At 62.0% G+C, this 57,671-nt stretch carries 47 protein-coding genes, 4 tRNA genes, 5 rRNA genes and 1 pseudogene (1 of these 57 cut by a window edge); 18 read left to right on the forward strand and 39 right to left on the reverse strand.

Annotation, left to right across the window (positions count from 1 at the left end):
• The first annotated feature begins 16 nt into the window (after nt 1–16).
• The 3 genes from OKW26_RS02420 to OKW26_RS02430 all read left to right on the forward strand — a co-directional run bounded on the left by OKW26_RS02420 (nt 17) and on the right by OKW26_RS02430 (nt 2,103).
• Complete coding sequence (locus OKW26_RS02420; protein WP_429352575.1) at nt 17–307, forward strand: hypothetical protein; 291 nt, start codon at nt 17–19, stop codon at nt 305–307.
• A 28-nt stretch (nt 308–335) separates the two neighbouring features.
• Nucleotides 336–1,193: a DUF2303 family protein gene (locus OKW26_RS02425; protein ID WP_429352576.1), complete on the forward strand. Its 858-nt coding sequence runs from the start codon at nt 336–338 to the stop codon at nt 1,191–1,193.
• Between the two features lie 241 nt (nt 1,194–1,434).
• The gene (locus OKW26_RS02430) at nt 1,435–2,103 is read left to right on the forward strand and encodes a hypothetical protein (protein ID WP_429352577.1); all 669 of its coding nucleotides are present in this window, start codon (nt 1,435–1,437) and stop codon (nt 2,101–2,103) included.
• Between the two features lie 51 nt (nt 2,104–2,154).
• On the opposite strand, the gene OKW26_RS02435 is transcribed toward OKW26_RS02430, so the two are convergent.
• Nucleotides 2,155–2,409, reverse strand: a complete 255-nt coding sequence (locus OKW26_RS02435) for a hypothetical protein (protein ID WP_429352578.1) — start codon at nt 2,407–2,409, stop codon at nt 2,155–2,157.
• 118 nt (nt 2,410–2,527) lie between these two features.
• On the reverse strand, nt 2,528–2,728 hold the full coding sequence (locus tag OKW26_RS02440) for a hypothetical protein (protein ID WP_429352579.1): 201 nt from the start codon (nt 2,726–2,728) through the stop codon (nt 2,528–2,530).
• Between the two features lie 66 nt (nt 2,729–2,794).
• Between OKW26_RS02440 and OKW26_RS02445 the strand changes: the two genes are divergently transcribed.
• Both OKW26_RS02445 and OKW26_RS02450 read left to right on the forward strand, forming a co-directional pair.
• Nucleotides 2,795–3,133, forward strand: a complete 339-nt coding sequence (locus OKW26_RS02445) for a hypothetical protein (protein WP_429354249.1) — start codon at nt 2,795–2,797, stop codon at nt 3,131–3,133.
• Entirely contained in the window at nt 3,130–3,654 is a 525-nt protein-coding gene (locus tag OKW26_RS02450; protein ID WP_429352580.1) for a DUF1643 domain-containing protein, read from the forward strand. The genes OKW26_RS02445 and OKW26_RS02450 overlap by 4 nt, the downstream gene beginning before the upstream one ends.
• A gap of 28 nt (nt 3,655–3,682) precedes the next feature.
• On the opposite strand, the gene OKW26_RS02455 is transcribed toward OKW26_RS02450, so the two are convergent.
• A complete protein-coding gene (locus tag OKW26_RS02455) occupies nt 3,683–3,904 on the reverse strand; it encodes a hypothetical protein (RefSeq protein ID WP_429352581.1) in 222 nt (73 codons plus the stop codon).
• A gap of 35 nt (nt 3,905–3,939) precedes the next feature.
• On the opposite strand from OKW26_RS02455, the gene OKW26_RS02460 reads away from it, so the two are divergent.
• Entirely contained in the window at nt 3,940–4,413 is a 474-nt protein-coding gene (locus OKW26_RS02460) for an ASCH domain-containing protein (protein ID WP_429352582.1), read from the forward strand.
• A 14-nt stretch (nt 4,414–4,427) separates the two neighbouring features.
• Here the strand turns inward: OKW26_RS02460 and OKW26_RS02465 are convergent, their stop codons facing one another.
• A complete protein-coding gene (locus OKW26_RS02465; protein ID WP_429352583.1) occupies nt 4,428–4,652 on the reverse strand; it encodes a hypothetical protein in 225 nt (74 codons plus the stop codon).
• A 20-nt stretch (nt 4,653–4,672) separates the two neighbouring features.
• On the opposite strand from OKW26_RS02465, the gene OKW26_RS02470 reads away from it, so the two are divergent.
• The 4 genes from OKW26_RS02470 to OKW26_RS02485 are packed head-to-tail and all read left to right on the forward strand — an operon-like array spanning nt 4,673 to nt 6,266.
• Nucleotides 4,673–4,960 (forward strand): hypothetical protein, encoded by a 288-nt coding sequence (locus OKW26_RS02470; RefSeq protein ID WP_429352584.1) that lies wholly within the window; start codon nt 4,673–4,675, stop codon nt 4,958–4,960.
• Nucleotides 4,953–5,189, forward strand: a complete 237-nt coding sequence (locus tag OKW26_RS02475) for a DUF4224 domain-containing protein (protein ID WP_090808561.1) — start codon at nt 4,953–4,955, stop codon at nt 5,187–5,189. Before OKW26_RS02470 ends, OKW26_RS02475 begins: the two co-directional genes overlap by 8 nt.
• A 4-nt stretch (nt 5,190–5,193) precedes the next feature.
• The gene (locus OKW26_RS02480) at nt 5,194–6,096 is read left to right on the forward strand and encodes an integrase (RefSeq protein WP_429352585.1); all 903 of its coding nucleotides are present in this window, start codon (nt 5,194–5,196) and stop codon (nt 6,094–6,096) included.
• Nucleotides 6,039–6,266, forward strand: coding sequence for a tyrosine-type recombinase/integrase (locus OKW26_RS02485; protein ID WP_429352586.1), 228 nt, complete (start codon nt 6,039–6,041; stop codon nt 6,264–6,266). Before OKW26_RS02480 ends, OKW26_RS02485 begins: the two co-directional genes overlap by 58 nt.
• A 26-nt stretch (nt 6,267–6,292) precedes the next feature.
• Here OKW26_RS02485 and OKW26_RS02490 read toward each other — a convergent pair whose 3' ends face one another.
• The 9 genes from OKW26_RS02490 to fdnG all read right to left on the reverse strand — a co-directional run bounded on the left by OKW26_RS02490 (nt 6,293) and on the right by fdnG (nt 17,322).
• Nucleotides 6,293–6,778 (reverse strand): hypothetical protein, encoded by a 486-nt coding sequence (locus OKW26_RS02490; protein ID WP_429352587.1) that lies wholly within the window; start codon nt 6,776–6,778, stop codon nt 6,293–6,295.
• A 25-nt stretch (nt 6,779–6,803) separates the two neighbouring features.
• A complete protein-coding gene (locus OKW26_RS02495) occupies nt 6,804–7,814 on the reverse strand; it encodes a hypothetical protein (RefSeq protein ID WP_429352588.1) in 1,011 nt (336 codons plus the stop codon).
• A 161-nt stretch (nt 7,815–7,975) separates the two neighbouring features.
• Nucleotides 7,976–8,071: transfer RNA gene (locus OKW26_RS02500), tRNA-Sec, on the reverse strand.
• Between the two features lie 49 nt (nt 8,072–8,120).
• A complete protein-coding gene (gene selB, locus OKW26_RS02505; RefSeq protein ID WP_429352589.1) occupies nt 8,121–10,034 on the reverse strand; it encodes a selenocysteine-specific translation elongation factor in 1,914 nt (637 codons plus the stop codon).
• A gap of 13 nt (nt 10,035–10,047) precedes the next feature.
• Nucleotides 10,048–11,496, reverse strand: coding sequence for an L-seryl-tRNA(Sec) selenium transferase (gene selA / locus OKW26_RS02510; protein ID WP_429352590.1), 1,449 nt, complete (start codon nt 11,494–11,496; stop codon nt 10,048–10,050).
• Between the two features lie 46 nt (nt 11,497–11,542).
• On the reverse strand, nt 11,543–12,544 hold the full coding sequence (gene fdhE / locus OKW26_RS02515) for a formate dehydrogenase accessory protein FdhE (RefSeq protein WP_429352591.1): 1,002 nt from the start codon (nt 12,542–12,544) through the stop codon (nt 11,543–11,545).
• A 123-nt stretch (nt 12,545–12,667) separates the two neighbouring features.
• Entirely contained in the window at nt 12,668–13,324 is a 657-nt protein-coding gene (locus tag OKW26_RS02520) for a formate dehydrogenase subunit gamma (RefSeq protein WP_429352592.1), read from the reverse strand.
• Nucleotides 13,321–14,244 (reverse strand): formate dehydrogenase subunit beta, encoded by a 924-nt coding sequence (fdxH, locus tag OKW26_RS02525; RefSeq protein ID WP_429352593.1) that lies wholly within the window; start codon nt 14,242–14,244, stop codon nt 13,321–13,323. The genes OKW26_RS02520 and fdxH overlap by 4 nt, the downstream gene beginning before the upstream one ends.
• 9 nt (nt 14,245–14,253) lie before the next feature.
• Nucleotides 14,254–17,322 (reverse strand): formate dehydrogenase-N subunit alpha, encoded by a 3,069-nt coding sequence (fdnG, locus tag OKW26_RS02530; RefSeq protein WP_429352594.1) that lies wholly within the window; start codon nt 17,320–17,322, stop codon nt 14,254–14,256.
• A gap of 413 nt (nt 17,323–17,735) precedes the next feature.
• On the opposite strand from fdnG, the gene selD reads away from it, so the two are divergent.
• The 4 genes from selD (at nt 17,736) to OKW26_RS02550 (ending at nt 21,231) form a co-directional block, all read left to right on the forward strand.
• On the forward strand, nt 17,736–18,794 hold the full coding sequence (gene selD / locus OKW26_RS02535; protein ID WP_090808542.1) for a selenide, water dikinase SelD: 1,059 nt from the start codon (nt 17,736–17,738) through the stop codon (nt 18,792–18,794).
• 117 nt (nt 18,795–18,911) lie between these two features.
• Nucleotides 18,912–19,979, forward strand: coding sequence for a tRNA 2-selenouridine(34) synthase MnmH (mnmH, locus tag OKW26_RS02540; RefSeq protein ID WP_429352595.1), 1,068 nt, complete (start codon nt 18,912–18,914; stop codon nt 19,977–19,979).
• Nucleotides 19,980–20,004: 25 nt separating this feature from the next.
• The gene (locus OKW26_RS02545; RefSeq protein ID WP_429352596.1) at nt 20,005–21,060 is read left to right on the forward strand and encodes a permease; all 1,056 of its coding nucleotides are present in this window, start codon (nt 20,005–20,007) and stop codon (nt 21,058–21,060) included.
• 36 nt (nt 21,061–21,096) lie between these two features.
• Nucleotides 21,097–21,231, forward strand: a complete 135-nt coding sequence (locus OKW26_RS02550; RefSeq protein ID WP_143037237.1) for a hypothetical protein — start codon at nt 21,097–21,099, stop codon at nt 21,229–21,231.
• A gap of 76 nt (nt 21,232–21,307) precedes the next feature.
• Here OKW26_RS02550 and dhaK read toward each other — a convergent pair whose 3' ends face one another.
• The 4 genes from dhaK to OKW26_RS02570 form a co-directional block, all read right to left on the reverse strand.
• Complete coding sequence (gene dhaK / locus OKW26_RS02555; protein WP_429352597.1) at nt 21,308–23,011, reverse strand: dihydroxyacetone kinase subunit DhaK; 1,704 nt, start codon at nt 23,009–23,011, stop codon at nt 21,308–21,310.
• A gap of 285 nt (nt 23,012–23,296) precedes the next feature.
• Nucleotides 23,297–23,373 (reverse strand) — tRNA-Val (locus OKW26_RS02560).
• A gap of 78 nt (nt 23,374–23,451) precedes the next feature.
• Complete coding sequence (locus OKW26_RS02565) at nt 23,452–24,942, reverse strand: M81 family metallopeptidase (RefSeq protein WP_429352598.1); 1,491 nt, start codon at nt 24,940–24,942, stop codon at nt 23,452–23,454.
• A complete protein-coding gene (locus OKW26_RS02570; RefSeq protein ID WP_429352599.1) occupies nt 24,939–26,267 on the reverse strand; it encodes a Zn-dependent hydrolase in 1,329 nt (442 codons plus the stop codon). Before OKW26_RS02570 ends, OKW26_RS02565 begins: the two co-directional genes overlap by 4 nt.
• 395 nt (nt 26,268–26,662) lie before the next feature.
• Here OKW26_RS02570 and OKW26_RS02575 point away from each other — a divergent pair, with 395 nt between their 5' ends.
• Nucleotides 26,663–27,124, forward strand: coding sequence for a hypothetical protein (locus tag OKW26_RS02575; RefSeq protein WP_429354164.1), 462 nt, complete (start codon nt 26,663–26,665; stop codon nt 27,122–27,124).
• A 333-nt stretch (nt 27,125–27,457) separates the two neighbouring features.
• On the opposite strand, the gene rrf (OKW26_RS02580) is transcribed toward OKW26_RS02575, so the two are convergent.
• The 5 genes from rrf (OKW26_RS02580) to OKW26_RS02600 all read right to left on the reverse strand — a co-directional run bounded on the left by rrf (OKW26_RS02580) (nt 27,458) and on the right by OKW26_RS02600 (nt 32,841).
• Nucleotides 27,458–27,571 (reverse strand): 5S ribosomal RNA (rrf, locus tag OKW26_RS02580).
• Nucleotides 27,572–27,799: 228 nt separating this feature from the next.
• A 23S ribosomal RNA gene (locus OKW26_RS02585) occupies nt 27,800–30,681 on the reverse strand.
• 346 nt (nt 30,682–31,027) lie between these two features.
• Nucleotides 31,028–31,103, reverse strand: a tRNA-Ala gene (locus OKW26_RS02590).
• Nucleotides 31,104–31,156: 53 nt separating this feature from the next.
• Nucleotides 31,157–31,233 (reverse strand) — tRNA-Ile (locus tag OKW26_RS02595).
• 75 nt (nt 31,234–31,308) lie between these two features.
• Nucleotides 31,309–32,841 (reverse strand): 16S ribosomal RNA (locus tag OKW26_RS02600).
• Together the 16S, 23S and 5S rRNA genes with 2 tRNA genes alongside form the textbook arrangement of a ribosomal RNA operon.
• Nucleotides 32,842–33,562: 721 nt before the next feature.
• Between OKW26_RS02600 and rpoD the strand changes: the two genes are divergently transcribed.
• Nucleotides 33,563–35,557 carry an RNA polymerase sigma factor RpoD gene (gene rpoD, locus OKW26_RS02605; RefSeq protein ID WP_184068954.1) on the forward strand — a complete coding sequence of 665 codons (1,995 nt, stop codon included), beginning with the start codon at nt 33,563–33,565 and terminating at the stop codon, nt 35,555–35,557.
• Between the two features lie 330 nt (nt 35,558–35,887).
• Here rpoD and OKW26_RS02610 read toward each other — a convergent pair whose 3' ends face one another.
• From OKW26_RS02610 to OKW26_RS02635, 6 genes and pseudogenes are all read right to left on the reverse strand, one after another.
• On the reverse strand, nt 35,888–36,991 hold the full coding sequence (locus tag OKW26_RS02610; RefSeq protein ID WP_429352600.1) for a YjgN family protein: 1,104 nt from the start codon (nt 36,989–36,991) through the stop codon (nt 35,888–35,890).
• Between the two features lie 633 nt (nt 36,992–37,624).
• Nucleotides 37,625–38,050 (reverse strand): annotated as a pseudogene (locus OKW26_RS02615) (aminotransferase class I/II-fold pyridoxal phosphate-dependent enzyme); the annotation flags it as partial.
• A gap of 14 nt (nt 38,051–38,064) precedes the next feature.
• Nucleotides 38,065–39,237: an NAD(P)/FAD-dependent oxidoreductase gene (locus OKW26_RS02620; protein WP_184068948.1), complete on the reverse strand. Its 1,173-nt coding sequence runs from the start codon at nt 39,235–39,237 to the stop codon at nt 38,065–38,067.
• A 157-nt stretch (nt 39,238–39,394) separates the two neighbouring features.
• Nucleotides 39,395–40,894: an L-piperidine-6-carboxylate dehydrogenase gene (gene amaB / locus OKW26_RS02625; RefSeq protein WP_429352601.1), complete on the reverse strand. Its 1,500-nt coding sequence runs from the start codon at nt 40,892–40,894 to the stop codon at nt 39,395–39,397.
• A gap of 181 nt (nt 40,895–41,075) precedes the next feature.
• Nucleotides 41,076–41,987, reverse strand: a complete 912-nt coding sequence (locus OKW26_RS02630) for a LysR family transcriptional regulator (protein WP_184056529.1) — start codon at nt 41,985–41,987, stop codon at nt 41,076–41,078.
• Nucleotides 41,988–42,101: 114 nt separating this feature from the next.
• Nucleotides 42,102–43,484, reverse strand: coding sequence for an MFS transporter (locus OKW26_RS02635; RefSeq protein WP_429352602.1), 1,383 nt, complete (start codon nt 43,482–43,484; stop codon nt 42,102–42,104).
• A gap of 222 nt (nt 43,485–43,706) precedes the next feature.
• On the opposite strand from OKW26_RS02635, the gene OKW26_RS02640 reads away from it, so the two are divergent.
• The gene (locus OKW26_RS02640) at nt 43,707–43,877 is read left to right on the forward strand and encodes a hypothetical protein (protein ID WP_429352603.1); all 171 of its coding nucleotides are present in this window, start codon (nt 43,707–43,709) and stop codon (nt 43,875–43,877) included.
• A gap of 37 nt (nt 43,878–43,914) precedes the next feature.
• Here OKW26_RS02640 and OKW26_RS02645 read toward each other — a convergent pair whose 3' ends face one another.
• The 8 genes from OKW26_RS02645 to norR all read right to left on the reverse strand — a co-directional run bounded on the left by OKW26_RS02645 (nt 43,915) and on the right by norR (nt 54,270).
• Nucleotides 43,915–45,213 carry an MFS transporter gene (locus OKW26_RS02645; protein ID WP_429352604.1) on the reverse strand — a complete coding sequence of 433 codons (1,299 nt, stop codon included), beginning with the start codon at nt 45,211–45,213 and terminating at the stop codon, nt 43,915–43,917.
• Nucleotides 45,214–45,261: 48 nt separating this feature from the next.
• Complete coding sequence (locus tag OKW26_RS02650) at nt 45,262–46,881, reverse strand: glycoside hydrolase family 43 protein (protein ID WP_429352605.1); 1,620 nt, start codon at nt 46,879–46,881, stop codon at nt 45,262–45,264.
• A gap of 136 nt (nt 46,882–47,017) precedes the next feature.
• Nucleotides 47,018–47,836, reverse strand: coding sequence for an HpcH/HpaI aldolase/citrate lyase family protein (locus tag OKW26_RS02655; protein ID WP_429352606.1), 819 nt, complete (start codon nt 47,834–47,836; stop codon nt 47,018–47,020).
• Nucleotides 47,833–49,221, reverse strand: a complete 1,389-nt coding sequence (locus OKW26_RS02660) for an MmgE/PrpD family protein (RefSeq protein WP_429352607.1) — start codon at nt 49,219–49,221, stop codon at nt 47,833–47,835. The genes OKW26_RS02655 and OKW26_RS02660 overlap by 4 nt, the downstream gene beginning before the upstream one ends.
• Nucleotides 49,222–49,236: 15 nt before the next feature.
• Nucleotides 49,237–50,415 carry a CaiB/BaiF CoA transferase family protein gene (locus OKW26_RS02665; RefSeq protein WP_429352608.1) on the reverse strand — a complete coding sequence of 393 codons (1,179 nt, stop codon included), beginning with the start codon at nt 50,413–50,415 and terminating at the stop codon, nt 49,237–49,239.
• A 16-nt stretch (nt 50,416–50,431) separates the two neighbouring features.
• Nucleotides 50,432–51,595, reverse strand: a complete 1,164-nt coding sequence (locus tag OKW26_RS02670; RefSeq protein WP_429352609.1) for an acyl-CoA dehydrogenase family protein — start codon at nt 51,593–51,595, stop codon at nt 50,432–50,434.
• Between the two features lie 18 nt (nt 51,596–51,613).
• The gene (locus tag OKW26_RS02675) at nt 51,614–52,456 is read right to left on the reverse strand and encodes an FAS1-like dehydratase domain-containing protein (protein ID WP_429352610.1); all 843 of its coding nucleotides are present in this window, start codon (nt 52,454–52,456) and stop codon (nt 51,614–51,616) included.
• A 218-nt stretch (nt 52,457–52,674) separates the two neighbouring features.
• Nucleotides 52,675–54,270 carry a nitric oxide reductase transcriptional regulator NorR gene (gene norR, locus OKW26_RS02680; protein ID WP_429352611.1) on the reverse strand — a complete coding sequence of 532 codons (1,596 nt, stop codon included), beginning with the start codon at nt 54,268–54,270 and terminating at the stop codon, nt 52,675–52,677.
• A gap of 138 nt (nt 54,271–54,408) precedes the next feature.
• On the opposite strand from norR, the gene hmpA reads away from it, so the two are divergent.
• Nucleotides 54,409–55,590: an NO-inducible flavohemoprotein gene (gene hmpA / locus OKW26_RS02685; protein WP_429352612.1), complete on the forward strand. Its 1,182-nt coding sequence runs from the start codon at nt 54,409–54,411 to the stop codon at nt 55,588–55,590.
• 132 nt (nt 55,591–55,722) lie between these two features.
• On the opposite strand, the gene OKW26_RS02690 is transcribed toward hmpA, so the two are convergent.
• From OKW26_RS02690 to OKW26_RS02700, 3 genes are all read right to left on the reverse strand, one after another.
• Nucleotides 55,723–56,766: a transporter gene (locus OKW26_RS02690; RefSeq protein WP_429352613.1), complete on the reverse strand. Its 1,044-nt coding sequence runs from the start codon at nt 56,764–56,766 to the stop codon at nt 55,723–55,725.
• Nucleotides 56,767–56,967: 201 nt separating this feature from the next.
• Nucleotides 56,968–57,081 (reverse strand): 5S ribosomal RNA (gene rrf, locus OKW26_RS02695).
• A gap of 228 nt (nt 57,082–57,309) precedes the next feature.
• A 23S ribosomal RNA gene (locus OKW26_RS02700) occupies nt 57,310–57,671 on the reverse strand; it runs 2,520 nt beyond the window's last position.

Below are 57,671 nucleotides of genomic sequence, written 5' to 3' on the forward strand. Positions count from 1 at the left end.
GATTTCCGGTGGCGCCATGCTCGATCACGCAAGCGACCAGTTCGCCGACCTTGTCCGGACGATCGACGCCAACGGTGGCACCGGGAAGATCACGATCGAACTGAACGTGAAGAAGGCAAGCCGGGGCGGCGCCATGCTCGTCACCGGCAAATCGACTCTCAAGAAGCCTGCCGACGAGCCGATGGAGGCCATGCTGTTCGCCACCCCCGAAGGCAACCTCGTCGCCGACGATCCCCGTCAGCAGAAGCTCGACCTGAAGCGCGTCGACACCGCTGACACCCCGCCGTCCGAATTGAAGACGGCCTGACCCTCCCCCCACTGGAGTATTTCCCGCTATGGAAGATCTGCAAAACAATATCGCCGAAACCCTCGCGCGCGAAATGAAAGCGCCCGTTGAAATCGGCTCGAACACGGACGCCGCGGTGCGTCGTATCGCGCTCCCGCCCGACTGGACGTTGAAGGAGTACGACGACTCGAAGTATCGCGCTGCTCCCCTTCGGAAAAGCGCGACCGTCCGGCTGCGCGCGCCCGAGGACTTTATCGAGTACACCAAGCGGCACGGCTCGCTGACAGATTCGACCATCTGGTGCGAAGCCGATTATCCGCGCGGCCAGGTAGCCTTCACGGCCATCCTGAACGATAACGGCGAAGACGAAGCGAAAGCGGCATGGCGCGACCATCTCGCGCGCTTCCAGCCGGAATTCAGTGAGGAATGGAAACGCTGGATCGGCAACAACAAGCAAGCGCTGTCTCAGGGCGACTTCGCGGCGTTCATCGAAGAAAACCTGAAGGACATCACCGGCCCGACAGCAGGCGAAAACCTGCCGACCGGCGCGGAGATGCTCGAAATGGCCTTGGCGTTCGAAGCCACGCAGGACTTTCGTTTCAAGAGCGCCGTCCGCCTCCAGAATGGCGGCCAGAACCTGTCGTTCGTCCAGGACGACGACGACCAGACCCTGCAGAAGATGAAACTGTTCGAACGGTTCGCACTGGGCATTCCCGTCTTCCGCAATGGTGACGCGTACCGCATCGACGCACGGCTGCGCTATCGCGTTCGCGACGCAAAACTGACCTTCTTCTATGAGCTGATTCGCTTCGACAAGGTGCTCGAAGCCGCCGCGACCGGGATGATCGCAACCATCCGTGAGCAGACCGGCAATCCGTTCTTCTTTGGCGATCCGTTCGCCAAGTAACGAACCGGCGGCTCGCCGGCTGCCGCAGAGACATTCCACGCCTCGAAAGCCGGCATCTCTTTCCATATTGCGGGGGCATCAATCATGACAGCCCGAGAGTGGCACCTGTACTCGGCCAAGGTTTTTCTAACCGAACTTTCCACGCATAGGCATGCCATCGACTGGCCTCACTCATGGTGGAACGTTTTCGCGATGGCACAGGAAGCGCGCCGCCGTGCTGCCTCAATAAAGGTTTGAAGCGATGGATACAAAACAACCGATGGCGTGCCCGCTTTGTGGCGCAGATCTCTCGCCGGCCAGCAACGCCGACTTTCACTGTCACCCGCCAGCCGATTGCATTCTCAGCGGGTTCGAAGTTTCGCGCACTGAGGTGCCGAAGTGGAATCGCCGCGCCGTTCTCGCTGCTGCCACTGCATCCACTCGCGAAGCCGCAACTGTGAGCGACGAGCGGGAGGCGAGTTGGGATCGCCAGTTTCATGAGGCGGCCATGACCTATCGCATGGCAACGATGGCCCATGCTCCTGACGCTTACGAGAAGTTGCTAACTCTCGCCCGCGCCGCATCCACGCAAGCCACGGCCGCCGATGAACTTGTGGGCGAAGTCGTGTTGTTCGGCGGCGATCTGAAAGCGGTTTTGTGGCGCAACGGCAAGATGCCAGCGCCGGGCACGAAGCTCTACGCCACCCCACCCCAGGATGGAGCGCAGATCAGGGATGCGCTGAAGGGCGCGGCAGTCATCGCTGATGCGGCCGGTGCCGAGATTCGTTCATTGCGAACGCAAAACGAAATGTTGCGACAAGAACTCAGGAACATCGCCAACGCGGACACCGTCGAGTGGGACGATCCGACCGAGTTCGAAGCGTGGGCAAAGAGCCGCGCGAGGCATGCCCTGTCTCAACAGGAGGGGTGATTGCGACTTCAAACCCTCCCCTACCGGAGAAGAAAAGACGGAATGAGCCGCTTACTCAGCCACCCCGGCAAGGTGCTCGATGTTGTCCTCAATCCGTCCTCGCGCCTCCGCCTCGGCATCAGCGGCCGTCCCGGCGACCAGCGGGAAAACGAGTCCGTTACCTTTGAGCTCGTGATTGAAATGCACCCACGATTCGTAAGAATATACGCCGGCTTCCGAATGAGCGACGTTAAGCACCACGTCGTAGGTACGGCGCAGACCCTGTTGACGCGTGTATTGGAATTTGTACACCTCGGCATGAAGCATGGCAACCTCCGCGGTCACTTTCGAGGAATCCTGGCATGACGGCCTACCACAACGGGATCGACCCGTACCGCGCGCAAGGCCCCGGGCACGTCCTAAGAAGAGGTCCAAGATGAAACCGCTACATCGCGTCGATTCGACGCTCCGCGTCGAAACGAGCCTCTTCGATCGCAAGATCCTGACTTCTTGCAGGCGTCTCTTGGTTTCTCCAGTAGACGGGGGGCTTAGTCATCGTATATGCCCAGTTCCACCTCCCGTCCCTCTGCTCGGTCACATACACGCTGTAGTTGACTTCCTTATACGTGAAGTTGTGGTTCGACATGAAGGTCTCATTCTGGGCTTTCGAAAAATCGTAGGACGCTGGCTAAGCGCAGTTCGCATCGCACCATTGGATCGACCATCGCTCAGCAGCTTCAATTGCATCCGCGTCGGAAGGATAGTCTCCAAGGTCGCCCGAATACTTCACCTCGAACTTATCACCGTCGAACTGCATGATCGCCTCAGAATAGGTGCCTTACTCGTAGTCACGCTGGACAAGCTGCGGCTGCCCGGCCACATCTGGACCGATGTTCACCAACTTGTTCCGGTAGTCGCAGCCGGGGCAAATGAAAAAAAATCCTTCCTCATCGATTTGGGGCTCGATCTCACCGAGGGCAAACCGAACATTGCAGTTTCGACAGGTCCACATGTCGGCACTCCGTCTGTATACGGAGAAATCCTAGCATGAGCGCGATCATTAGCGAATGCGGCAAGTACCGCTACCTCCTGACCCGCGCGGCCGACTCGATGTGTCCAATGAAGTCGACCGCGTTGTTCTTGATGCTCAACCCGAGCACCGCAGATGCCAGTCTCGACGATCCTACTATTCGGCGCTGCCGCGGCTTCGCCAAGCTGTGGGATTGCAACGGCTTGGCCGTCGCGAACCTCTATGCGTTGCGCTCGACAAACCCGGCCGCCTTGTGGGCGCATCCCGACCCGGTCGGCCCCGACAACGACGACTATCTATGGAACTTCGCCCGCGAGTGCGGCGACGTCGTATGTGCATGGGGCTCGAATGCGAAGCCAGATCGTGCCGCACGCGTTGCCAGCATTTTGACCGACGCGGGCGCACGCCTGTGGTGCCTAGGCACGACGAAGGACGGCTCGCCGCGTCATCCACTCTATGTGCGTGCCGACCAGCCGCTTATCGAATGGCACCCAGCAGCTATCGCGGCATCCGCAGAGAAGGGAGATAAGGCAAATGGCTGATACGACTCGCCAGATCGACGCTCCCGGGCTATGGGTTGAGGCTGTTGCCCAGGCCAACAAACGGCACCGCCGCGTCTACAAACCGCTTATGTGCGCGAACCACCTCGGCCGCCTGCTCCAAGAGCTGCTGTCGATCGAGCGTTTTTTCCTCTCGAAAAATCGCCAGCAGGTCGGCTTCGTGCCGTTCCCGCAATTCGGTCCAAGCTTTATATGCCGCCTGAAACTCCGCGCGTTGCTCTGGTGTTTGCATTTTGACCTCCACGATTGTGTGCGAGGAAGCCTAGCATGAAGGCGCTTTCTATCCGCCAACCCTGGGCGTGGCTAATCGTGCGCCCAGACCTTTCGGGCCCCGCCCGTGCCACTGCGATCGCCGCCGGCATCCTGAAGGACATCGAAAACCGCAACTGGCCGACGAAGGTACGCGGGCGCGTGTTGATTCACGCTTCAAAGGGGATGACGCGCGCGGAGTACGAAGCCGCGCAGGATCCGCTTTGGCCTGTCGGTGGACCGTCGATCGAGCTGCCGCCGTTTGACCAGCTCCAACGCGGTGGGATAGTCGGCGTCGTGACGATCGATGAGTGCATCCATTCCGCCGATCGCACGTCGCGCTGGCACATCGACGGTGCTTTCGGTTTCCATCTGGCCGACGCGAAGCCGCTTCCGTTCATCGCCTGCAAGGGAGCACTCAACTTTTTCGAAGTTACGTCAGAGGTCGCCGCGCAGTTGCGGCAAATGCACGACTTAGGGGCGATCGCGTGAACGCCGAACGCCTGTCAGTGCTGCCCGGCGTTCAGCAGCATCCATGTCTGCCGGCTGGCCGGGCCAGCGAGAATTCGTGCAAATACGCCGCCACATTGCAGGCAGGTGTAGTGCGCCTCTGCTCGCGCGTCCTTCACAGCGCCCGCACCGTTGAGCGTCAGCGCTTCATGTGGCTCGGCGGTGGCCGGCTGCCCGTAGAGGTGCGCGCACGGTCCGCAAGGTTGAATCCAGAGGTGCATGAGCTGCGTTCCAAAGGTGAATGATGAAAATTGTATTCGATCAAATCGTACAGTTCGAAGCTTGCCGCGCCGCTGAAGCGTGGTGCGGCGATCGCGGCATCGCGGTCGGCCGCATGGAGCGTGGCCAGCCGCGCGGGCTGCTGCACGGCCCATATGACATTGCGAAGTGGCACAACCTGTCCGGTCCCGAACGGCGCGAGCTCGACGGCACAATGACCGGCGATATGCGGCATGGCCCGGTCGTGATCGAGTTGAAGGGCGAGGAAGCGGATTACCCGCTCATTTCCGAGGAGGCGCACGATGACTGATACGTTTCTGTCACCGGAGGAAGTCGCTGAGCTGACTGGCGTGCGGGTCGGTCGACGCGGGAAAACCCGCGAGGAACTGCAGGTCGCATGGCTGCGTACGTCTGGCATCCCGTTCTGGGAGAATGCGCGCGGGCGGCCGATCATTGCTCGCGCTGCGATCGAAGGCCGCATCGCACGCGACGATCTGCCAAAGAAGAAATGGCAGCCCAAGATGATGATGGCTGGTTAAAGACATGGGACGAAAGCCCACCCGAAACAAAAACCTACCGCCACGAATGCGAGCCCGCCACCGCGGGAAGGTCACGTACTACTACTACGACCTGGGCGGCAAGCCACGGCGCGAAGAGTCGCTGGGCACCGATTTCGTGCTGGCGGTGAAGCGCTGGTCAGAAATCGAGCAGGAACAGATACCGAAGGCGTTCATTCCCACGCTCAAAGCCGCCTTTGACGCGTATATCCGCGACATCATCCCCGGAAAAGCCGCCAGCAGTCAGGGCGCCAATCTCGTGCAGATTGGGCTGCTGAAAGAGTTTTTTGGCGACGACGCGCCGCTCGATGAAATCGAGCCCGTACATATCAAGCAGTACATGTATTGGCGTCACAAGAAAACAGTCGAATGGTACAAATCGAAGAACCGCGTTGTGCCAGCAAATGCCGGTCACGTTCGCGCGAACCGCGATATTGAGGTGCTCAGCCACGCGTTCAATTTCGCGCGCGAGATCGGGCTGACGAAGGCTGCAAACCCTTGTCTCGGCGTTAAAAAGAACGTTGAGACGGGGCGTGACGTCTATGTCGAGGATGAGATATTCACAAGGGTGTACGAAAAGGCCGACGTCCCCACTCGCGATGCAATGGATCTGGCATACCTCACCGGGCAGCGACCGCAGGACACACTGCTGTACGACGAGCGGGATATTCGCGACAACTTCCTGAACATCGATCAGGGGAAGACTGGGAAGAAACTCCGCATGGAGATGTCCGGCGAACTGAAAGCCGTGATTGATCGCATTCACCGGCGCAAGGCAGGATGCAAGGTAGTGAGTACCGCCACTTGGTCGTCAATGAGAAGGGCCAGCGGATGCTACTGGACACGCTGCAGCGACGCTTTCGTGAAGCACGCCGTGCTGCCGGCGTAGCCGATAAGGATTTCCAGTTTAGGGATTTGCGGGCGAAGGCCGGCACAGACAAAACTGACAGCTCCGGCGATATCCGACAGGCCCAAAAGCAACTCGGTCACACGTCAGTTGCGATGACGGAACACTACGTGCGAAACCGCCGTGGTGACAAGGTCAAGCCGACGAGGTAACGACAAGCGGTTAAATTCGTTCGTCGTTAATTTACGCTCTTCGCCGCGTCAGTCAAACGTTTGATGACGGCCTCATGCTCTTTTCGCTGCTGTTCGATAAGGCGCATCCGATCCGCGAATGCCGAAAGATCGTTGATCCACCGAGCCACGACCAACAGATACGTCACACCGACGAAGAGGAGAAAGCCGATAACGGCGCCATTGATGCGAGGGTTATCACTGATGGGAGCTTCACTCAGAATCCACATCAGCACGCTGCAGGAAAAACAAAGCCCGATCACGAGCCAGAAACGCTTGCGAATGTCGACACGAGCTACGGTGTAACGCTCCATCTCGCGGGACGAGAGAACCCCGACTCCTGTCGTGCTATTCAACTGGGAAAAAAACACAGAAAGAATGGTGGCGAGGAGTCCAAAAATCGCGGCGAAATACTTCACCGTCTTCCCCGACAACAGCTCTGGGAAATAGGGCGCCAGCGCCGCGAACGCAGCAGCGCCCATCACGATCAGCAAGGCTCTGGAGTAGGTCCTCATGGCCCTACGATGATACCACTCCGTTCTTTATCAGGCTCGACAACCAGGCAACCATGTCCGCGTAAAAGTCGTCCTCCTGCGGCACCCCGCCCACGCTCGCCATTGTCAGAGGATGCGAAATCTTGAGCTCTGAGCCCTTGACCTTGAAGCCGTCTGCCAGTTCGAGAGCAACCGAATCTTCGTCCTGATCTCGGAATGCGATTGCAAGGTCATCAATGAGCTTCATGGTATCCGCCGGCTGTGAACGGGAGCGGGTCGGGTACCTGATTTCAAGCCAGACCTCGAGGTTCCCGTCAAACACGGCGTCCTCTAGGTTCAGCTTTGCGAAGCGGTCGCCCGGGAGAATGCTCTTGATGAAATTCACGACCGCATGATCGGGCTCAAGCTTTGAAACATCCTTCTTCTTCGCCGCGACGTTGGTCGTTACAGCCAGGTCGCCCTCGTCGGCGCCCGGCACCATGAACGGCCGACCGAACGACAAAGCCTTCACATGAGACTTACGGATCCGGTCTTTCGTCGCTTTCTTGATTTCGTCGGCGAGGGCCAATCCCTGTTGGCTCCCCAACAGACCAACTTTGTCTCGCAACAGCCACGCCAGATGCCGCTCGAGCGCTGATGTCTTCAACGACTGCGAGTGCACGACGACCAGATGATTCTCGAATATGGCGAAAAAAAGTACGCCCGGCACATACTGCTGGTTTTTCTCATCTTTCTGCGGCGGCTCCAGAGCCCCGATAGGCAGACTGGTCGCCTCAGGATCGTCCACGATCACCAGCTGGAATGCACCGCGCTCGAAGGCAACCAGGGTGCCGCATAAAACACCGCCCACGACCTTGGTCGAACTGATGACTCGATGATGAGAAGCGGAAGCGTCGACGGCCTCCAGACGGTCTTTAACTTTCTTCTGTTGGGCTAGTGCAAACTGGACTAACTGCTGGAGCGTTTGCGCGGATGCCGGCACGATGGCTGCACGGCGATAGTATGCGGTCTTTGCGCTCTTGGTTTCTACAGCCATCTATTGCCTCATCGCTTGCTTCTATTGGGCGAGGGTCGCCAGAGCGGGAAAGCCTACGACATTCGGCAATCGACTAGCAAGCAATAATTGCGGAAAAGATTGACTTTTGCGGAAAAAAATACATCTCAAAAAACCGGAGACAGAAATCCCGCAAAGCCTTGTGGCGGAAGGCCGCCGGAGTCGAACCGACCTAGGAGCGTCTGACGCCCCCAACTGGGTTTGAAGCCCAGCCGCACCACCGGATACGAATGCCTTCCTACGATGATTGGATGACGCGAGCCCGATAGAAACAGACCGCCAGCCAGATCAAGGCAGATCGAGCCAGCGGCTATCCGTGCGCACGAGGTGCAGGCCACGGTGGAAGCGAGTATACCCAACCCGGTCGAAGAACTCCAAAAGCTGGATCGCGCGTTTTCGGCCGAGCCCGGTCGCGTCGCGAAACGGCGCGGCCGCCACGGTGCCGCCGTTCTTGTGCGCCTCCGCCGCCGCGATCGACGCAAGTTCGCGAATCACCTGCTGGTGGTAGAACAGGTCATGCACGACCTGGAACAGCTCGCCCTGACGCGCGAGCTTGCGCAGCAACTGACGCACGCGCTCCTCCGGCACACCGTGCGCGTTCGCGAGCTCGCGCACCCACGGCGGATCGAAACGCCCCGCCTCGATCTCGGGCAGCAGCGTCGCGGCAAGCGCCTGATCGGCGGCGTCGAGCGTCACGGCGTGGCCGGGCAAATGCAGCCACGGTCCGCGTCTGACGAGCTGGCCACGCGCCGCCGCATCGTCGACCAGCGCGCGCCACAGGGCGTCGTCGACCAGTGGCGCCGCGATGCGCCGCAAGCGCGACACGTCCGGGCCGAGTTCGTCGGGCGAGCGCTCGTGATATTGCGCGAGCGCACTCGTCAGGCGCCCCTCGAGCGTGTGCCATGTCGCGTCCGCGACCAGCAGCGCGTCATGGCCCGGCAGTTCGATCGTGCGTGTCGCGGCGGGCAACGCGAGCGCCGCCGCCGGCATCCCCGTGAGGCGCTCCAGCAACGCCCGCGACAAACCGTGCGGCGCGCGAGCGAACAGCGCGTCGAGTGAGCCGGTGTCGAGCAGCGTCTGCATCGCGTCGAGCCAGCCGAAGCGCTCCGGCGAGCGCCGCTTGCGCGCCGGAGCAAACGCATCGAGCACGTGGCCGCCGCCCACCGTGCGATTGGCCTGAGCGTTACGCACGACGAAGCGATCGCCCGGCACCGTGCACAGCGGCAGCTCGAACACGAGTTGCACGCGCGCGCGCTGACCGGGCGCGAGCGTGTCGCCTTCGAGCAGCGCGACATGCGCAACCTGATGCTGCGTGCCGAGATGCACGTGCAGCGGCTCCCAATGTTCGAGCGCGTGCGGCGCGTCGGCGAGCAGCGTCAACGCGACGTCGATGCGCTCGCTCGCTTGCGACAGTCGCGGATCGACGATCCAGTCGCCGCGCTCGATCGCACTCTTCTCGATGCCCGCCAGATTCAGCGCGCAACGCTGGCCGGCGCGACCGGTTTCGGCGGGGCGATTCTGCGCGTGGATGCTGCGCACGCGCACCGATTCGTTTTTCGGCGCGAGCAGCATCGTGTCGCCGACGCTCACGCTGCCCGCCACCACGGTCCCGGTGACGATCGTGCCCTGCCCCGCGAGCGTGAACACGCGATCGACGGCGAGGCGGAACAGGCCGTCGTCGCGCTTCATGCGCCATGCGGCGGCCTGCTCGCGCAGATGCGCGTTCAGCGCGGCGACGCCCGCATCGCCCGCGCGCGTTGCGCAGGTATCGAATACCGGTGCGTCGCGCAGCACGCTGCCAGCGACGAACACACTCACTTCATCGCGCACTTCGCGCAGGCGCTCGTCGTCGACGCGATCCACTTTCGTCAACGCGATTGCGCCGCGCCGGATGCCGAGCAGTTCGACGATCGCCAGATGTTCGCGTGTTTGCGGCATCACGCCGTCATCGGCGGCGATTACGAGCAGCGCGAAGTCGATGCCGCTCGCGCCCGCGGTCATCGTATGCACGAGCTTTTCGTGGCCCGGCACGTCGATCAGACCGAGCACGTCGCCATTGTCGAGCGGTACGTACGCGTAGCCGAGCTCGATCGAAATGCCGCGCGCTTTTTCTTCCTTGAGCCGGTCCGTGTCGACGCCGGTGAGTGCCTTCACGAGGCTCGTTTTGCCGTGGTCGATATGCCCAGCAGTACCGACGATCATGCGTGCCCGTCCTTCAGTTGCTTTTCGGTTGCGCGATCAGCTGTGCGATCAATTGCGCTTCGTCGGCGGCTTCGAGGCAGCGCAGATCGAGCCGCAACGCGTCGTCCGCGATCCGGCCGAGCACCGGCCGCGCCATCTCGCGCAACTGCTTTTCGAGCGCGAGCAGATGACGGCCGCCGCGCTTGCCGTCGCTCATCCTGATGACGAGGCCATAGCTCGGCAGCACGTCGACGGGCAATGCGCCGCTGCCGATCTGGCTGAACATCGGCTCCGCGGCCACGCTGTAGCGCGCGTCGATCGCCTGCTGTAGCGCCGGTAACACGCGCTGCGCGGCGCCGTAAATATCTTCGGCGGGCCGCGTGAGGAGCCGTAGCGTGGTCAGCCGCTCCGTCAACTTCTCCGGCGCGCGATACAGCTGGAGAACAGGCTCCAACGCCGCGAGTGTCAGCTTGCCGACCCGCAGTGCGCGCTTCAGCGGATGCTTCTTGATCTTCGCGATCAGATCGCGCCGCCCGACGATCAACCCGGCCTGCGGGCCGCCGAGCAGCTTGTCGCCGCTGAACGTGACCAGATCGGCGCCGGCCGCGACGGTCTCGCGCACCGTCGGCTCGCGCGGCAAGCCCCATTCGGCGAGATCGACGAGCGTACCGCTGCCGAGATCGACGGCGACCGCAAGCCCGCGCGCGTGCGCGAGCGGCGCGATCTCTTCGATGCCGACTTCCTTCGTGAAGCCACTGATCGCATAGTTGCTCGCGTGGACTTTCATCAGCAGCGCGGTACGCGCGTTGATCGCCTGTTCATAGTCCTTCAGATGGGTGCGGTTCGTCGTGCCGACTTCGCGCAGCTTCGCGCCCGCGCGGCTCATGATGTCGGGAATGCGAAACGCGCCGCCGATTTCGACGAGTTCGCCGCGCGACACCACCACTTCCTTCTTCGCCGCGAGCGCGGACAGCGTGAGCAGCACCGCGGCGGCGTTGTTATTGACGATGGTCGCCGCTTCGGCGCCGGTCAGCTCGCAGATCAGATCGTCAATCAGATCGTCGCGGTCGCCGCGCGTGCCGGTGGCGAGATCGAACTCGAGGTTGGCCGGTTGCGTAAGCGCGCTCATCACCGCGCGCACCGACTCATCGGGCAGCAGCGCGCGGCCGAGGTTCGTGTGCAACACGGTGCCGGTCAGATTGAACACGCTGCGCAGCCGCGACGCGTTACGCGCGAGCAGCGCCGCGGCGACCGTCGCATGCAGCTGCGCGGTATCGAGCGCGCTCACCGCCGGGTTGGCCGCCGCATCGCCCGATTGCGCGCTGATGCGCCACGCATCGAGCGCGTCGCGCAGCGCGTTGAGTACCTGGGTGCGGCCGTATGCGCCGATGAGCGGCACGAATTGTTCCGACGCCAACACCTTGTCCACCGACGGCACGCGCGCCATCAGCGCGCGCAATGCCGAGCTGCTCACATCGCTCACGAGCAATCCTTATGTCGTTTTGAACTTGGCTCCGGTCAGGTCGCCGTCAGGCCGACTCGTCGCCCTCCGTTTCGGTCGCGCCGGCCGTCTGCTCCGGCCACAGCCATGGATGCGGCGACGCGCGGCGGTAACCTTCCGCGCCCATCAGCAGATCGAGCGTGAGGCTCGCGAGGTCGTCCGCGAATGGATCGAACTCGTAGTCCTTCGCCTGAATGCCGATCTTGCGGTAAGTATGGCATTCGTCGCACGACTCCGCCTTCAGCGCGGCGTTTTTCGATTCGGCTTCGCGCGCGGCTGCGTCGGCGTCGGGCGAGCCGGCTACCTGGTACGCGATGCCCTTCGTCGAATCGCAGTTCGAGCATTTGCTACGGACCATATGCCATTCGGTCGCGCACAATCCGCATTGCAGATAGCGATAGTTGTCGTACGCGCCGCCGATGCGCAGCGTGCTCGCCACCGGATGCGAGCCGCACACCGGGCACAGGCCCGGTGTGTCGAGGTACGGTACGGCGCGCTTGTCGATGTCGGCGGCGAGGTCGGTCCATACGACCTGCAGCGCGGCGATGATGAACGGCGCGCTCGCCGGATCGACGTCGGCGAAGCGCTGCGCGAAGATCGCGTCGGCCTGCGCTTCGAGCGCGGCGACGTCGAGCGAGCGCAGGCGCGCGAACAACGCCACGAGCGGCGGCGTCAACGGGGGACCCGCCGCTTCGATCCTGTCGAGCAGTTGTAGCAGCACGTCGCGCCACGCCGGATCGCGCGCGCCGGACAGCGCTGGAATCAGCGGCATCGAATACTGCTGCGCGCTCGCGATCAGCTCGGGGCTCGGTGGCTGGGCCTTGAAGTGCGCGAGCACCGCCTGCTGCGCATCGGCAAGCGCCGCCATCAGCCGCAGGTAGCCGGCGATCGGATTGCCGCGCGAGGCGAGCTGACGCAGGCGCGCGGCGCGCGGCGCGAACACCGCGAGCCGCTCGGGCATGCGGATGCGGGGTATTGCCGAGGGATCGAGCGACTCGATGTCGGCGGCTTCGAGAATGCGTTGAGTCAAGATATCGACCTCTGAAAACTGAAGGGCCGCCGCCCGTCATCGACGAGGCGCGGCGGCCCGGTGCGAGGGGCGCTGCGTCCAGTGCATTAGAGTCCGCATCGGAGCAGCGTCTATAGAGCGTATTTACTTGCCGATGATTTCCCTGAACCAGTTTGGATGATGCTTGCGCGCCCAGCCATAGGTAACGGTGCCGCGCGTCATCGCACCTATGGAGCCCTTGACCCACAGCGCCGCATAGATATGCACGATGATGCCGACGATCAGCAGGAATGCCGTCACGGCATGCACGAGCGCCGAGAGCCGGATCACACCAATCGGGAAATAGAACGAAAAGTAGCGCCGCCAGATCACGATGCCGCTCAGCAACAGCAGCAGCATACAGATCACCATCACGAAGAACAGCAGCTTCTGCCCGGCGTTGTACCTGCCGATTGCGGGCAGGCGTTCCTCGCGATTGTTCAGCACGTCGCCGATCTGCTTCATCCACTGGATATCCGCCTGGTCCAGATAGTTGTGATGCCAGAAGCGCAACGCAAGAATCAGGAACGAGACGAACATCACGCAGCCGATGAACGGGTGCAGAATCCGCGTCCACTGCCCGCCGCCGAGTACCACGTACAGAAACGCCATCGACGGATGGAACAGCGCGAGACCGGACAGCGCAAGCAGGATGAAACAGATCGCGGTGATCCAATGATTCGTGCGCTCGTTCGGCGTATAGCGCACGATCAGTCGGTTGCCCTTCAGGTCCGTGAAGTCGGTGTGCTCAGAGTGGTTCATTGCGTACCCTCCCGCGAACGGCGTGCTTCTTCGGCTTCCTTGACGGCTGCGGCTTCGTCGGCCTCGGACACCTCGTTCGGGCCGACGCGCGTGTAGTGGAAGAAGCCCGCGAGCGCGGCGATCCCCATAATGGCGAGCCCGATCGGCTTGGCGATGCCCTTCCACAACGAGACCAGCGGACTGATGCGCGGATCGTCCGGCAGGCCGTGATACAGCGACGGCCGGTCGGCGTGGTGCAACACGTACATCACATGCGTGCCGCCGACCTTGTCCGGGTTATACAGGCCAGCGTTCTGAAAACCGCGCTCCTTCAGATCGACGATGCGGTCCTCGGCCTGCTGCTTCATGTCCTCCTTGGTGCCGAACATGATCGCGCCGGTCGGGCAGGTCTTCACGCACGCCGGCTCCTGGCCGACCGCCACACGATCCGAACACAGCGTGCACTTGTATACGCGGTGATCCTTCTTCGACATACGCGGGATGTCGAACGGGCAGCCGGCGATGCAGAAGCCGCAGCCGATGCAGTTCTCCTGGTGGAAATCCACGATGCCGTTCGTGTACTGCACGATCGCGCCCGGCGCCGGACAGGCCTTCAGACAGCCCGGGTCGTCGCAGTGCATGCAGCCGTCCTTGCGGATCAGCCATTCGATATCGCCGGCGGAATTCTCGTACTCGGCAAACCGCATGACGGTCCACGAATGCTCGGTGAGATCGGGCGGGTTGTCGTAGACGCCCACGTTCACGCCGATCTCGTCGCGCAGATCGTTCCACTCCATGCAAGCCGTCTGACACGCCTTGCAGCCGATGCACTTCGACACGTCGATGAGCTTCGCGACCGTGCCCGTGGCCGGCTCGCGAATCACCGGCGGCTGCGTGGTGGTGGCCGAAACGCGTCTGATGTCCAGTGATTGCAGTGCCATCTCTTTTCCTTATGCCTTTTCGACCTTGACGAGGAACGACTTGAATTCCGGTGTCTGCGAATTCCCGTCGCCCACCGGGGGCGTCAGCGTATTGATGAGATAGCCCGGCCTCGCGAGCCCTTTGAAGCCCCAATGGAGCGGCAGCCCGACGGTCTGCACCTTCTTGCCTTCGATCATCAGCGGTTTGATCCGCTTCGTCACGACCGCGACGGCAACCAGGTGCCCGCGGTTCGAGCTCACCTTGACCCGGTCGCCGGCTACCACGCCGATCTCCTTCGCGAGGTCTTCGCCAATCTCGACGAACTGCTCGGGCTGGATGATCGCGTTCAGACGCGCGTGTTTGGTCCAGTAGTGGAAATGCTCGGTCAGACGATAGGTGGTCGCCGTATGCGGGAAGTTCTCGTGCGTGCCGAACGTGGCCATGTCGTCCGGGAACACGCGCGCCGCAGGATTGCTGACGACCAACTTGTTGTCCGGATGCAGCGGGTTGTAGCCGAGCGGCGTTTCGAACGGCTCGTAGTGCTCGGGGAATGGCCCTTCCACCATAGCTTCGCGCGCGAAGAAGCAAGCCACGCCTTCCGGATTCATGATGAACGGATTCATGCCGTCTTCGGGCGGCTCGTCGACCTTGAAGTCCGGAATGTCGGCGCCCGACCACGTGCTGCCGTTCCACGCGATCAGCTTGCGCGTCGGATCGAACGGCTTGCCGCTGAGATCGCACGACGCGCGGTTGTACAGAACCCGCCGGTTCACCGGCCATGCCCAGGCCCAGTTCAGCGTGTTGCCGATGCCGGTCGGGTCCGAGTTGTCGCGGCGGCCCATCTGGTTGCCCGCCTGGGTCCACGCGCCGCAGAAGATCCAGCAGCCGCTCGAGGTCGAGCCGTCGTCGCGCAGCAGCGCGAAACTCGCGAGCTGCTCGCCCTTCTTCGCGAGCACCTTGGTCGTGTCCTTCGGATCGGTGACGTCCGCGAGCGCCTTGCCGTTGTACTCCATCGCGAGTTCTTCGGGCGTCGGGCTTTCCGGGTTCGCATACGGCCAGCTCATGTTCAGGATCGGATCGGGATACTTGCCGCCGTCCTTGCGATAAGCGTCGCGAATACGCAGCCACAGCCCCGCCATGATATCGAGGTCGCTCTTCGCTTCGCCGGGACCGTCCGCGCCCTGCCAATGCCACTGCAGCACCCGGCTCGAACTAACGAGCGAGCCGCGTTCCTCGGCGAAGCAGGTGGTCGGTAGACGAAACACCTCTGTCTGGATCGAGCCGCTGTCGACGTCGTTGAACGGGCCGTGGTTCTTCCAGAACTCCGACGTTTCGGTCGCGAGCGGATCCATGATCACGAGCCACTTCAGCTTGGCCAGCGCCGCGCCGTTCTTCGCCTTGAACGGCGCGGCGGCAAGCGGGTTGAAGCCCTGCGCGAGGTAGCCGGTCATTTTGCCCTGATTCATCAGCTCGAAGACCTGCAGCAGGTCGTAGGACTTGTCGAGCTTCGGCAGATAGTCGAAAGCGAAGTTGTTGTCGGCGGTCGCCTTGTCGCCCCACCACGATTTCATGAAGCTCACGTGGAACGCGCGATAGTTGCGCCAGTAGCTCAGCTGGTTCGGCCGCAGCGGCTGTTTGGCGCGCGTCGCGATGTAGGCGTCGAAGTCCTGCTCCGCTTCCATGGGCAGCGTCATGTAGCCCGGCAGCAGGTTCGACATCAGGCCGAGATCCGTCAGGCCCTGGATGTTCGAATGGCCGCGCAGCGCGTTCATGCCGCCGCCCGCGATGCCGATGTTGCCGAGCAGCAGCTGCACCATCGCGCCGGTGCGGATGATCTGCGAGCCGACCGAGTGATGCGTCCAGCCGAGCGCGTACATGATCGTGGCCGCGCGCCCAGGCACCGACGTCGACGCGAGCATCTCGCACACGTGCTGGAACTTCTCCTTCGGCACGCCGCAGATTTTCTCGACCTGCTCGGGCGTGTAGCGCGAGTAGTGCTGCTTCATCAGCTGATAGACGCAGCGCGGGTCCTGCAGCGTCGGGTCGACCTTGGCGAAGCCGTCGTCGCCGCGCTCGTAGTCCCACGAGGTCTTGTCGTAGCTGCGCGTGTCGGCGTGGTAGCCGGAAAACAGGCCGTCCTTGAACGCGAAATCCTCGCGCACGATGAACGGCACGTCCGTGTAGTTCTTCACGTACTCGTGCTGGATCTTGTCGTTCGTCAGCAGGTAGTTGATCACCCCGCCGAGGAACGCAATGTCCGTACCGGTGCGGATCTGCACGAAGTAGTCCGCGACCGACGCCGTACGCGTAAAGCGCGGGTCGACCACGATCAGACGCGCCTTGCGGTGCGCCTTGGCTTCGGTGACCCATTTGAAACCGCATGGGTGTGCCTCGGCCGCATTGCCGCCCATCACGAGAATCACGTCCGCGTTTCTGATGTCGACCCAATGGTTCGTCATCGCTCCACGGCCAAACGTCGGGGCAAGACCTGCCACCGTCGGGCCATGTCAGACACGCGCCTGATTGTCGAATCCGAGCATGCCGAGACTGCGAACAGTCTTGTGCGTCAGATAACCCACCTCGTTGCTGCCGGCCGATGCCGCGAGCATGCCGGTAGTCAGCCAGCGGTTGACCTTCTTGCCGTCCGCGTTCGTCTCGACGAAGTTCGCGTCGCGGTCTTCCTTCATCAGCTTCGCGATGCGGTCTAGCGCGTCTTCCCACGAGATGCGCTTCCACTCGTTCGCCCCGGCCGCGCGGTACTCGGGATAGCGCAGACGGCTCGAGCTATGGATGAAGTCGATCAGGCTCGCGCCCTTCGGGCACAGCGTGCCGCGATTGACCGGATGGTCGGGGTCGCCCTCGATGTGGAAGATGCTCGTCTTCACATTCTTGGCCTCGTCGCCAAGACCGTACATCAGGATGCCGCAGCCCACCGAACAGTACGGGCAGGTGTTGCGGGTTTCAGTCGCACGCGACAATTTGTACTGACGGACTTCGGCCAGCGCGGGTGTCGGCGAGAAGCCCATCAGGGCCAGGCTCGATCCGGCAAGTGTCGTGGCAGAGACCTTCAGGAATTGTCGCCGAGTCATTTGCGTCATTGCATGGCCTCGGCTCTTTTGGGGACAAAATTGATTATAGATGCCGTTTCGCGACATGCAGCGTAGTGCATTCGCCACCCCGGTAGATGGGACATGCGAAAGTCATTGGAAAGGACGGCACCCTGCTGGCACGATTTATTCCCGCTGCTGGGCACCATTCATGCTGCATCCGCGAATAGTGACTCCCACTGACCTCATCGGCGGACTGTTGCGCTCCTATGAACTACCCGGGCGCCGCGGAATTGCGTTGTAGCGTAAAGAATTCGTTTCATCGCGCGTACGTGCCGCTTGCTCGGCAAAACGGGGTTCGAAACGGGTTCGGCATAGAGCCGGTTTGCGCCCGTGCCGACGCTGCACAGTGTGAAAACAACCCTCATAATGCGGTCATTCGACGAACCCCAACTCTCGCCCCCATGACCCAAGTCCAAGCAAGCCAGTCGCCCCGCCTGACGAGCCTGTCGCACGGCGGCGGCTGCGGCTGCAAGATCGCGCCCGGCCTGCTCGCCGATCTGCTCAAGCGCAGCGCGCCGCTGCCATTCTTCCCCGACCTGCTGGTCGGCAACGACACCGCCGACGACGCCGCCGTCTACAAGCTCAACGAAGACCAGGCGATCGTCGCGACCACCGATTTCTTCATGCCGATCGTCGACGATCCATTCGACTTCGGCCGCATCGCCGCGACCAACGCGATCTCCGACGTCTACGCGATGGGCGGCAAGCCGATCATGGCGCTCGCGATCGTCGGCATGCCGATCAACGTGCTGCCGCACGACGTGATCGCGGCCGTGCTGAAAGGCGGCGAATCGGTCTGCGCGGAAGCAGGCATCCCGCTCGCGGGCGGCCATTCGATCGATTCCGTCGAGCCGATTTACGGCCTCGTCGCGCTGGGCATCGTCGATCCGAAGCGCGTCAAGCGCAACGCGGGCGGCCAGGCCGGCGACGTGCTGATCCTCGGCAAGCCGCTCGGCGTCGGGATTCTGTCCGCGGCACTGAAGAAAGACCGGCTCGACGAGGCCGGCTACGCGGCAATGATCGGCGCGACCACCAAGCTGAACCGGCCGGGCGCCGAGCTGGCGCGGCTCGACGGCGTGCATGCGCTGACCGACATCACCGGCTTCGGCCTGCTCGGCCACACGCTGGAACTCGCACGCGGCTCGAAGCTGACCGCGCGCGTGCGCTACGCGGACCTGCCGTGGCTGCCGAACGTCGCGAGCCTCGCGCAAGCAGGCATTTTCACCGGCGCATCGGGCCGCAACTGGGATGCCTACGGCCACGACGTGGTGCTGCCCGCCACCTTGCCGTCCGCCGGCCGCGCGTTGTTGACCGATCCGCAGACGTCGGGCGGGCTGCTGGTGTCGTGCTCGCCCGAAGCGGTAGACGAAGTGCTCGCGCTGTTCCGCGCCGATGGCTTTGCCGACGCACGGGTGATCGGCGAGCTGGTGAGCGGGCAAGCGCGGGTCGAAGTCATCTGAGGTAGGCGGCCGAAGGACGTCACTGGAGAACCCCGGGAAGGACGCATATAACCGGCCCGAACGAGCCGCCCATGCGATAATTTCGGTCTTCCCGCGGTCCGTTTTATCCCTACTCCCTTGAAAAGTCTTCTAGTCAGCCTCGACAAAGCCGGCGATTTCGATGAAATCGTCGACGTTCGCACTCCGCTCGAGTTCGAGGAAGACCATATTCCGGGCGCGACCAACGCGCCAGTGCTGAGCAACGAGGAACGCGTGCTGGTCGGCACGACCTACACGCAGGTGTCGCCGTTCGAGGGCACGCGGCTCGGCGCGGCGTTGGTCGCGCGCAACATCGCGCATCATCTGGAAACCACGTTCGCCGACCGGCCGCGCAACTGGCGCCCGCTGATCTACTGCTGGCGCGGCGGCAAGCGTTCGGGCTCGGTCACGACGCTGTTCAACATGATCGGCTGGTCGGCGCGGCAACTCGACGGCGGCTACAAGAGCTACCGGCGCGCCACGCTGGAGAGGCTCGAAACCCTGCCGCGCCGTTTCAGCTATATCGCGCTCGTCGGCCCGACCGGCAGCGGCAAGACGCGGCTGCTGTCGGCGCTGCATGAGGCCGGCGCGCAGACGCTCGACCTCGAGGCGCTCGCCGCGCATCGCGGCTCGCTGCTCGGCGCGTATACGGGCGTGGCGCAGCCGTCGCAAAAGCGTTTCGACACGCTGCTCGTCACCGCGCTGCGCGACTTCGACGTGAACCGGCCTGTGTTCGTCGAGGCGGAAAGCCGGCGCATCGGCTCCGTCACGCTGCCGCTCGCGCTGCTCGAAACGTTTCATCGCGGCGCGTGCGTCGAGGTGCGCTCGAGCAGCGAGGACCGCGCGGCGTTTCTGTTGCAGGATTACGCGCATCTGTTCGAGCATCCCGATTACTTCAAGGGACAGCTGGAACGGTTGATCGGTCTGCACAGCCGCGAGCGGGTCACGGGCTGGCTGCGGCTCGTCGACGAGAACCGGCGCGCCGAGCTCGCGCGCGAACTGATCGAACGGCACTACGATCCCGCATACGCGCGCAGCAGCGGCCAGCATTTCGAGCAGTTGCCGGGCGCGCTGCAACTCGATTTCCGCCCGAACGACGCCGACATCGTCGAGCAGGCGAAAACGCTGCTCGCGCAGCTCGATACCCGCACGCTAGTCGTCGGTTGATCCACAACGACATTCAACAACCATCATGCAATCAACCCTTCGGCAACCCCGCGTCACGCTTGGCTGGATCGTGTTCCTGCTGATCGCCGTCGTCGGCCTCTTCTATGTGAAGTGGTTTCCGTACTACAACCGCGCGTTCGTCGCCGCGAGCCAGCATTCGATCGGCAAGTCGATCCTGATGGGCACGTCCGCGAGCGCGCCGGCGGCCTCATGGCAGGCCGCGATCGACTTCGCGCTCGCTTACGGCAAGGCAATCTGGCAGGCGATGGTGCTCGGCCTGCTGCTCGGCTCCGCGGTACAGGCGCTGATTCCACCGCAATGGGTCGCGCGCGCGCTCGGCCGTGCCGACTTCAACAGCGTCGTCAAAGGCGGCCTGATGTCGTTGCCGGGCATGATGTGCACCTGCTGCGCGGCGCCGGTCGTCGCGGGCCTGCGCGCGCGTGCAGCGGCGCCGGGCGCGGCGATTGCTTTTTGGCTCGGTAATACCGCGCTGAATCCCGCTACGCTGATCTTCATGGGCTTCGTGCTCGGCTGGCAGTGGATGGGCCTGCGCCTCGCGCTCGGCATCGTGATGGTGCTCGGCCTTGGCTACGTCGTGAACCGCATGGTCACGCCGCAGGAAGCGCAAGCGTCGCGAGAGGCCGTCGCGCAACTGGTCAGCGCCGACGATCCAGGCACCGCGTTCTCGCGCTGGATCACGATTCTGGGGCGCATGACGCTGCGGCTCGTGCCGGAATACATCGCGCTCGTGCTGATTCTCGGCGCGGCGCGCGCGTGGCTGTTTCCGCACATCGGCCCGGACGTCGACAACAGCCTGCTGTGGATCATCGCGCTGTCGATCGCCGGCACGCTGTTCGTGATTCCGACCGCAGGTGAAGTGCCGATCATTCAGGCTATGCTGTCGTTCGGCATGGCCGCCGGCCCCGCCGGCGCGCTGCTGATGACGCTGCCGCTCGTCAGCGTGCCGTCGCTCGCGATGCTCGCGCGGTCGTTTCCGCGGCGCGTGCTGACGGTGGTGACCTGTGCAGTGGTGGTGGGCGGTGTCGTCAGTGGACTGCTGGCCGTTACGCTGGGCTTCTGAGTCGGTTTTTGAGTTCGAGTCGTAGAAGAAGGAAGCATGAAACGTATTGCCGCATTCGCTGTCACGTGTTGGTCCGCTGCCGGGCTGCTGTACCTCGGACAGCACTCGGTGGCGCTGATCGCACTGAGCGGCGTCGTGGCGTTCGCGGGATTCGATCTGCTGCGGCCGTGACGGCGGCGTAGTTTTTCCCTGCTGCGAAAGTGCGCTCGTCCCTTGCGTTCGCCGTATCGTTCGCGTGCGCCTGCGCCTAACCGGGAAGCGCGTTGCGAATCGCCGCGAGCCACAACGCGACCGCATGCGCGCCCGGGTCCATATGACCGAGCGCGCGCTCGCCGACATAGCTCGAACGCCCGCGCCGCGGATGCATCGATGCGGTACGAGACGTGCCGTCGCATGCCGCAGCGACGGTGGCCTGCAATGCGGCATCCGTCGACGCTCCCTGAGCGAGTGCGTCGTGCAGCGCGTCGGCAGCGGGCCTCAGCGCATCGACCATCGTCCGATCGCCCGGCCGCGCGCCCCCCAGTTCCATCAACCCATCGACACCGGCGCTGAACGCCGTCGCCCATTGCCGTGCGGTGGTCCCGCCCGACTGTTCGAGCGCGGCCGCCGCGCGCAGCAGCATCACCGCGTACAGCGGACCCGACGTGCCGCCCACCACGCGCCGCAGCGTCGCCGACATGCCGCGCAATACCGCGCCCGGGGTGGTTGCGCACGCGTAGGAATCGAGCTCGAGCTGCACCGCGCGTGCGCCGCGCGCGAGGCTGATGCCGAGGTCGCCGTCGCCGACGCGCTGGTCCATTTCGGTCAATGTCGGCTCGGCTGCCAGCAGGCACTCGCAGACCGCTTCGAGCGCGCGCCGCAGCGTCGCGTCACGCGCGAGCGTCGCGCCGCTCGCGCTTTGCGGCGCGGGTGGCGCCGCACGCACCGCGACCTGCGCGACGCGGCCGCTCAGCGCAGGCCATGCGCTCGTCTGTGAGGCGGCGTCGAGCAGGCTCAGCCGTTCGTCATCGATACGCAGCAGCGTCAGCGAGACGCCGGCCATTTCGAGCGCGCTCAGGAACGTGCCGGCCCACGCGCGCGCGACTTCGATGCCGCGCCCGGCAAGCTCGCGCAGCGCGGCACCAGCCACTACGTTGAGTTCGCTCGGCGGCGTGCCACCCAGATTGTTGACGAGCAGCGCGACGCGCTCGCCCGCCTGCAACGCGAGATCGTCGACGATCTTTGCAAGCAGCTTGCCGACGATCGCGTCGGCCGGCTCCAGCGCGCCGCGCGCCACACCGGGTTCGCCATGAATGCCGAGGCCCCATTCGATTTCGCCATCGCCCAGCGCGAAGCCCGGCTTGCCCGCGGCCGGCACCGTGCACGGCGTCAGCGCGACGCCCATCGTGCCGAGCGACGCGGCCGCTTCCCGAGCGAGCCGCGCGACCTCGGCCAACGGCAAACCGCGCGCGGCCGCCGCGCCCGCGATCTTGTGAACCAACACTGTGCCCGCGAGTCCGCGACGGCCCGCGTGATCGCCGCTCGCGCTCAGCGCGACGTCGTCGGCGACGATCATCATCTCAACGAGGATGCCCTCGGCGCGCGCGATTTCGGCCGCGAGGCCGAAGTTGAAGCGGTCGCCCGTGTAGTTCTTGACGATCAGCAACGCGCCAGCGGGGCCGGCCACCGCGCGTATCGCGTCGAGCACGGCGTCGGTGGAGGGCGAGGTGAAGACCTCGCCGGCCACCGCCGCGCTCAGCATGCCGTGGCCCACATAGCCGCCGTGCGCGGGCTCGTGGCCCGAGCCGCCGCCCGAGATCAGCGCGACCTCGCCGCGCGCGGCCATGGCCTGGGCATCGGCGCGCAAGACGATCGTGCCGCCTTGCAACAGCGAGAGTTGGGGATTGAGCGCGATGAGCCCGTCGAGCATCTCGGGGACCACGGTGGACACATCGTTGATGAGCTTCTTCATTGCGTCAGCTCCGTTGGATGCTGCCGGCATCGCATGATCGAAGATGCAATGGGAACGGCAGTCGGGTCGGCGGCGAAAGCGGAAGGTCTAACTGTACCGCGCATTGTCGAACGACGACGCAACGGCGAGAGCGCGCGCGTGAACGTGCACGAGCTTCGGGCCACGAGCGGACAACAACAACGAAGGGGACGTGATGCCGAACGGCGAAACTGAGGAAACGACTGGATCGATTTGACAGGACCGTAGACGAAAGCGGAACCGCTTTCGTCTACGTCACAGATGCGTTGGTAGGCTCGATTGGATTCGAACCAACGACCCCCACCATGTCAAGGTGGTGCTCTAACCAACTGAGCTACGAGCCTTTAGAGGCGCGAATTATAGAGACTCAATGCGGACTGCACAAGCCCTTGCCGCGACTTATCGAAACGCATGCATGTCGATCAGTTCGTCGCGGTCCATTCGGTGTGAGGGTCCAATGGATAAACCGGCCGCTTCACGTGCTCGAAGCTGAACAGACCATAGTCCGAACTCGTGACGCCGCGGCTATCGCATTCGACGAGTGCCTCCGCGATCGGCACGAAAACCGGCCGGCAATACATGCGTGATTTGAGCAGCAGAAAACGCGCGCGGCGCGGATCGATGCCGACGCTCTCGAACACGCCGAGATCCCACGGTTCATGCGTTCGTTCGGTCACGACGAGTTTCACCGTGCCGGTGTCGAGCACTGCCGCGCGCCCCATGTACGCGCGCTGGCCGGTGTAGGTCGGGCCGCTGATCAAGTATTCGCCGTCGGTCAGCGCGCGCACGACGCCGGTCAGGGCAAGCGGCGAACGCGAGGGCAATGCATCGTTTGTGAGCTTGTTGCCGATCGCGAGCGTGACCGTGCTACCGACACCCGAGGCCGCCAGGGCCGCGACCGCCTGCGGATCGCACAACGGCCCGCTGACGATGCCTTCGAGGCCCTGCCTCAACGCTTCCTCGAGCAAATCCATCGTGTCGCACGTGCCGCCCGACATGCAGTTGTCGCCGTGATCGAGCATTAGCACCGGTTTATCGGCAGCGCGTGCCAGCGACGCCGCCCGCGCGACCGATTCGGCAAGCGGCGCGCTGCGATAGACGAAATCGTCGCGCTCGTCCCAGATCTGCCGCGCGATGCGCTCGGCGACCGCCTCCGCATCCGCGCGCTCGCCATTGCCCACGACGACGACGCTAATGCATGGCGCTTCGATATCGGCGAGCGAGAAGCCGGCCAGCACCGACACCGCGAGCATGCCGTCGGCCTCGGCGGCGCGCGCGGCATCGAGCGCGCGTTTCATCGCGCCGTCAACGCTCGCGCTGCGCAGCGTGTGCGTGAGCAGCGGCGGCTGACGCCACGCGATCACCGGCTTCGCGTGGCCCTCGATCATGTCGAACAGCAAGCGCGCTGCATGTGCGCCAGTCTCGTACATGTCGACGTGCGGATAGGTCTTGAAGCTGACGATGACGTCGGCGTTGTCGATCATTTTTTGCGTGACGTTGCCATGCAGATCGAGCGCGACCGCGATCGGCGCGTGCGGCAGCGACGCACGCACGCGCCCGAGCAGATCGCCTTCACCGTCGGTCGAGTTCTCGGCGACCATCGCGCCGTGCAGATCGAGCATCACCGCGTCGCAGCCCGTCGCGGCTGCCACGATCGCGTCGCAGATCGTATCGTAGGCGGCGGCGTCGACCGGCCCGCTCGGATTCGCCATGGCGGAGATCGGCGTCACGATTTCGGCATGCACGCGCTCGGCGGCGTCGATGAACGCGGCCATCGCGGTTTGCATGCCCTTGTTTTCGTCGAACGCGGCGCGGCCGTAGCTCGGACCGTTGCGGCCGAATGCGGCCAGCGGGGTCTCTACTGGCGAGAACGTGTTGGTCTCGTGGTTCATTCGTGCGATCAGGATCTTCATGCGCGCATGCTCCCCGTTCTCGACGCCGCGCTCGGCATCACCTGCAGCAGCATATTGCAGCCGGCTTCCAGATGATCGGCGCGCGCGTCCTCGATTTCGCTGTGGCTGATGCCGTCCTTGCAGGGAACGAAGATCATCGCGCTAGGTGCGCCGCGCGCGAGATAGGCGGCGTCGTGGCCCGCGCCGCTGATCACGTCCATCGACGACACACCGAGCCGCTCCGCGCTCTGTCTGACCTCGGCGATCCATTGCGCGGCGAATCGCTGCGGCGGGAAGTAGACGACCTGCTCGATGTCGATAGTGATGGGGGCGTCCAAGCTGCTGCTCGCGCGGGTGGCGGCGGCGTTGATGGCGGCGTTGCCCCCATTGCTGCCCGCCTGCGCGCACGCTGCGCGCCATGCGAGGTCCATCGCAGTGAGCGATGCGTCATCGGCTGCGCGCAGGTCGACGCTGAATTTCACGCGGCCCGCAATGACGTTGTGCGAGTTTGAATGCACGTCGAGCCAGCCGACCGTGCTATGCCCATGCGGCGCGTGATCGAGTGCGATACGGTTCACCGCATGGATCGGATCCGCGGCGACGAGCAGCGCGTCGCGGCGCAGCGCCATCGGCCCCGCGTGCGCTTCCATGCCGTGCACGGTCAGGTCGTACCAGCGCTGCCCGAGCGCGCCCTGCACGACGCCGATGACCTTGTCGTGCGCTTCGAGCACGGACCCCTGTTCGATATGCACCTCGAAATATGCGCCGACAGCGTGCGACTTGCGATGCTCGCCGGCATAGCCGATCGCCGCTAGCGCGTGGCGCACCGCTACGCCGTCGCGATCGCGTTGCGCTAGCGCGTGCTCGAGCGTGAATGCGCCGGCGAACACGCCGGAGCCCATCATCACCGACAAGAATCGCGAGCCCTCCTCGTTGGTCCACATGGCAACCTCGAGCGGCGCGATGGTCTGCACGTTGGCCTCGGCCAGCGGGCGCAGCACCTCCAGCCCTGCCAGCACACCATAATTGCCGTCGAATTTGCCGCCGGTCGGCTGCGTGTCGAGATGGCTGCCCGTCATTATGGGCGGCAGATCGTCACGCAGCCCCGTCCGCCGCGCGAAAATATTGCCGATCGCGTCGACCGGCACCGTGCGGCCGATCTCCTTCGTCCACGCGATGAACTGATCGCGTGCCTCACGGTCGAGTTCGGTCAGTGCTGGACGGCAGACACCGCGTTTGTCGGTCGCGCCGATCCGCGCGAGCTGCATGAGACAGTCCCACAGCCGCGCGCCGTCGATCCGCAAATCGGCGGGCGTCGAGACAACGTTGGATGAATGAGTCTGCATCGATGCATCTCGGGTCGAAGACAGCTGGATGGCGCTTGCCGGCGGGACTTGCTCCGTTCCGGCTTGCTGGCCGAGGTTGTTCCAATCGTCATGATAGAGAGGTTTCGCCGAGGTAGATGGCCGGACGCGCGCGAGGTGGCAATGCGGCGCGACGCCTTTCCGTGGGCAAGCATAGGAAGCAAAGCCGCTGGATTCGTGGGGAGTGAACGGCGCATCGCGGGCGATATAGGTGTCAATTCGCTCGACGACGGACGCCGCGACGTGCCGGCAATCTGCGCGCAAGTGGCCGCCAGCAAACGTTTTCGTCGAAGGAAGCGGCTAAAACGCAATGAAGGCTCAACCTTTTGCGAAGCGCGCCGTTATTGCATGTGCTCAGGCAAACCCCTCGGATCTCCATGGCACAACCAATTCCTTTCCGCAACACTGGCGCCGCCCGCGCGCGGCATGCCAAAGCCATGCTGTTGCCCATCGCGCGCGAGATCGCCGACGATCTCGCGTTGCGAGTTCATCTGTCGCTCGACGCACTGCGCCGCGGCCTCGGTACGAAGAGCGATGCGCAGACGGTCACGCAGATCATGCTGTTGACCAGCTACCTCGCTGATGCCGGCTTTGGCTCGATGAGCCACGAAGAGCTCCACGCCGCGGACCGCGCCTCGGCGATGATGTTCGACGCAGGTCGGGAACGCAACGAATGGAAACTTGACGAAGCGGGATTCGCGCTCTTTGCATCCATCGCAACGAGCTACGATCGGCAGCTGCATCGCGCTCCGCTTTGGGCGATTACGGAGGCCAGCGAAAGACTCGACCGCTTTATCGCAGGGGGATCCGATCGAGCGCCGGCGCGTAAGCGGGCTTAGCGTGTTTGGAGGAGGTGCTGACCGGCCGAGCCAGAAGGACACGGATTTTGGACGACCGCGTCGGAAGTCGCCGGGTTACGCGGATGCGTCGCGGATCGGAAAGTAGTGAAGCGCGCAGTATCCGTCAGCATAACCCGTCAGAAGTTGGAATTTAGTACGAGACCAACAACGCTGCGAGAGATAAGGACGAGGTGGGCGAGATCCGCTGCGGCAGTGCGACGGCTCGCTGGATGTCAGAACGCGTAACCTTGCGCTGACGGATACAGCGCGCAAAGTCGGCCGCGTAAACGCAAAAACCCCACCGCGGCGGGTGGGGTTTCTGACTGGGGGGGAGCCTGACGATTACCTACTTTCACACGGGCAATCCGCACTATCATCGGCGTGGAGTCGTTTCACGGTCCTGTTCGGGATGGGAAGGGGTGGGACCGACTCGCTATGGTCATCAGGCATGACGGGTTGCTGCGTCGCAGGGCTGGAGTCAACCGGTTGCGCCACAGCCAATCGGGAAGAAGCGTAAAGGATTCGGGTGTGGGGGGGTTGTGTTGTTTCTGGCACAACACTGAATCCCAACCGTGCGTTTCTGTGAGCTCCCGCGGGAGTTCACACCAATCCCCTTCGGGGATCGGACCCGCGTAAGTGCTGAAGCACTACCGCGGGTCGAGACACACCTGTTATAGGATCAAGCCTTACGGGCAATTAGTATCAGTTAGCTCAGTACATTACTGTACGTGCACACCTGACCTATCAACGTCCTGGTCTTGAACGACCCTTCAAGGGGCTCGAAGCCCCGGGGATATCTCATCTTAAGGCGAGTTTCCCGCTTAGATGCTTTCAGCGGTTATCTCTTCCGAACATAGCTACCCGGCGATGCCACTGGCGTGACAACCGGTACACCAGAGGTTCGTCCACTCCGGTCCTCTCGTACTAGGAGCAGCCCCCTTCAAATATCCAGCGCCCACGGCAGATAGGGACCAAACTGTCTCACGACGTTTTAAACCCAGCTCACGTACCTCTTTAAATGGCGAACAGCCATACCCTTGGGACCGGCTACAGCCCCAGGATGAGATGAGCCGACATCGAGGTGCCAAACACCGCCGTCGATATGAACTCTTGGGCGGTATCAGCCTGTTATCCCCAGAGTACCTTTTATCCGTTGAGCGATGGCCCTTCCATACAGAACCACCGGATCACTATGACCTGCTTTCGCACCTGTTCGACTTGTCAGTCTCACAGTCAAGCACGCTTATGCCATTGCACTATCAGCACGATTTCCGACCGTACCTAGCGTACCTTCGTACTCCTCCGTTACACTTTGGGAGGAGACCGCCCCAGTCAAACTGCCTACCATGCACTGTCCCCGACCCGGATCACGGGCCAAGGTTAGAACCTCAAACAGATCAGGGTGGTATTTCAAGGACGGCTCCATTGAGACTGGCGTCCCAACTTCATAGCCTCCCACCTATCCTACACAGACCGGTTCAAAGTCCAATGCAAAGCTGCAGTAAAGGTTCATGGGGTCTTTCCGTCTAGCCGCGGGGAGATTGCATCATCACAAACACTTCAACTTCGCTGAGTCTCGGGAGGAGACAGTGTGGCCATCGTTACGCCATTCGTGCAGGTCGGAACTTACCCGACAAGGAATTTCGCTACCTTAGGACCGTTATAGTTACGGCCGCCGTTTACCGGGACTTCAATCAGGAGCTTGCACCCCATCATTTAATCTTCCGGCACCGGGCAGGCGTCACACCCTATACGTCCACTTTCGTGTTTGCAGAGTGCTGTGTTTTTATTAAACAGTCGCAGCCACCAGTTTATTGCAACCCTTTCACCCTTCTGGCGCAGGCCAGTCAGGCTATGAGGGCGTACCTTATCCCGAAGTTACGGTACCAATTTGCCGAGTTCCTTCTCCCGAGTTCTCTCAAGCGCCTTAGAATACTCATCTCGCCCACCTGTGTCGGTTTGCGGTACGGTCACTGTGAAACTGAAGCTTAGAGGCTTTTCCTGGAACCCCTTCCAGTTGCTTCGCCACCGAAGTGGCTCGCCTCGCACCCTTGAATTCTGCGCCCGGATTTGCCAAAGCGCCTTCTCCAATGCAAGGACCGGGACTTCCAACACCCGGACAACCTTCCGCGATCCGTCCCCCCATCGCATTTCACAATGGTGCAGAAATATTAATCTGCTTCCCATCAGCTACGCATTTCTGCCTCGCCTTAGGGGCCGACTCACCCTACGCCGATGAACGTTGCGTAGGAAACCTTGGGCTTACGGCGAGGGGGCCTTTCACCCCCTTTATCGCTACTCATGTCAGCATTCGCACTTCCGATACCTCCAGCACACTTTCCAGTGCACCTTCGCAGGCTTACGGAACGCTCTCCTACCATGCACATTACTGTGCATCCGCAGCTTCGGTATATGGCTTAGCCCCGTTACATCTTCCGCGCAGGACGACTCGATCAGTGAGCTATTACGCTTTCTTTAAAGGGTGGCTGCTTCTAAGCCAACCTCCTGACTGTTTTAGCCTTCCCACTTCGTTTCCCACTTAGCCATATTTGGGGACCTTAGCTGGCGGTCTGGGTTGTTTCCCTCTTGACACCGGACGTTAGCACCCGATGTCTGTCTCCCGTGATTGCACTCTTCGGTATTCGGAGTTTGCTATGGCGTAGTAATCCGCAATGGACCCCACAACCATGACAGTGCTCTACCCCCGAAGGTGAGACACGAGGCACTACCTAAATAGTTTTCGGAGAGAACCAGCTATTTCCAGGTTTGTTTAGCCTTTCACCCCTATCCACAGCTCATCCCCTAACTTTTCAACGTTAGTGGGTTCGGTCCTCCAGCACGTGTTACCGTGCCTTCAACCTGGCCATGGATAGATCACCTGGTTTCGGGTCTACACCCAGCGACTGGACGCCCTGTTCGGACTCGCTTTCGCTACGCCTGCCCTAATCGGTTAAGCTCGCCACTGAATGTAAGTCGCTGACCCATTATACAAAAGGTACGCCGTCACCCCTTCGCAGAGGCTCCGACTGTTTGTATGCATGCGGTTTCAGGATCTGTTTCACTCCCCTCCCGGGGTTCTTTTCGCCTTTCCCTCACGGTACTGGTTCACTATCGGTCGATCACGAGTATTTAGCCTTGGAGGATGGTCCCCCCATCTTCAGACAGGATTTCACGTGTCCCGCCCTACTTCTCGTACACCCAGTTCTTCCATGCTGTTTTCGTCTACAGGGCTATCACCTGCTATGGCCGCACTTTCCAGAGCGTTCGACTAACAATACAGATAACGTGTACCGGCTGATCCCATTTCGCTCGCCACTACTCTGGGAATCTCGGTTGATTTCTTTTCCTGCGGTTACTTAGATGTTTCAGTTCACCGCGTTCGCCTCACGCAGCCTATGGATTCAGCTACGGATACTCCATTAGGAGTGGGTTTCCCCATTCGGACATCTCCGGATCAATGCTCGTTTGCCAGCTCCCCGGAGCTTTTCGCAGGCTACCGCGTCCTTCATCGCCTGTGATCGCCAAGGCATCCACCACATGCACTTGTTCGCTTGACCCTATAACGGGTGTGTCTCTGTGTCGACCCACGTTAGCGCTTTAGCGCTTACGTGAGTCCCATCCCCGGAGGGGATAGACGCACTCGCTACAGGTTGAGTATTCGTGTTGCGCCGTATTCCAAAGCGATCTCTCGATCACCTTTAAAATACATCGATACAATCACAACCCTGATTCACCTACTCACACACCCATCTCCAGGTATGCTTTCGTGAATCTCTTTACTACTTCTTCCTGATTGTTAAAGAACGGCAGCCGGTATGAAGCCTGTGCCTCATACCGCTCTGACTGGCTCAATCGCCAATGCGCAACGCTCTGCCTTCATGCAGAACCCTGCGCATTGAGGATTGGTGGAGGATGACGGGATCGAACCGACGACCCCCTGCTTGCAAAGCAGGTGCTCTCCCAGCTGAGCTAATCCCCCAGTCCCACAGATACTCCAGCGGCCCCAGCCCTTCAGCTCACCAGACAAGACACTGGTGGGTCTGGATGGATTCGAACCATCGACCCCCGCCTTATCAAGACGGTGCTCTAACCGGCTGAGCTACAGACCCCTGAGCCTGTCTGCGTTTCTTCTAACCACAGCCGATAAGCGTGAGCACTTGAGTGCAATGAATGCACAGCTCTGGAAAGGAGGTGATCCAGCCGCACCTTCCGATACGGCTACCTTGTTACGACTTCACCCCAGTCATGAATCCTACCGTGGTGACCGTCCTCCTTGCGGTTAGACTAGCCACTTCTGGTAAAACCCACTCCCATGGTGTGACGGGCGGTGTGTACAAGACCCGGGAACGTATTCACCGCGGCATGCTGATCCGCGATTACTAGCGATTCCAGCTTCACGCACCCGAGTTGCAGAGTGCGATCCGGACTACGATCGGTTTTCTGGGATTGGCTCCACCTCGCGGCTTGGCAACCCTCTGTTCCGACCATTGTATGACGTGTGAAGCCCTACCCATAAGGGCCATGAGGACTTGACGTCATCCCCACCTTCCTCCGGTTTGTCACCGGCAGTCTCCCTGGAGTGCTCTTGCGTAGCAACTAGGGACAAGGGTTGCGCTCGTTGCGGGACTTAACCCAACATCTCACGACACGAGCTGACGACAGCCATGCAGCACCTGTGTTATGGCTCCCTTTCGGGCACTCCCGCCTCTCGGCAGGATTCCATACATGTCAAGGGTAGGTAAGGTTTTTCGCGTTGCATCGAATTAATCCACATCATCCACCGCTTGTGCGGGTCCCCGTCAATTCCTTTGAGTTTTAATCTTGCGACCGTACTCCCCAGGCGGTCAACTTCACGCGTTAGCTACGTTACCAAGCCAATGAAGGCCCGACAACCAGTTGACATCGTTTAGGGCGTGGACTACCAGGGTATCTAATCCTGTTTGCTCCCCACGCTTTCGTGCATGAGCGTCAGTATTGGCCCAGGGGGCTGCCTTCGCCATCGGTGTTCCTCCACATCTCTACGCATTTCACTGCTACACGTGGAATTCCACCCCCCTCTGCCATACTCCAGCGCTGCAGTCACCAATGCAGTTCCCAGGTTAAGCCCGGGGATTTCACATCGGTCTTACAGCACCGCCTGCGCACGCTTTACGCCCAGTAATTCCGATTAACGCTCGCACCCTACGTATTACCGCGGCTGCTGGCACGTAGTTAGCCGGTGCTTATTCTTCCGGTACCGTCATCCCTCACGGATATTAGCCACGAGGTTTTCTTTCCGGACAAAAGTGCTTTACAACCCGAAGGCCTTCTTCACACACGCGGCATTGCTGGATCAGGCTTGCGCCCATTGTCCAAAATTCCCCACTGCTGCCTCCCGTAGGAGTCTGGGCCGTGTCTCAGTCCCAGTGTGGCTGGTCGTCCTCTCAGACCAGCTACAGATCGTCGGCTTGGTAGGCCTTTACCCCACCAACTACCTAATCTGCCATCGGCCGCCCCTTGAGCGCGAGGTCCCGAAAGATCCCCCGCTTTCCTCTCCCGAGCGTATGCGGTATTAATCCGGCTTTCGCCGGGCTATCCCCCACTCCAGGACACGTTCCGATGTATTACTCACCCGTTCGCCACTCGCCACCAGACCGGAGTCCGTGCTGCCGTTCGACTTGCATGTGTAAGGCATGCCGCCAGCGTTCAATCTGAGCCAGGATCAAACTCTTCAGTTCAAACCTGTTACTGTGTTCGGGTTCTCTCGAACCCGGTCGCTCACTCAACGTACTGACGATGATTGATCCGTCTTTCGACAGACAAACCTTCCTCTAATACTGTGTGAGGCTTCTGATACTTCTGCCTGACAGCAGATTCCGGAGAATCCGCCGCCGCATTCCGCATCAAGCGCCCACACTTATCGACTGTTAGTTTTTAAAGATCGGTCCGCCAAACCCGCCGCGCCTGAACCACCACTACCCGGCACTGCTTCGTTTGCGTCGCTGCGTCTGCAGCAGAGAAGCGAGATTATGGAGAGCGGTCAACAGCACGTCAATACCCTTCTGCGAATTTCTTTTGGGGACAGCATGCGAGGATACGACTCCATATACAGGAAAACGACATCGAGCCCCCTTGCGCAAGGAGCAACTCGCCCCTATCTAGGTTAGGCCGCGCGCATGGCCACGGACTATGCACCTGCGTAGCCTCACGCAATGCCTGCGACAACAGCGACGATGATTTGATGTGCACCCATGAGCGCGAACCCCCAAGCTCGTATATAATGCGAGCCGCGCAAAATTTCGCATGTCCATCGGCCCGCTTCGAGCGGGCTCATCTTTTTTGCTCCCCAGAGCACAGCCCAACAACCGCGTTGAGTCACATCAGGTGATGCTGAGCCCTGCTCGAAACGCCTGACGGTAGCGTCTTGCGTCTCATAGCGAAGCCTCTAGAGGAAATTACGTGAACCCTTTCGATCGCGAAGATTCGCAACACGACACCGCCTTCACTGCCAAAGTTCCGTCCGGCCGTTCGGCCAAAGGCAAGGGCGCCGGCAAAGCGATTCCGGTGGCAGCCGAGCTGCTGCCGCAACAAGCCGAAGAACGCCAGCGCCTGATGCGCGCACTGATCCAGCTGGGTAAAGAGCAAGGCTACCTGACCCACGCGCAGATCAACGACCACCTGCCCGACAACTTCACCGCAACCGCCGCGATCGACAGCATCGTCAGCGCGTTCAGCGACATGGGCGTGCAGGTCTACGAGCAGGCCCCGGACGCGGAAACGCTGCTGCTCAACTCGAATTCCCCCGCCGTGGTGTCGGACGACCAGGCGGACGAGGAAACCGAAGTCGCGCTGTCGACCGTCGACTCCGAGTTCGGCCGCACCACCGACCCCGTGCGTATGTACATGCGCGAAATGGGCGCGACCGAGCTGCTCACCCGCGCAGGCGAAATCGCGATTGCGAAGCGCATCGAAGACGGCCTGCACGAAATGGTGCAAGCGATCGCCGCGTGCCCGCTCGCGATCTCCGCGATCCTCGCGAGCGCGCAGCAGGTTGTCGACGGCGAGCTGCGCATCGACGAACTCGTCGACGGCCTGAATGAAGAGACGGCCGCCGCGGAAGAAGTCGCGAGCGCCGACACGGATGCCGATGAAGACAGCGACGCCGACGGAGACAGCGAAGACGAAGAAGACGACGACGTCGGTCCGGAAGATTCGTCGGCGGCGGACGAAGCTCGCCTGAAGCAGCTCACGAGCGACTGCCTCGAAATCTTCGCCCAGGTCGGCATTCTGTACGACCAGATGAACGCGTCGCACGCGCGCGGCGACGTCACGTCGAAGGCCTATCTGCGCGCACGCGAAGACATTCAGCAGCACCTCGCGAAGATCCGCTTCACCGCACGCACGATCGACCGTCTGTGCGGCGACGTGCAGCGCCAGGTCGCGCAAGTGCGCGCGATCGAGCGCAACATTTTGCAGATCGTCGTCTCGAAGGCCGGCATGCCGCGCGAGAAATTCATCGAAACGTTCGCGGGTAGCGAGGCCGACCTCGGCTGGACCGAGCGTGCCGCGCGCACCGGCGCGTCGACCTATGGTGCGGCGCTCGAGCGTCACCTGCCGGCCATCCAGTCCGAACAGCAGAAGCTCATCGACATCGAAGCGACGGTGTCGCTGCCGCTCAAGCATCTGAAAGAAATCAACCGCCAGATGGTCGCGGCCGAATCGAAGATGCGCAAGGCCAAGAGCGAGATGATCGAGGCGAACCTGCGTCTCGTGATCTCGATCGCGAAGAAGTATGTGAACCGCGGCATGCTGTTCCTCGACCTGATCCAGGAAGGCAACATCGGTCTGATGAAGGCCGTGGACAAGTTCGAATACCGTCGTGGCTGGAAGTTTTCGACGTACGCGACGTGGTGGGTCCGTCAGGCCGTCACTCGTTCGCTCGCCGATCAGGCGCGCACGATCCGCGTGCCGGTGCACATGATCGAAACGATCAACAAGCTGAACCGCATTTCGCGCGAGATCCTGCAGCAGACCGGCCAGGAAGCGCATCCTGCGGTGCTCGCGGAACGCATGGAACTATCGGAAGAGAAGGTGCGCGGCATTCTGAAGATCGCGAAGCAACCCGTATCGCTCGAAACGCCGGTCGGCGACGACGGCGATGCGACGCTGGGCGACATGATCGAAGACGCTGGCGTATCGTCGCCGGCGGATGCCGCGATGCAGGCCGACCTGCGTGCCGCGATCGACGACGCGCTCGACTCGCTGTCCCCGCGCGAAGCGAAGGTGCTGCGCATGCGCTACGGCATCAACACGAAGTCGGATCACACGCTTGAAGAAGTGGGCAAGCAGTTCGACGTGACCCGCGAGCGGATCCGCCAGATCGAGAGCAAGGCGATGCGCAAGCTCATGCATCCGAGCCGCGCGGACCGTCTGAAGTCGTTCCTCGACCGATAAGCGTTTGCCACGCTTGCCGTGCGCGCTGCACGGCAAGCCGCCCACATCGTCATACACAAGCAGCGGGATGAACCGGTCGACGGTGAGTCCCGCTGTTTGCTTTTGTGCTGTACCTTTCCACAATTCTTCAGGTGCGAATTCTCCGCTTCGCTTCCCCCCTGTTGTCCACAGATTTTGGGAACAAGCTTGTGGACAACCTGCGCATGACTGCGCTAACTCATTGAGCGTACTGCGTTTCGCGCTCGCGCCTGAGATGAGTCGCGTGTCCCATTACTTGCCGCACATCGTGCGCCCTCCGCCCATTGCCGCGCTCTCAACGCGAGTCCAATCTCAGAAGGCGCCACCATGATCGAGCAGATTCAGCATGCCCTCGCCAGTCAGCGGCGCCGCCACGGTGCTTTGCCCCAGCATATGCGGATCGAGGTAGCCGGAAACCTGCAGCGTGTCGACGGCAAAGCGCATCAGCCGATGCAGCACGATTGGCGCCCCAAGGCCGAGCGTGAACACGATGATCGCAAGGTTGCCGCACTGCAAACTGAGCAGACGCGCCACGCTGACGTTACTGCCGAAATGCAATTGCGAGCCGAGCGACGTATTGCCCATCACGTGGCGCGTCAGCGCGGCGACATAGAAGCCGCGGATCAGCATCGTGCCGATGGAGAACAGCGCATAAAACAAAAACAGCGATCCGAGCGCGGCCCGCGACGGCGCCGTACTCGCCCCCGGCACCTGGCCGACATGCATCGATGCGAGAGCGCCCTTCAGAAACACCATGAACAGCACCGCGAACAACACGACCACGCCGACGAACGTAACGAGGAACAGACCGTAGACGACCCACGCGCGCCCCTTGAAGCGAAACGCCAGGCTACCGAAGCTGCTCGCGTTGATGCGGCACTCCATTAGACGCATTGATGTCCACGGCGTCATCTGGCCAAGCGTGACAACGCACAACAGCGCGTACAGCAACGCGCGCACGCCGAAGCCGAGCGCCGAGCCGGTCATGCCGCCGCGAATACCGCACCACTGCGTCCGGCTCAGCCGATAGCGCTGCGCGCCGAAAAAGGCACCCGCCGCGAGCACGACGATCAGCAGATACAACGCGATGACAGGCAGCCAACCGAGTGCCGCGCTTTTCGTCAGCATGCGCAAGACCACGCTTAGCGCGCCAGCCGCGACCACCGCGCTGAACACGACCACGATCGCGAACAGAAAGCCCTTGAATAGCTCGCCCCCGGTGCCCGTGTACTCGAAGCGCTCGTCCTGAAACCGCATGCGCGACCAGACATATCGGCGGTTGTTCGTGGTCGCCCAGAAGCGGTAAATACCGAGCGTCACGATTTGCAGCACAAGGTTTCTGAAAAAGATGCCGTAGAGGTCGCCAAGCGTGCCGTCGTAGATCAGCAGCGGCCGCTTCTCGTCGAGTGAATTCATTGCGTTGCCCCCTTTTCCTCATTTAACGTTTTTGTGGCCCACTCACGCATTCTCGTGCGGCACTCATATGCGGCATGCATGGGCGAACGCGACGGGCGACGATGCTTTCCCGTGCGAAGGCCGACCCGTGTGGCGCGAACCCGTGTAAAACCTGTCTTTCAGACATTCCGGGAATCACGCAAAACGGAAGCCGGCCGGCAAGCACGATAATTACATGGTTTCTTATCTTTATAAATGGCATTTCCGCATATAAATCGACAACTTCCATTACAAGATTTGGCAACGCCCGAATTTATTCGAATTGCATAATCTTGAAATTAAGGCGTGCAATAACGATTTCATTGGGGGCAATCATTTGAGGGGCCACTCGCGCGTATGCGCCGTTCGACGTGGCAATCCCGGGCGGCCTCATCTGCGGCTTGCCACGGTCGCTCTCATAGAAGGCACGCGCGGACGAAAACGATTGCGTATTCGAACTCAACGCGATTCGCGATTCGCGATTAATAAGGAATGCGGTGAATTCTGTTAAATCGCCACAATTGTTGGCATTTCGATAAACAAACCCGGCTGCACATTAGATGCTCGCCGGGTAATCTGCCGCATTCCACTGATTGTGTTGATGCAATCAGGATTTTATTGCTCGTCGCAGTACTGCTCGAGCGCGCGGTTCATTCGGTGCACGCCGGTTTCAATCTCCTCCACACCCGGCGCGGCAAACGACAGGCGCAGCGCAGCACTATCGGCCGCGTCCTTGTAAAACGCGACACCCGGCACGAACATCACGTTCTGTTCGATGCACACGCGCAGATAGTCGGACGCATCGCGTGCCGCGTTCAGACGCGCCCACACGAACATGCCGCCGGCCGGACGATGAAATGCGATGTGCCGCGCGAGATGCGTGTCGAGCGCATCGCATAGCGCGCGGCATTTGACAGAATACGCATCGACAATGCGCGGCAGATGCCGCTCCAACCCGCCGCTCGCGAGGTACTCGGCGGCAATCGCCTGGGTCCAGGGCGCGCTGCATAGATCGACGGTCTGCTTGGCGACTGCGCATCGAGCCATATAAGGCGCTACACCACGTTCTTTTCGATGATCGGCCGGTTTTCGAGCACGCGCGTAAAGCTTAGTGAACTGAGATCGAGCGTCGCATAGCGGCCATGCAGAATCAATTCGCTGATGCCGCGTCCGGTTGCCGGCCCTTGCTGCAAACCGTGGCCGCTGAAGCCGTTCGCGAAAATGCAGTTATCGATATCCGGGTGATGGCCAATGATCGCGTTCTGATCGAGCACGTTGTATTCGTAATAGCCGGACCAGCAGTTCTGCACGCGCAGCGCCTCGAATTGCGGCACGCGATTGGCGAGCGTCGGCCAGATCACGTCGTCGAATAGCACGTGATCGACTTCATCGAGCGGTAGATCGTCGGGATCGTTATCGGCCGACGGCGACGTGCCGCAGATATACGAATTGCCTTCAGGCCGGAAGTACACGCCGCTCGGATCGATCAGCAGCGGACAGCGTTCAAGCTTTGCCGGCGACGTGACGTTGAAGATACTGCGCCGCCGCGCATAGACGGGCAGATCGATGCCGACCATCTGTGCGACCTTGCGCGACCATGCGCCGGCCGCGTTGACGACGACGTCGCAAGCATAGGTCTCACCGTCCGCGGTTTGTACCTGCGTGACGCGATTGCCCTCGCGATGCAGCGCGGTGACGTCTGCCGCGACATAGCGCGCGCCGAGCGCCTGCGCTTTCTTGCGCAGCGCCTGTACTAAACCGTAGCCGTCGAACCAGCCCTCGCCGCTTTCGCCATAAGCGCCGGCAACGAGGTCGTCGGTATTGAGCCAAGGGAAGCGCGTTTGCAAGCCATGCGTGTCGAGCAGGCTGATATCTGCGCCGAGGCTTTTTTGCAGCGCGTGATTCTCGCGCAGCGTCGCTTCACCGGCAGGTGTCGCGAGAAACAGGTAGCCGCCTTCGTGCAGATCGATCGAGGGCCGGGTACCGTCGACTTCGAGCCGCTCGCCAATCGAGCGAAGAAACTCGATGCCGAACAGCGACATCTGAATGGAAAGCGGCGTAGAAAACTGCTGCCGGATCGACGCCGCCGACAAGGCCGACGACGAACGCGCATAGGTCGGATCGCGCTCGATTACCGTGACGCCGACTGTCGGATCGGACAGCCGCAAGAAATACGCAATCGAACTGCCGATCACCCCACCGCCGACGATCACGACTTTCGAACTCACGTCTTACTCCACGAGTAACGTGGCCGCTCCGGAACGCCGGGCGGCGCAAACGGATTGCTATCTGGAACGCGCGGCTGTGACGCGCCGGACGGGCGACGGCGGCGCACCGGCATCAACGCGATGCGCCGCCAACGTTTACGACGTCACACTTGCGCGCTCAGTCGAGATTGAAGTCGATACCCTGCGCAAGCGGCAACGCCGACGAGTAGTTCACGGTATTGGTCGCGCGACGCATATAAGCCTTCCACGCATCCGAGCCCGACTCGCGCCCGCCGCCCGTTTCCTTTTCGCCGCCAAACGCACCGCCGATCTCCGCGCCGCTCGGTCCGATGTTGACGTTCGCGATGCCGCAGTCGCTGCCCGACGCGGACAGGAAGCGTTCCGCTTCGCGCAGGTCGCTCGTGAACACGCACGACGACAAGCCGTGATGCGCTGCATTGTTCGCCTCGACCGCGTCGGCGAAATCGGCATAGCGCAGCACGTACAGAATTGGCGCGAACGTTTCCTTCAGCACGACCGGCGTTTGCGACGGCATCTCGACGATGGCCGGACGCACGTAGTAGCCGCCCTCATAACCCTTCACTTCGACTCGCTCGCCGCCGAACACGTTGCCGCCCTCGGCCTTCGCCTGCTGCAGCGCTTCCTGCATGCGGTCGAACGATTGACGGTCGATCAGCGGCCCCATCAGCGTGCCCTTGTCGAGCGGATTGCCGATCGGCACGCGGCTATACAGCTGCTTCAGACGCTCGACGGTCTTCTCGTACACGCTGTCGTGCACGAACAGACGCCGCAGCGACGTGCAGCGCTGACCGGCCGTACCGACCGCCGAGAACAGGATGCCGCGCATCGCGAGTTCATGGTCGGCCGTCTGCGTGACGATGCCGGCGTTGTTGCCACCGAGTTCGAGCAGCGAGCGGCCGAAGCGCTTCGCCACTTCGACGCCAACCTTGCGACCCATTTCCGTGCTGCCCGTCGCGCTGACGATCGACGCGCGCGGATCGGCCACGAGCTTTTCGCCCACGTCGCGCCCGCCGTTGATCAATGCGGCCAGGCCGGCTGGCGCGTCGCCGAATTCCTTCAGCGCGTCTTCGAGAATCCTGTTCACGGCCAGCGCCGAGAGCGGCGTCTTTTCCGACGGCTTCCAGATCACCGCGTTGCCGCACACCAGCGCGAGCGCCGCATTCCATGACCAGACCGCCACCGGGAAATTGAACGCCGAGATCACGACGCAGGTGCCGAGCGGATGCCACGACTCCGCCATCCGATGACCCGGGCGCTCGGACGCGATCGTCAAACCGTACAGCTGACGCGACAGACCGACCGCGAAATCGCAGATGTCGATCATTTCCTGCACTTCGCCCATGCCTTCCTGCAGGATCTTGCCCGTCTCCAGCGAGACGAGGCTGCCGAGCGCCTGCTTCTGTTCGCGCAGCCGATTGCCGAGCAGCCGCACCAGCTCGCCGCGGCGCGGCGCCGGCACGTTACGCCACACGGCAAACGCGTCTTTGGCCCGGGCGAGCGCCGCGTCGACCTCGACCGCCGTCTGGCTGGCCACACGGCCGATGAGCTCGCCGGTGATCGGCGAATGAACGGCGATATCGCCGGCTTGCGCGGCTTGGGCAATGCCGAGATCCGCGAGGATAGTGGACGCGTCCATGTGAACCCCTTTAATTTCCGATACGAAACAAGAGTAAGTTCGGAAACTATACACGCGGGTTTTTGTGGCGGCAAGAAGATGCTTGGGGGAGTGAAATACCGGTTGACAAAAGGGGGCGATGTTTCCAGAAGGAAACTTCGTCAGACTTCGGGCGGGTGTCACGCCCGCGCGTCAAGCCGCGTCAAGCATCTGGCCCCCCATCCTCCTCCAGCACCGCCATCAACCGGTCGACCAACACACGCGCGAACGGCGGCAAGTCCTTCAGACTGCGCACGCAGATCTTCAGCTTGCGCACGGCCCACGGATCGTTCAGGCCGACGATCGCGATCTGCATCGTCTTTCTGTGCCGCAGCGCGACCGACTCCGGCACGATGCCGATTCCGACACCCGCCTCGATCATCCGGCACGCGGCCTCGAAGTTGCCGACCTGGATGCGAAGTTTGAGACGCGCGCCGAGCGCATCGGCGGCACTCGTGATGAACGCGTGAATCGCGCTCGACGTCGGCAGGCTCACGAAGTTCGCGTTCAGCACCTGCGAAAAATCGACCGACGCTTGTCTCGCGAACGGATGCTCGCACGACGTAACCAGCACGAGCCGATCGTCGCGATATGGCAGCATCTGCAGATGCTCGGCATGCACATTGCCCGCGACGATCCCGATATCGGTCGCGCTGTCGGCGACGCCCTTGACGATCTCGCCGCTCAGCACTTCGCGCAGATCGATGTTCACGTCCGGGTGATCGCGCAGGAAACGGCTCAGCACGGCCGGCAGAAACTCGCTGATCGCGGTCGTGTTGGCCCAGATGCGCACGTGGCCCTTGATGCCCTCGCCATACTCCTGCATGTCGCCGGCCAGATGCTCGACGCGTTCGAGCACGAGCCGCGCGTGATGCACGAAGGCTTCGCCCGCGGGTGTCGGCGTCACGCCCTGGCTGGTTCGATAGAGCAGCTTGATGCCGAGCTGCTCCTCGAGATTCTTGACCCGGTTGCTGGCGGCCGGCGCCGACAGGTGCGAACGCTCCGCCGCACGCGCGAGGTTGCGCGTGTCGGCGATATGCAGGAGCAGGCGTAAATCGACGAAATCGAAGTGCATGATGAAAGCTGCTAGCGAAGCATGCGCAAAGCAAACTTTCATCTTAACCGGGTGAAGTGAAAATTTAGCCGGGGAAAGATCCGAATCGACAGATCACCTTGATGCGCGCACGGCTTAAGCCGACTCTCGCATCATCTCCGCTTGCGGTATCAGCTCGGCATCGGGCGAAATCTCTTCGAGCGTCTGCTGACTCGTTTCGATGCGCAGCGCGAGAATCGCGATACTCAGCAACAACAGCACGCCACCGACCATCGTCAGCACACCCGTCACGCCGAACTCCGTGTAGAGCAGCAGCGCGACGTAGGGTGTCGACATCGACGCCGCGCGGCCGCACGTGCCGGCCACGCCGGTGCCGCGCAAGCGATGCGCGGTCGGAAACAGCTCGGGGATATAGCCGAACAGGCCGAGCGTGCAGACCGTGTAGATCGTCGTGACGAGCGCGAAACCGACGACCGCGATCGGCACTGGCGCGCGCATCTGCACGTAGACGAAGCCGAGCACGATCGTTGCAAGCGAGAACAGCACGATGCCGTTGCGTCGCCCCAGGCGGTCCGTCACGAGATAAGCGACGACAGCGCCGGCCGGCGCACCGAACGACATCAGCAGCACGAAGCCGAGCGACTGCACGATGGTCAGGCCTTCCTTGACGAAGAACGTCGGCAGCCACGCGACGAAACCGTACAGCGACATGTTGATCGCCATGCAGGTCAGCGCGGCGACCAGCGTGCGGCCGATCATGCCGCGCGCGAACAGCGCCGAGAACGGCGCGGCCGGCACCTCGTGACTGACCACGCGCGAAACCGGCGGCAGCTTGCCGACACGCGCCTCGACCCGTCGCTCGATTGCCGAGACGGTGGCCTCCGCCTCTTCGAGCCGGCCGACCGTTTCGAGCCAGCGCGGCGACTCCGGCATCCGATGCCGCAGGAACCACACGACCATCGCGCCAACCCCCGCGATCGCGAACATGTAGCGCCAGCCGAGATGTGGAATTACCCAATAGCCGACTGCGGTCGCGCCGAGCAGACCGGAGTTGACGATCAGCGCGAGCAGAGCGGTCCAGCGGCCGCGTGTGGCGGGTGGCACGAACTCACACAGCGTGCCGGCCGCGACCACGAGTTCGGCGCCAAGGCCAATGCCCATGACGAAGCGCAGCAGGATCAGCCAGTAGATGTTCGGCGCGAAGCAGGCGGCGAGCGATGCGATGCCGAAGATCGCGAGATTGGCCTGATACGAATAGCGTCGACCGAAGCGGTCGCCGAGATAGCCTGCCAGCCCCGCGCCGATCATCATGCCCATGAAGGTCGCGGAGATGAAGAACGAGCCGAGGCGGAGATCGGTGAAGCCGGTTTTGACCATCGCCGCGAGCACGCCGTTGGCGAGATAGATGTCGAAGGCGTCGAGGAAAGCACCCGCGCCGATCAGGCCGAGGATGTTCCAGTGGAAGCGGGTGATCGGCAGGCGGTCGAGGCGTGCGCCGGAGTTGATGAGGGCTGGCAAATTGTGTCTCCTGTCTTTTTAGGCTTGCGCGCGGGCGAGAGGCGAGAGGCGCGAGCGCGGAACAGTTCTGCGCGACCGCCTTCGTTCGATGCGGCGGCTCGGGGCAGAGCGCTGAACGGCCGTTGTCGGATCGTGCAGGGCCGTTGGCTTCAAGAGTGCGACAGGTGACGTGGGCTGGGAATTGGGCTTTTTGGAGGTGAGTGTTCCGGTTTGATTAAGGGAATGGCAAAAAAGCGATTTGCATACCCGAAAGGCGGCAGCGCCGAACCGCAGCGCGAGGTCAAAGCCCTCGAGAACGAGATCGTCGAAATGGTCGCGCGCGATGAACTCGATTTCGAGTTCAGGATGCGCATCCATGAACTGATCGAGTCGTTGCCCAAAGCCGGTGACTGAGCCGGAATTATCGCCGGCTCAAGCCCCGTCGCGCCGTTTATCCCGCTGTCCGGTTCTGCACGGGCACTTCTGCGCCGGCGCTCCGCGTGACAGAGTCGCTGAGGTCCGTCCTCGTATTGATGAACCAGGCGGAAACCGAAGCCAACAAGAAGCAGCCGACGAAGAGGTGGAATACGACATTGAAGTCGTCATTCGTCCTGGTCAGGATGTAACCGACGATCAGCGGGGAAAGAAATCCTGCCAGCTGACCCGCCGCATTGACAAAACCGATTGCCGACCCGACGACCTTGTTCGGCAGCGCGACGTTCGGGATGGTGTACAGCGAACAGCCGGCCATGGTTGAGAAGAAGTAGCCGATCGTCTGAAAGAACACCGCCGTTTCCACGGTCTCCGCATGGGCCGTCAGATAGGCAAAGATGGCGGCCACGACGCAGCCGAGGACGACAAGCAATTCGCGACGATTGCGGAAGAACTTGTCGGAAAGAAAGCCCGTGATGCAATAGGCAATCGTGCCGACGAGAAATGGCACCGACGCCATAATGCCCATTCTGGCCGTCGAAAGGCCGCGCGCTTTCAGCAGATACGTCGGGAACCAGCTCATGATGCCCCACGAGGCGATGCTGAAAACGAACAAGGTGACGAAGCACCACCAGACCAGCGGCGTTTTCACCAAACCAGCAAAATCCGCTTTGCCGGCAGAGTCAGACAAAGACTTTTCGCTGGTACCGATTTCCTCCAATTCGATCTTCGAAACGTGCTTGCTGTCTTTCGGGCTGTTTCTGATATAGATCCAGCCGAATACGGCCATCGCGACACCGGGTATGAACAGACTCGTGAAAATCGCGCGCCATCCCCACGCGGCCATCACGGCCGCCACGAACAGCGGCGCCAATGCGGGTCCCAGCGCATTAGTGGTCATCATGAGCCCGGTTGCCCGTCCCACTTCGCGCTTTGGGAACCACGCCGACAGTGCCTTGAACGCGGCGGGAGGAAAGAGCGCTTCGCCGATGCCGAACGCGACCCGCACCACCAGCATCAAGCCGAGCGAATTGCACAGTCCGGTAAGCGCGGTGAAAATCGTCCACCAGGTGATGCCGATCGTCGTCATCAGCCGCGGACCGAATCTGTCTGCAAGCAGGCCAGCCGGGATCTGACATAGCGCGTAGCTAAAGAAGAACGCGCTCAGGATTCCACCCATTTCCATCGCGGACAGATGAAACTCGGACGCAATGAATGGAATAGCCGCTGCCATGATCATTCTGTCCATGTAACAGAGCAGATAGATTGCGAACAAAATAAGCAGCACGAGGTAGCGATGTCTCCAACGAAAGCGCATGAGATCTTCCTTATTATTAAATGACAGCGATGACACGAAATCCGAGCTTTAGCCGATCAGTTGGCGGTACGAGAACGACTTGAAATCGGCAGGCTCGCGAAAGCCAAGCATGTCGTTGACGGTGATACCCGCGAATGCCCCCGTGAAGCCGATGGGGGTTGCATATTCATCGCTGAGTTTCGTGAAATCCTTTTCCAGTTCAAGGTCATTCCAGTCACCGTGCGTCAAGCGATAGAAGAAGCGCAGTTTCGCGTCCACGACGCGAATCCGCAGGTCGATCCCGGTGGCCTCGGGCAGCGTCGCCAGTCGATTGCTGTAGGCGAAGCTGCCGGCATCCATTTCCATGTAGGACAGGATTTTTGTGCCGTCGTCGTCGCGCGTGACGAACAGATAGTAGAAGGTGTTCTCGTCGTAACGCGCCATGAGCCCAGCCATGTGCAGATATGACTTCGGTGAAAATTCCAGCGCGGTTTCGACTTCGAACTGCCAGTCACGGATGCGACAGGCCAACAAGCTTTGATGGAACCGCGAAGTCGGCGACTCTTGCCCCCTTATCCGCAGATAGCCCGGACGTTCGTGAAGATTGCACCAGTCGTCGCCGATGGGGATGCGCAGACTCTGCAGTTCCAGGGGCAGCGCGGCATGTTGTCCGAAATCGATCGTCCAACTGCTGTCGAGCCTTTGCTCGATATCCGAGCCGATCGCGAAAGATTCGGCGGGAACCACTCCGCCACTGGCGAGGCGGGGCCAGTCGGCATGCCATTCGATAGGTGCGACACAGGTTTCACGGCCTAGCGGCGAGCGCTTCGTGTGCGCATCGATTGGTCTCGATCCGAGGTACGTCATGTACCACTGGCCGTTCGGACCCTCGACCAGGTTGCCGTGGCCGGTCCGCTGAATCCGTCCATTCGCGTCGCGCGACGTGAGCATCGGCGTATCAGGATGAAGCTCGTATGGACCGAAAATGTCGCGGGACCTGGATACACACGTTGCATGTGTATAGCCTGTGCCCCCCTCCGCTGTGATCAGGTAGTACCAGTCTCCCTTCTTCAGCAAATGCGGAGCCTCGTAGATCTGACATTTCATGAAGTAATCGGTCTTCAGGTTGGCGCCTTTATAGATGACGTGCTCTTCGCCGATCAGCTTTTCCTCCTGCACCGAGTATTCCCGCAGAACGATTCCGACGAACAGGTCTTCGTAGATACCTCTGAAATCGCGCCGGATATAGGCGAGCCACTTTTTGCCAGATTCGTCGTGGAACAGGGATGGATCGTATCCACCGGACACGAGATGCACGGGCTCCGACCAGGGTCCGGTGATGTCCGGGGCGGTGACGAGGTAGTTGTGCATGTCACGAAGCGGGGAGATCTTCTGCTCGCCTTTCCATGCCTTGGTGTCGGTATAGACGAGCCAATAAAGACCGTCGTGATAGGAGAGGGCTGGCGCCCATATGCCTCCGGACGGCTGCTCTCCGATCAGGTTCAATTGCGATAGTCTGTCGAGAGGCGTGGCCTTGAGTTCCCAGTTGACGAAATCTTTTGATTCGTAAATGAGAACGCCCGGATACCATTCAAACGTTGAAACCGCGATATACCACGCATCTTTGCCACGGCACACGCAAGGATCCGGGTTGAAGCCGCGCAGAACTGGATTTTGAATAGTACTCATCGGGAGGGTATTTTTTGACGTGCTGAGAGGAACAAATCTTCTTTATCGACAACGTTGCGAGAAGACCGGCAGATGCTCAACCGGATGCCCTGAGCGCGCTCGCTCCCTCGACAAGGGGCGACGGAAAACGGCATTGTCAGAAGCTTTCGGAATCGCCCGCAACCCTCCGCGCCCGCAGAATCACCGGCATATCGACCATCCTCCCATCCACGGCAACCGCGGCGCCATGGCTCGCCTCGACAGCCGCAAGCACCCGTTGCGCCCACTCCACCTCGGCCTCACTCCATGCATACGCGCGATGCACCGGCTCGATCTGCTTCGGATGAATGCAAAGCTTGCCGCCGAAACCGAACCGCCGGCCGCGCCGCGCATCAGCTTGCACCGCGTCAGCATCGGTAATGGTCGTCGACACGCCATCCACCGGCGCACCAATGCCAGCCAGCCTCGACGCAAGCACGATCTGCGAGCGAAACAGATGCAACTCCTCGCCATCCCCATCGATGCCGAGATCGATCTGAAAATCCAGCGTACCGAAGACGATACGCAGCACGCGCGGCGCGCTGCATAACTCCGCAAGATTCGCGAACCCGCGCGCAGTCTCGACAATCGGCAGCACGCTCAACGCCGGATGCGCGTTGGCCAGCACCGCGCCGATCTGTTCGCGCGTCTGAGCCTTCGGCAGCACGATTCCGGCCACGCCGGTCTGCCCAACGAGCGCCGCAACGTCATCTGGAAACCATGGCGTATCCGAGCCATTGATACGCACCCAGGCGGCCCGCGATGCGTTAGCCGACACCGCGGCCACAACCGCCGCACGCGCCGGCACCTTCTGATCCGGCTGCACCGCGTCTTCCAGATCGAGAATCACCGCATCCGCGCCGGCCGCATAGGCCTTGTCAAACCGCTCAGGCCGATTCCCAGGCACGAACAGATACGACCGGGGCAACGCGCTCATGCCGCCACCATCGTGCGCGAAGTTGCATCGAATACCGAGCCAATCTGCTTCTCTTCGGCAATATGCCATGCGCGGCGAAGCAGTTGCGCCGCCTCCTCTTCGCTAGCCGCACCCGAAAACGCCGCCAGCCGATGCAGCTTCGTCGCAATCTCGTCGCGCGACAAGGTATTGCCCGGATCGCCCTTCGGCTCATCGACACGCCCATCGAACACGCGGCCGTCGGTCGTCGTCACCGTGACCTTGCCGATCCAGCGTGCGGGATAGGCGGCGTCGACTTCAGCGTCGAGCGCCATTGTGACCTTGTCGCGAAACGCGGCGATCTCGCTCGCGTCGAAACCCTGCTCGAATTCCGTCACGCCGGCATAGCCGTGATGCGCGACCAGCCCGAGCACTGTGCCCATGTTGAACTTCGCCTGATGTACGCTGCGCGGCGCGACCACGGGACCGAGCACATCGATCGCGCCTTGATGCACGTGCGCGACGACCTTCGCGATGTCGCGCGGCGCGAAACGATGCGTCTGCACGACGGCGAGCAGCGCATCGGCGGCCGGATGCGTATGGCGGCACGCCGCGTGATACTTGAACGACGTCTCCGCGGTCGCCCAGCGGCTGCCAAGCCGATCGACGAGGCGCGCCGGATCGGCGTCGCTCGACATGCCGGCGGCCATGCCCTGGGTGCCTTCGAGAATGTGCGTCGCGCCCTTGAAGCCGTCGGCGGCGAGTTGCGCGGCCATCAGGCCGTTCGCGGCGGCCATCGCGGTGTGCAGTTGCTTCGAGTCGGCGGCGTCGCGCAGAAATTCCCATAGGCCGCTCGCCTGCGTGCCCGCCGAGCCGAACGCATCGAGCATTTGGGACGGCAACAAACCCAGCAAGCGTCCTGCCGTTGCCGCGGCCGCGACCGTGCCGACCGTGCCCGTGGTGTGAAACACCTTGTAGTGCGAGCGCCCGAGAAATTCGCCGATGCGAATGCCGACCTCGTATCCCGCCACCGCCGCCGCGATGAAGTCGCGCCCCGACGCTCGCTTTGCCTGTGCCAACGCGAGCGCAACCGGAAACACCACGGTCGCCGGATGAAACACCGAGCCATTGTGCACATCGTCCTGTTCGGCGAAATGCGATGCCGCGCCGTTGATCATCGCGGCGAAATACGGCGTGGTTCGACCGCGGTCGATCAGCACCTCGCAGAGGCCCTCGTTCGTCGCCCCGGCTGCCGCGCGTGCGAACCGCGCGATCGTCTCGACCGGGCGCGCACCCTTGCCGGCCAGCGCCGAGCCGAGCCAATCGACGTACAGGTTGACGGTACGCTCGACGACCTCGTGCGGGATGCGGTCGAAGTCGAGTTGCGCGGAGAAAGTGGCAAGCGTGAGACTGGGATGGTAGTTCATGGGGTCGTTACCGAATCAGATCGTGCCCGCCGCGCGCAGCGCGTCGATACGCCCATTGTCGTAGCCAAGCTCACGCAGAATTGCTTCCGTATGTTGACCAAGCGTGGGCACAGGGTCCATTCGCGGCTCGAGGTCGGAAGGCAGACCGGGCGGCCGCAATGCGGGTATCGTCCCCGTTGCCGTGCCGACTTCCTGCCAGCGCTCGCGCGCCTTCAGTTGCGGATGCGCCCACACGTCGGCGAGCGTATTCATCTGCGCGTTCGCGATGCCTGCCTCATCGAGTCGATCGATCACGTGCGCCGCGCTCTGCTTCGCGAACGCCGCGACGATCACCTCGCGCAGGGCGTCGCGCGCCGCAGTGCGTTTCGGGTTCGATGCAAAGCGTTCGTCGGTTGCCAGTTCAGGCTGTTCGAGCACGCGCTCGCAGAACAGCTTCCATTCGCGTTCGTTCTGCAGGCCAAGCATGACCGTCTTGCCGTCGCCAGCGGGAAACGGGCCATAAGGATAGATCGTTGCATGCGCGGCGCCCGCAAGCGCGGGCTGCGACTGACCGTCGATCGCGTAGTACAGCGGATAACCCATCCACTCGACCATGCTCTCGAGCATCGATACATCGATGCGGCAACCGCGCCCTGTGCGCCCACGCTGCAACAGCGCGCTCAGGATGTTCGAATACGCGTACATGCCCGCCGCGATATCGGCGATCGAACAGCCCGCTTTCGCTGGCGCGCCGGGCGAACCGGTGATCGACAGGAAGCCGGACTCGCTTTGAATCAGCAGGTCGTACGCCTTCTTGTCGCGATACGGACCGTCCGCGCCGTAGCCGGAAATATCGCAGACGATCAACTTCGGATACTTGTGGCTCAATGTGTCGTAGCCAAGGCCAAGCCGTTCGGCCGCGCCTGGCGCGAGGTTCTGAACGAGCACGTCGGCATCGGCAACCAACGCATCGAGAATCCCGGCCGCCGCGGGCTGCTTCAGGTCGAGCGAAAGACTCTCCTTCGAGCGATTGGTCCACACGAAGTGCGACGACAGCCCATGCACACGTTCGTCATAGCCGCGCGCGAAATCGCCGACGCCGGGCCGTTCGATCTTGATCACGCGCGCCCCGAGATCGGCCAGTTGACGCGTGCAGAACGGCGCGGCAATCGCGTGTTCGAGCGTGATGACCTTGATACCGTCGAGTGGTCTCATGATGTCCGTCAGCGGGTCAGAACGAACGCGGCAGCCCGAGGATATGCTCGGCCACGTACGAGAGAATCAGATTGGTCGATATCGGCGCGACTTGATACAGACGCGTTTCACGAAACTTGCGCTCGACGTCGTACTCGCACGCGAAGCCGAAGCCGCCGTGAAATTGCAGGCACGCATTGGCCGCTTCCCACGACGCATCCGCCGCGAGCAGCTTCGCCATATTCGCCTGCGCACCGCACGGTTGACGTGCGTCGAAACGACGTGCCGCTTCGAAGCGCATCAGGCTCGCTGCCTCGACGTTGATGAACGAGCGCGCGATCGGAAACTGCACGCCCTGGTTCTGTCCGATCGGCCGGCCGAACACGACGCGCTCCTTCGCGTATTCGGTGACTTTATCGACAAACCAGTAACCGTCGCCGATGCATTCCGCGGCGATCAGCGTGCGCTCCGCGTTCAGGCCATCGAGAATGTATTTGAAGCCTTGCCCTTCCTCGCCGATCAGATTCTCGGCCGGAATTTCGAGGTTGTCGAAAAAGAGCTCGTTGGTCTCGTGATTGACCATGTTCAGAATCGGCTGCACGGTCAGGCCATGACCGATCGCCTCGCGCAGATCGACGATGAAGATCGACATGCCCTCTGATTTCCTCTTTACGTCCGCGAGCGAAGTGGTGCGTGCGAGCAGAATCATCAGGTCCGAGTGTTGCACGCGCGAGATCCACACCTTCTGACCGTTGATCACGTAACGGTCACCGCGCCGCTCTGCGGTCGTCTTGATCTTCGTCGTATCGGTGCCGGTGGTCGGCTCGGTCACGCCCATCGATTGCAAACGCAGGTCGCCGTTCGCGATCTTCGGCAGATACCTGCGCTTCTGTTCTTCCGAACCGTGCCGCAGCAGCGTGCCCATGTTGTACATCTGCCCGTGGCACGCGCCCGAGTTGCCGCCCGCGCGATTGATCTCTTCCATGATCACCGACGCTTCCGTGAGCCCGAGCCCCGAGCCGCCGAAGTCCTGCGGAATCAGCGCGGCGAGCCAGCCGGCCTTCGTCAGCGCGTCGACGAACTCTTCCGGATAGCCGCGCGCCTCGTCGATCTTGCGAAAGTACTCGCCGGAAAACTGCTGACACAGATCGCGCACGGCCTCGCGAATGTCCTGGAACGAATCGTGTTGCGTGGTTTGCATAGTCGAGTCTCGCGGAATTCAGGCGAGCGCGGCGGTCGCGCGCATGGTCAGATAACCTTCGTGATCTTTCGCCCACAGGTCGATGGTCTTGCCGTCGGCGGCGGGCTTGCCGCATACCGTGAACGGCTGGTCCGCGAACGTGGGGCGAAGCGCGCGAAACGCGAAGCTTTGCAGCGTCGCTTGCGGCAGTTCTCGGCGCACGAGATCGACCAGCAGCGTCGCGATCAGCGGGCCATGCACGACGAGGCCCGGATAGCCTTCGACCTGCGTGACATAAGGATGGTCGTAGTGAATGCGATGGCCGTTGAAAGTCAGCGCCGAGTAGCGCAACAGCATCACGGCATCGGCGTCGATCGTGCGGCGCCATGTTTCGTCTTCGGGCGCGGGCGCCGGCTGTTGCGGCCGCGCGCCCTCCTGCGGCGCGTCGCGATAGACGATGTCGTGCTCCTCTTCGAGCTTCAACTCGCCATCGACTTCGATCGTATGTTGCACGGTGACGAACACGAGGCGGCCCGAGCGGCCGGTCTTGTCCTCGATATTGGCGATCGTCGACGTGCGCCGCGCATGCTCGCCGATTTTCAGCGGCGCATGAAACGTGAGCCGGCCGCCAGCCCACATGCGGCGCGGCAGTGGCACGGGCGGCAGAAAACCGCCACGCTTCGGATGTCCGTCGGGGCCGACTTCGGAGAGCGGCGTGATCGGCAGAAAGTACAGCCAGTGCCACAACGGCGGCACGGTGTTACCGCTTTCCTCGCGATCGAGCGTGGCGGCAAGCGCCTTCAATGGAAACGCGGTGATGTCGTCTTCGGCCACCGCCTGCTTGTTGAGCCAATCGTCGAGTTTCTCTGGGGCAGCGGACATGACGGAGTCTCCAGATTCAGTGTGTTGGTCCTCGTTAGGGCCCACTATGACCGACGCGCTGCGTTCCGCGAAGTTCGATTTTCCGAAGCGGGCCTTTGTTTTTCGTTAAGACGTTGAGCCCAGCGAGCGGCGCTGACGATCTGTTGTCGGCGCGATCGGCGATTCGATGTGGCTTGACCTTAGTGCCGGGCCGCGACGGCACCCCTGCGCCTGTTCGCTCATTTGAGCCCGAGCCGTTTAGCCAGCCGATTCAGATTCGCCCGGTCCAGCCCCAGCTCGCGCGCGACCGCCGCCCAGTTCTGCCTGTTGCGGATCAGCGCTTCGAGAACGAGATTACGTTCGAACTCGGTGACCGCGCTGCGAAAGTCTTTCGTCTCGCTTTCCTCGCTCTGCGTGGCGATTTGATTGGCTTCATGATCTCGTGCGTCCGACAACGCGAAGTCCGCGGCCGTCAACGTCAGAATACGACGGCGCTCACGATTGGCCGCCAACGCTTTCAGCGCACTACGTCCGATCAGATGCTCCAGTTCGCGCACGTTGCCGGGCCATGAGTAGTGCAGCAATGCGGCCTGTGCGTCAGCCGCAAGACGCAGGCTCAGCAAACCGAGCCGGGAGCGATTGTCTTCGAGGAAGAAGCCCGCCAGCAGTAGCACGTCGCGGCCACGCTCGCGCAACGGCGGCACGCGTAGCGGATACACGCTGAGGCGATGATAGAGGTCGGCGCGAAAGCGGCCCGCGCGCACTTCTTCGGCGAGGTCGCGATTGGTTGCGGCGATGAGCCGCACGTCGACTCTGTGTTCGTGGTCCGAGCCGATGCGCTGCAACTGGCCGTTCTGCAGCACGCGCAACAGCTTTGCCTGCACGGCGAGGGGCAACTCACCGACTTCGTCGAGGAAAATGGTGCCGCCGTCCGCGAGTTCGAACTTGCCGCGTCGATCCGCCGAGGCTCCCGAAAACGCGCCGCGCACGTGCCCGAACAGTTCGCTCTCGACGAGCGTATCGGGCAACGCCGCGCAGTTCAGGCTGATCAGCGGCTTGTTCGCGCGCGGCGACAGCGCGTGGATCGCATTGGCGACAAGTTCCTTGCCGACGCCGGTCTCGCCGGTGACGAGCACGGTCAGATCGCTGGCGGCCACCACCTCGATCTCCTTGATCATGCGGCGATGCGCGTCGCTGCTGCCGATCAGCTCGCGCCGGCTCTCGCTGCTCGCCAGCCGATACGCTTCCGCGCGGCGCTGCGCCTCCTCGCCATTGCGCGCCAACGCGTCGATGCGTTCGACGACGCTCACGGTCGCGGCCGCGAGGCCGAGAAACGCCTGCAGCGAGGCCATGTCGAGTGTGTCGAAGCGCGCCGGGTCGAGTGCGTCGAGCGTGAGCAAGCCCCAAGGCTCGCCGCGGATGAACAGCGGGCACCCCAGACAGTCGTGCACTTCGAGGTGCCCGGGCGCCATGCCTTGCACGAGGCCATCGTAGGGATCGGGCAGATCGGAGTCGGCGGCGAAGCGCGTCGGCCCCGGCTGGGCCAGCAGCTCCTGAAAGCGCGGATGCTCGGCGACGCGAAAACGCCGCCCGAGCGTATCGCTGCTCAAGCCGTCGATGGCGAGCGGCACCAGCGTATCGCCTTCGAGGCGTAGCAGAGCGGCCGCGTCGCCCGGAAATAGCGAGCGCAGCGCGCTAAGCAGCCGCCGATAACGCTCGCGCTCGGACAGTTCTCGCGACAGGTCGAGAATCAGCGGGGTAAGAACATCGAGGACCGCCCCTGTAGTCAGATCGACTGCGGATTGAGTCTTTTCGACTAGGGTCGAATGAACCATCTTAATTGCCAGATCGTTGATCTAAATGCATTTTATACCTGGCACGAATCGTGGGTAGTAGAGGCAGTCTGCCGAAACCGGCTGTGACATTCGCTGATAGACAGACGCTCTCCCAGACTCTCACCAGGACTTAAAAACATGCTATCCGCCGAACACCGCGCCATCATCAAAGCAACCGTTCCGCTCCTGGAAAGCGGCGGCGAGGCGCTCACCACGCACTTCTACAATCTGATGCTCAGCGAGCATCCGGAAGTGCGCCCGATGTTCAATCAAGCCAATCAGGCAAGCGGCGCGCAACCGCGCGCGTTGGCCAACGGCGTGCTGATGTATGCGCGCCATATCGATCAGCTCGAGCAGTTGGGCGGGCTAGTCGCGCAGATCATCAACAAGCACGTGTCGCTGAACGTGCAGCCTGAGCACTATCCGATCGTCGGCAAGTGTCTGCTGCGCGCGATTCGCGAAGTACTCGGCGCGGAGGTCGCAACCGACGCCGTGATCGAAGCGTGGGCCGCCGCGTATCAACAACTCGCCGATCTGCTGATCGGCCTCGAAGGGAAGATCTACGCCGAAAGCGCAGCAGCGCCCGGCGGCTGGCGCGGCACGCGGTTGTTCCGCGTCGCGCGCAAAATGCGTGAAAGCGACGAGATCACGTCGTTCTATCTGCGTCCCGATGACGGCGGCGAATTGCTCGCGTTTCAGCCGGGTCAGTACATTGGCGTGCGTCTGGTGATCGACGGCGAAGAAGTGCGTCGCAACTATTCGCTGTCCGCAATGAGCGATGGCCGCGAATATCGCATCAGCGTGAAGCGTGAACCGAATGGCACCGTGTCGAAGTATCTGCACGAGCAGATCAAGGAAAACGACTCGCTCGATCTGTTCGCGCCGTCCGGCGAATTTACGCTGCAACCTGGCGACAAGCCGTTGGTGCTGATCAGCGGCGGTGTTGGCATTACGCCGACGATGGCGATGCTGGAGGCCGCGCTGAAGAACAATCGTACGGTGCATTTCATTCACGCGGCCCGTCATGGTGGCGTGCATGCATTCCGCGGCGCAATCGATGCATTGGCCGCACGCCATCCGCAACTGAAGCGCTTCTATTGCTACGAGGAGCGCCGTGATGGCGATGCCGAAGCGCACGCGCTCGGTTACGTCGACGAAGCGAATCTGAAAAAGTGGTTGCCGGAAACGCGCGATGTCGACGTGTATTTCCTCGGGCCCGTCGCGTTCATGAAGGCGATCAAGAAAGGGCTGAAGGCGAGCGGCGTGCCGGAATCGCAGAGCCGTTATGAGTTCTTTGGGCCGGCTGCCGCGCTCGAATAACGCACTCGAGTAATCGACGAGTACTTGCCCTCTTTGAATCGCTGCGAAGCGTATTCGAAGACGGGCAGTTCGGGCTTCGATCACGCCGGCGGGTTTGGCCTCGTAAAAAGCGGGCCAAATCTGCCGCGCCTTCTAGCGCTCCCTCCTGCGGCGAAACGCCCACCAGCCCGTCAGCCCGGTAAAGCCGGCGACCAGCACCACCATCAGCCAGAAGCCATGCTTGTTCTCGGCGAGCGGAATGCCGCCGACGTTCATGCCGAAGAAACCGGCGACGATATTGATCGGCATCACCAGCACCGTGACTAGCGTCAGCGTAAATAGCGTCCGGTTGTTCTGCTCCTCGAGGCGCGAGGTGATTTCTTCCTGCAACAATCTGACCCGCTCGATCAATCCCGCTACGTCCGAAATCACGACCGAGAACTCCTCCGTCGATTCACGCAGATCTTGCACGTCTTCCGCATGAAGCCAGCGAGGCGGCCTCGCCAGCAAGCGGAAAATCGCGCCCGGTTCGGGTGCCAGCATGCGTTGCAGGCGTGTCAGCGTGCGACGCATCGCGCCGAGGTCCAGGCGGTTTTGCGTCGGCCGTTGCGACAGAAAGCGATCCTCGATTCGATCGACGTCGGCACTGGTTCGGCGGACGATCTGCACGAGCAGGTCGGCCTGGTCGCGCATCAGATGAACTAGCAGTTCGGCAGGTGACCTGAATATTTCACCTTCGCGCACCGACGCGCGCAAACGGTCGACCGAGCGCAGCGGCTTCAGCCGCGCCGTCACGATGAGCCGCTTATGTGCGTAGATCCACAGCGTCGCGATTTCTGACGGGATGAATTCGAGGTTGAACATGACGTCGTTGACGACCGCGCGCAGTGCGCCGTCCGCATGCTCGATCCGCGTCGAATGCGAGCCTTCGCGCAAGGCGTCGAAAAAGGTTTCGGGCAGATCGAGTTGTGACCGCATCCAGCGCTCGCTCGCGCTATGCGCGAGATTGAAGTGAAGCCATAGAAACTCGCCAGCGTCCGTCGCGCTAGTGCCGGCATCGTCCTCGCGCTCGCGGTACCAGTCGATGACTTCGTCCGCGTCGATCGGCCGCCCGGCGAGCGTCGGCGAAAACCGGAAACCGCAGACCATACCCGACGAATCCGCGCCGTAGGTTTGCATTGCCAGATCTGATTTCATAGCTCGTTCGATGCCAGCGCTTCCGAAAGGAATACGTGAGCATAGCGCGAACAATTGAAAGAGAGTTGACGCGCGCACTTTCCGGCGTCGTATTGTCGAATTGTGGCGGCTGGATTGTCTCCGAAACGTCATCTCTGCCGATGACGGCCGCGTAAACGCAGAAACCCCACCGCGGCGGGTGGGGTTTCTGACTGGAGGGGAGCCTGACGATTACCTACTTTCACACGGGCAATCCGCACTATCATCGGCGTGGAGTCGTTTCACGGTCCTGTTCGGGATGGGAAGGGGTGGGACCGACTCGCTATGGTCATCAGGCATGACGGGTTGCTGCGTCGCAGGGCTGGAGTCAACCGGTTGCGCCACAGCCAATCGGGAAGAAGCGTAAAGGATTCGGGTGTGGGGGGGTTGTGTTGTTTCTGGCACAACACTGAATCCCAACCGTGCGTTTCTGTGAGCTCCCGCGGGAGTTCACACCAATCCCCTTCGGGGATCGGACCCGCGTAAGTGCTGAAGCACTACCGCGGGTCGAGACACACCTGTTATAGGATCAAGCCTTACGGGCAATTAGTATCAGTTAGCTCAGTACATTACTGTACGTGCACACCTGACCTATCAACGTCCTGGTCTTGAACGACCCTTCAAGGGGCTCGAAGCCCCGGGGATATCTCATCTTAAGGCGAGTTTCCCGCTTAGATGCTTTCAGCGGTTATCTCTTCCGAACATAGCTACCCGGCGATGCCACTGGCGTGACAACCGGTACACCAGAGGTTCGTCCACTCCGGTCCTCTCGTACTAGGAGCAGCCCCCTTCAAATATCCAGCGCCCACGGCAGATAGGGACCAAACTGTCTCACGACGTTTTAAACCCAGCTCACGTACCTCTTTAAATGGCGAACAGCCATACCC

It is taken from the genome of Paraburkholderia sp. 32 (assembly GCF_050435345.1).
GTDB lineage: Bacteria > Pseudomonadota > Gammaproteobacteria > Burkholderiales > Burkholderiaceae > Paraburkholderia > Paraburkholderia tuberum.

What these genes read in the sequence shown, in the direction of transcription:
- OKW26_RS02420 (WP_429352575.1), top strand. Translation starts at nt 17, where the DNA reads ATGCTCGATCACGCAAGCGACCAGTTCGCCGACCTTGTCCGGACGATC.
- OKW26_RS02425 (WP_429352576.1), top strand. Translation starts at nt 336, where the DNA reads ATGGAAGATCTGCAAAACAATATCGCCGAAACCCTCGCGCGCGAAATG.
- OKW26_RS02430 (WP_429352577.1), top strand. Translation starts at nt 1,435, where the DNA reads ATGGATACAAAACAACCGATGGCGTGCCCGCTTTGTGGCGCAGATCTC.
- OKW26_RS02435 (WP_429352578.1), bottom strand. Translation starts at nt 2,409, where the DNA reads ATGCTTCATGCCGAGGTGTACAAATTCCAATACACGCGTCAACAGGGT.
- OKW26_RS02440 (WP_429352579.1), bottom strand. Translation starts at nt 2,728, where the DNA reads ATGTCGAACCACAACTTCACGTATAAGGAAGTCAACTACAGCGTGTAT.
- OKW26_RS02450 (WP_429352580.1), top strand. Translation starts at nt 3,130, where the DNA reads ATGAGCGCGATCATTAGCGAATGCGGCAAGTACCGCTACCTCCTGACC.
- OKW26_RS02455 (WP_429352581.1), bottom strand. Translation starts at nt 3,904, where the DNA reads ATGCAAACACCAGAGCAACGCGCGGAGTTTCAGGCGGCATATAAAGCT.
- OKW26_RS02460 (WP_429352582.1), top strand. Translation starts at nt 3,940, where the DNA reads ATGAAGGCGCTTTCTATCCGCCAACCCTGGGCGTGGCTAATCGTGCGC.
- OKW26_RS02465 (WP_429352583.1), bottom strand. Translation starts at nt 4,652, where the DNA reads ATGCACCTCTGGATTCAACCTTGCGGACCGTGCGCGCACCTCTACGGG.
- OKW26_RS02470 (WP_429352584.1), top strand. Translation starts at nt 4,673, where the DNA reads ATGATGAAAATTGTATTCGATCAAATCGTACAGTTCGAAGCTTGCCGC.
- OKW26_RS02475 (WP_090808561.1), top strand. Translation starts at nt 4,953, where the DNA reads ATGACTGATACGTTTCTGTCACCGGAGGAAGTCGCTGAGCTGACTGGC.
- OKW26_RS02480 (WP_429352585.1), top strand. Translation starts at nt 5,194, where the DNA reads ATGGGACGAAAGCCCACCCGAAACAAAAACCTACCGCCACGAATGCGA.
- OKW26_RS02485 (WP_429352586.1), top strand. Translation starts at nt 6,039, where the DNA reads ATGCTACTGGACACGCTGCAGCGACGCTTTCGTGAAGCACGCCGTGCT.
- OKW26_RS02495 (WP_429352588.1), bottom strand. Translation starts at nt 7,814, where the DNA reads ATGGCTGTAGAAACCAAGAGCGCAAAGACCGCATACTATCGCCGTGCA.
- selB (WP_429352589.1), bottom strand. Translation starts at nt 10,034, where the DNA reads ATGATCGTCGGTACTGCTGGGCATATCGACCACGGCAAAACGAGCCTC.
- OKW26_RS02520 (WP_429352592.1), bottom strand. Translation starts at nt 13,324, where the DNA reads ATGAACCACTCTGAGCACACCGACTTCACGGACCTGAAGGGCAACCGA.
- fdxH (WP_429352593.1), bottom strand. Translation starts at nt 14,244, where the DNA reads ATGGCACTGCAATCACTGGACATCAGACGCGTTTCGGCCACCACCACG.
- selD (WP_090808542.1), top strand. Translation starts at nt 17,736, where the DNA reads ATGACCCAAGTCCAAGCAAGCCAGTCGCCCCGCCTGACGAGCCTGTCG.
- OKW26_RS02545 (WP_429352596.1), top strand. Translation starts at nt 20,005, where the DNA reads ATGCAATCAACCCTTCGGCAACCCCGCGTCACGCTTGGCTGGATCGTG.
- OKW26_RS02550 (WP_143037237.1), top strand. Translation starts at nt 21,097, where the DNA reads ATGAAACGTATTGCCGCATTCGCTGTCACGTGTTGGTCCGCTGCCGGG.
- dhaK (WP_429352597.1), bottom strand. Translation starts at nt 23,011, where the DNA reads ATGAAGAAGCTCATCAACGATGTGTCCACCGTGGTCCCCGAGATGCTC.
- OKW26_RS02565 (WP_429352598.1), bottom strand. Translation starts at nt 24,942, where the DNA reads ATGAAGATCCTGATCGCACGAATGAACCACGAGACCAACACGTTCTCG.
- OKW26_RS02570 (WP_429352599.1), bottom strand. Translation starts at nt 26,267, where the DNA reads ATGCAGACTCATTCATCCAACGTTGTCTCGACGCCCGCCGATTTGCGG.
- OKW26_RS02575 (WP_429354164.1), top strand. Translation starts at nt 26,663, where the DNA reads ATGGCACAACCAATTCCTTTCCGCAACACTGGCGCCGCCCGCGCGCGG.
- OKW26_RS02610 (WP_429352600.1), bottom strand. Translation starts at nt 36,991, where the DNA reads ATGAATTCACTCGACGAGAAGCGGCCGCTGCTGATCTACGACGGCACG.
- amaB (WP_429352601.1), bottom strand. Translation starts at nt 40,894, where the DNA reads ATGGACGCGTCCACTATCCTCGCGGATCTCGGCATTGCCCAAGCCGCG.
- OKW26_RS02630 (WP_184056529.1), bottom strand. Translation starts at nt 41,987, where the DNA reads ATGCACTTCGATTTCGTCGATTTACGCCTGCTCCTGCATATCGCCGAC.
- OKW26_RS02640 (WP_429352603.1), top strand. Translation starts at nt 43,707, where the DNA reads ATGGCAAAAAAGCGATTTGCATACCCGAAAGGCGGCAGCGCCGAACCG.
- OKW26_RS02645 (WP_429352604.1), bottom strand. Translation starts at nt 45,213, where the DNA reads ATGCGCTTTCGTTGGAGACATCGCTACCTCGTGCTGCTTATTTTGTTC.
- OKW26_RS02650 (WP_429352605.1), bottom strand. Translation starts at nt 46,881, where the DNA reads ATGAGTACTATTCAAAATCCAGTTCTGCGCGGCTTCAACCCGGATCCT.
- OKW26_RS02655 (WP_429352606.1), bottom strand. Translation starts at nt 47,836, where the DNA reads ATGAGCGCGTTGCCCCGGTCGTATCTGTTCGTGCCTGGGAATCGGCCT.
- OKW26_RS02660 (WP_429352607.1), bottom strand. Translation starts at nt 49,221, where the DNA reads ATGAACTACCATCCCAGTCTCACGCTTGCCACTTTCTCCGCGCAACTC.
- OKW26_RS02665 (WP_429352608.1), bottom strand. Translation starts at nt 50,415, where the DNA reads ATGAGACCACTCGACGGTATCAAGGTCATCACGCTCGAACACGCGATT.
- OKW26_RS02670 (WP_429352609.1), bottom strand. Translation starts at nt 51,595, where the DNA reads ATGCAAACCACGCAACACGATTCGTTCCAGGACATTCGCGAGGCCGTG.
- OKW26_RS02675 (WP_429352610.1), bottom strand. Translation starts at nt 52,456, where the DNA reads ATGTCCGCTGCCCCAGAGAAACTCGACGATTGGCTCAACAAGCAGGCG.
- norR (WP_429352611.1), bottom strand. Translation starts at nt 54,270, where the DNA reads ATGGTTCATTCGACCCTAGTCGAAAAGACTCAATCCGCAGTCGATCTG.
- hmpA (WP_429352612.1), top strand. Translation starts at nt 54,409, where the DNA reads ATGCTATCCGCCGAACACCGCGCCATCATCAAAGCAACCGTTCCGCTC.
- OKW26_RS02690 (WP_429352613.1), bottom strand. Translation starts at nt 56,766, where the DNA reads ATGAAATCAGATCTGGCAATGCAAACCTACGGCGCGGATTCGTCGGGT.